The following is a 57,671-nucleotide window of genomic DNA, read 5'->3' on the forward strand; positions in this document are numbered from 1 at the left end:
GTATGCCGGGGGCCGGTCCGCAGGGCGATCCACGTATGCCGGGGGCCGGTCCGCAGGGCGATCCACGTATGCCGGGGGCCGGTCCGCAGGGCGATCCACGTATGCCGGGGACCGGTCCGCAGGGCGATCCACGTATGCCGGGGGCCGGTCCGCGGAGCGATCCACGCATGCCGGAGGCCGGTCCGCGGAACGATCTAGGGGATGCCGGGCGTTGGACACGACAGAACGGGGGTGGCGATGACGCGTGCGAGCGACATGCGGGAGGTCGCGCTCGACCGGTCGGGCCTGCCCGGCTGGCTGGAGCCGATGGCGCGGGCGGTGGACACGGTGCGGCCCACCGAGCTGAGCCGTTTCCTGCCCCCCGAGGACGGCGGCGGCCGGCAGTCGGCCGTCCTGGTCCTCTTCGGCGAGGGCGAGCGCGGCCCCGAGCTGCTGCTGATGGAGCGGGCCGGTTCGCTGCGCTCGCACGCCGGGCAGCCGGCCTTCCCGGGCGGCGCGCTCGACCCCGAGGACGGCGATCCGCTGGGCGACGGTCCGCTGCGCGCCGCCCTGCGCGAGGCCGAGGAGGAGACCGGCCTCGACCCGGCCGGCGTACGGCTGTTCGGGGTGCTGCCCAAGCTCTACATCCCCGTCAGCCAGTTCGTCGTCACGCCCGTACTGGCCTGGTGGCGCGAGCCCAGCCCGGTCGGGGTGGTCGACCCCGGCGAGACCGCCCGCGTGTTCACGGTCCCGGTGGCGGATCTCACCGACCCCGCCAACCGGGCCACCACCGTCCACCCCAGCGGCCATCGGGGCCCGGCGTTCCTGGTCGAATCGGCCCTGGTGTGGGGCTTCACGGCCGGCATCATCGACCGGCTGCTGCACTTCGCGGGCTGGGAGCGGCCCTGGGACCGCACCCGGCAGGTGCCGCTGGACTGGCGCGCATGACAGGGTGGTCGCCGTGCCGTGATCACCTGGGGGGCATGCCGCCCGGGGGCTGCGGCCGGGCTGCGGCGGGTGGAACGACGAGGCGAGGCTAGAAGCGGTGAACGTGCTGGACATCCTGTTGCTGGTCGCCGCTGTCTGGTTCGCGATCGTCGGCTACCGGCAGGGCTTCGTCGTCGGCATCCTGTCGGTGATCGGTTTCCTCGGCGGCGGACTCGTCGCCGTGTACCTGCTGCCCGTCGTCTGGGACGCTATGACCGGCAACGCGGAGGTCAACACGACCGCCGCGGTCGTCGCGGTCGTCATCGTCATCGTCTGCGCCTCCGTCGGCCAGGCCCTGACCACCCACCTCGGCAGCAAGCTGCGCCGGCACATCACCTGGTCGCCGGCCCGCGCCCTGGACGCCACCGGCGGCGCCCTGGTCAACGTGCTGGCCATGCTGCTGGTCGCCTGGCTGATCGGCTCGGCCATCGCCGGCACCACGCTGCCCACGCTGGGCAAGGCGGTCCGCGACTCCAAGGTGCTCAGCGGGGTCGCCGCCGCGCTGCCCACCGACCAGACCACCAACTGGTTCGCGGACTTCTCCAAGGTCCTCGCGCAGAACGGCTTCCCGCAGGTCTTCAGCCCGTTCTCGAACGAGCCGATCGCCGATGTCGACCCGCCCGACCCGGCGCTCGCCAGGAGCGCGGTCGCGGTGCGCGCCCAGCGCTCCATCGTCAAGGTGATGGGGACGGCGCCCAGTTGCGGCAAGGTCCTGGAGGGCACCGGCTTCGTCTTCGGCGAGCGCCGCGTGATGACCAACGCGCACGTGGTCGGCGGCGTCGACGAGCCCACCGTCCAGATAGGCGGCGAGGGCCGCAAGTACGACGCGACGGTCGTCCTCTACGACTGGCAGCGCGACATCGCCGTACTCGACGTACCGGACCTGCGGGCACCGGTGCTGCGGTTCGCCGAGCAGGACGCGAACATCAGCGACGGCGCCATCGTGGCCGGCTTCCCGGAGAACGGCTCGTACGACGTCCGGGCGGCCCGGCTGCGCGGGCGCATCACGGCCACCGGCGCGGACATCTACCACCGCGGCACCGTCCGCCGCGACGTCTACTCGCTGTACGCGACCGTCCGTCAGGGCAACTCGGGCGGACCGCTGCTCACCACCGACGGCGAGGTCTACGGCGTGGTGTTCGCCAAGTCCCTCGACGACCCGCAGACCGGTTACGCGCTGACCGCCGACGAGATCGAGGACGACATCGCCCGCGGCCGGACCGCCAGCCAGCAGGTGGACAGCGACAGCTGCGCACTGTGAGGGCGGCGGGCCGGGCGGGGCCGGTGGCGCGGCGGGCCGGCCGACCGGCGCCCGCGGCGGCGGCGCGGTGGCGCCGGCTCAGCCGCGTGGGTGACGCAGACGTACGGAGACCCAGCGGGCGCGGCGGCGCAGGATGCGCGGGATGCCCACCCGGAGATCGGTGGCCGCCAGTTGCGGCGCCCCGCCTCGCTGGTGGGGACTCATACCGCCCGGGGAGCGGCGAGTGCGTGCTGCGTCACTGTAGTCGTGCGTCCAGCCCATACCCCGACGTCTGCCCCTGCCCCAAGGTCGATAACCGCTCCCGAGGCCCCCAATTGGCCTATGCGCCAGGCATGTGGCCGCTCGGTCACCGATCGGGTTCCGGGTCCTTCAGCCAATTGATCAGTTCGGTGGAGAAAGTGACCGGGTCTTCCTCGTGGGGGAAGTGGCCGAGCCCGTCGAACAGCCGCCAGCGGTAGGGAGCTTCGACGTACTCGCCGCTGCCGGCCGCGCTGCGGGTACGGGTCACCGGGTCGAGCGAGCCGTGCAGATGCAGCGTCGGCACCCGCACCGGCCGCTTCATCCGCCGGTTGAACTGGATGCCGTCGGGCCGGGCCAGGGAGCGCACCATCCAGCGGTACGGCTCGATCGAGCAGTGCGCCGTGGACGGGATGCACATGGCGCGGCGGTAGACCTCCACCGCGTCGTCCTCGGGCGGCCGGGGCCCGGACCACTCGCGGATCAGCTTCCCCACCAGCGCGCCGTCGTCGGCGGTCAGCTGCCGCTCCGGCACCCAGGGCCGCTGGAACCCCCAGATGTAGGAGTTGGCGCGGGTCTGCCGGGAGTCCCGCAGCATGGCCGAGCGCCAGCGGCGCGGGTGCGGCATCGAGGACACCGCGAGCCGCCGGACCAGCTTGGGACGCATCGCGGCGGCCGTCCATGCCAGATAGCCGCCCAGATCGTGGCCGACCAGCGCGGCGTCCGGCTCGCCGAGCGAGCGGATCACGCCGGTGATGTCCAGGGCGAGCCCGGCCGGATCGTAGCCGCGCGGGGTGCGGTCGCTGCCGCCGACGCCGCGCAGGTCCATGGCGACCGCGCGGAACCCCGCGTCGGCGAGCGCGCCGAGCTGGTGCCGCCAGGTCCACCAGAACTGCGGGAAGCCGTGCAGCAGCAGTACCAGCGGTCCGTCACCCAGCTCGGCGATGTGGAAGCGGGCGCCGTTGGCGGCGACGTCCCGGTGCAGCACCTGATGCCCGGGCAGGTCGAGCAGTACGGGCGAGGCGGGTTGCGCCGGGGGTGTGGCGGGATCCGTCATGAGGACGAGCGTGCCACAGCCTCGATGGCTTCGGGGGACCGGTCCTTGGCCAGCTCGGGACGCGGGTGCGGCTTGGCGTTCTGGAGCACGCCCGCCGACTGCTTCACGGAGGCGGCGACCTTCTGCGGGCCCTTGCCCTTCTTGGCCTTCTTGGCGAAGACCACGCCGATCAGCGCGAGGACGACGGCGACCAGCACGTTGGCCGCGAAGGAGAGCAGGAAGCAGAGCGCCAGGTTCCAGTGGCTCCAGGTGCGGATGCCGTACGCCAGGGCGAAGTTCAGCATCGGGAGCGAGAACACCAGCAGGGCGCCCGCCAGCGAGAACGCGCCCCCGCTGGTGGCCCCCTTCTTGACGTCCTGCTTGAGCTGCGCCTTGGCCAGCGCGATCTCGTCGTGCACGAGCGCCGACAGGTCGGTGGTCGCCGAGGCGAACAGCTGGCCGATGCTGCGTTCGGTACCGACCGGGCTGCCGTCGGGTGCGCTCATCGCGGTCTCCCTCTACTTCTGCTTCGCTGCGGACTTCGCTGCCGAACTCGTCTGCGTACGGTTCCGTCTTTTGTACCGTCTCGCTTTTGTGCCGTCTCGTCAGATCATGCCGGACGGTCGCCCTGCTCGCCTGCCCCGCCCGTCACTTCGGCAAGCCGCGTGGCCTCCCGCTCCCGGGCGATCCGCTGGGCGATCCGGCGGTGTTCGGCGGCCTTGTGCTCGTAACGGGCGGCCATCCGCAGGTGGTACGCCGGGTCGTCCTGCTCGTAGACGTCGGGTACGCCGCTCTCGTCCTCGTCGCGCTCCTCCGCCTCGTACAGCGTCCGGTACTTGGCGTTGCGGATCCGCAGCAGCACCGTGGCCAGCAGGGCCGCGATGACCGAGCCGGTCAGTACGGCGGCCTTGACCTCGCCGGTCAGTACGGTGTCGCCCTCGAAGGCCAGCTCGCCGATGAGCAGGGAGACGGTGAAGCCGATGCCGGCCAGGGTGGCCACCGCGAACACGTCCGCCCACGCCAGGTCGTCGCTGAGCGAGGCCCGGGTGAAGCGGGCGGTGAGCCAGGTGCCGCCGAAGATGCCGAGCGTCTTGCCGACGACGAGACCGAGCACGACACCGAGCGTCTCCGGCCTGCTGAACACGTCGCCAAGGGCCCCGCCCGAGAGGGAGACACCTGCGCTGAACAGCGCGAACACCGGCACCGCCAGCCCCGCCGACAGCGGCCGTACGAGGTGTTCGACGCGCTCGCCCGGGGAGCGCTCCTCGCCCTCTTGGCGGTGGCAGCGCAGCATCAGGCCCATCGCGACGCCGGCGATGGTGGCGTGGATGCCGCTGTTGTACATCAGCGCCCAGATGACGAGGCCGAGCGGGACGTACACGTACCAGCCGCGTACGCCCTTGCGGAGCAGGAACCAGAAGACGGCGAGGCCGACGACCGCGCCGCCGAGGGCGGCGAAGTTCAGGGAGTCGGTGAAGAAGACCGCGATGATCAGGATGGCGAACAGGTCGTCGACGACGGCGAGGGTGAGCAGGAAGGCGCGCAGCGCGCTGGGCAGCGAGGTGCCGATGACGGCGAGCACGGCCAGTGCGAAGGCGATGTCGGTGGCGGTGGGCACCGCCCAGCCGGCCAGCGAGCCGCCGCCGGCCGTGTTGGTGAGGGTGTAGACCAGCGCGGGGGCGGCCATGCCGCACAGCGCGGCCACCACCGGCAGCGCGGCGGCCTTCGGGTCCTTCAGGTCTCCGGCGACCAGCTCGCGCTTCAGCTCGATGCCGGCGACGAAGAAGAAGACGGCCAGCAGTCCGTCGGCGGCCCAGTGCGCGATCGACAGGTCCAGGCCGAGGGCGGTGGGGCCGAGGTGGAAGTGGCTGACGCTCTCGTAGCTGTGGCCGAAGGCCGGTACGTTCGCCCAGATCAGCGCCGTGATCGCGGCGACCAGCAGCAGGACTCCGCCGACGGTCTCGGTGCGCAGCGCGTCCGCGAGGTAGGTCCGCTCCGGGAAGGAGAGCCGGCCGAGAAGCTTGCGGGGCGTGGACACAGTGAGGGGCCTTCCGGTCGGTGAACAAGTCGGTGAGCAGCACGAATCGTGTGCCGACCAGACTTCCCGGCGCCCCATTTGGATCTTGTGTGGTTGTTGGCCTGTGCGGTTGTTGATCTTGTGTGGTTCTTGACCTTCTTCTTACCTTACCGGTGGGGGCGCCCGGTGCGCGCCGGGCGCCCCCAGCGTGCTCAGTCCTCGCTCGGCGCGGCCGGCAGCTTGGTCTGGATCAGGTCCATGACCGTGGAGTCGGTGAGCGTGGTCACGTCACCGAGCTGCCGGTTCTCCGCCACGTCGCGCAGCAGCCGGCGCATGATCTTGCCGGACCGGGTCTTGGGCAGCTCGGCCACCGGCAGGATCCGCTTGGGCTTGGCGATCGGGCCGAGCGTGGCACCGACGTGGTCGCGGAGCTGTCCGACCAGTTCCGCCGTCTCCGCCGCCGTGCCGCGCAGGATGACGAAGGCGACGATGGCCTGGCCGGTGGTCTCGTCGGCGGCGCCCACCACGGCCGCCTCGGCGACCGAGGGGTGGGAGACGAGGGCGGACTCGACCTCGGTGGTGGAGATGTTGTGCCCGGAGACCAGCATCACGTCGTCGACCCGGCCGAGCAGCCAGATGTCGCCGTCGTCGTCCTTCTTGGCGCCGTCCCCGGCGAAGTACTTGCCCTCGAACCGGGACCAGTACGTGTCCAGGAAGCGCTGGTCGTCGCCCCAGATGGTGCGCAGCATCGACGGCCACGGCTCGGTGAGGACCAGGTAACCGCCGCCGCCGTTCGGCACCTCGTTCGCCTCGTCGTCGACGACGGTCGCGCAGATGCCGGGCAGCGCGCGCTGGGCGGAGCCGGGCTTGGCCTCGGTGACGCCCGGCAGCGGGGAGATCATCATCGCGCCGGTCTCGGTCTGCCACCAGGTGTCGACGACGGGGGTGGTGTCCGCGCCGATGTTCTTGCGGTACCAGACCCACGCCTCGGGGTTGATCGGCTCGCCGACCGAGCCCAGCACCCGCAGGCTGCTCAGGTCGAACTTGGCGGGGATGTCGTCGCCCCACTTCATGAACGTCCGGATCGCGGTGGGCGCGGTGTAGAGGATCGTCACGCCGTACTTCTGCACGATCTCCCAGAACCGGCCCTGGTGCGGGGTGTCCGGCGTGCCCTCGTACATGACCTGGGTGGCGCCGTTGGCGAGTGGCCCGTAGACGATGTACGAGTGCCCGGTGACCCAGCCGACGTCGGCGGTGCACCAGTAGACGTCGGTCTCCGGCTTGAGGTCGAAGACCGCCCAGTGGGTGTACGCCGTCTGGGTCAGATAGCCGCCGGAGGTGTGCAGGATGCCCTTGGGCTTCCCCGTCGTACCGGACGTGTACAGGATGAACAGCGGGTGCTCGGCGTCGAACGCCTCCGGCGTGTGCTCGGCGGACTGCCGGTCGACGGTCTCGTGCCACCACTTGTCGCGCGCGTCGTGCCAGGCGACGTCCTGGCCGGTGCGGCGGACGACGAGGACGTGCTCCACGTTCCCGGCGCGCTCGACGGCCTCGTCGACGGCGGGCTTGAGCGCGGAGGGCTTGCCGCGCCGGTAGCCGCCGTCGGAGGTGATGACCACGCGCGCGTCGGCGTCCTGGATGCGGGTGGCGAGCGCGTCCGCCGAGAAGCCGCCGAAGACCACCGAGTGGGCGGCGCCGATCCGGGCGCAGGCCAGCATCGCGATCGCCGTCTCGGGGATCATCGGCATGTAGACGGCGACCCGGTCGCCCTTCCGCACGCCCAGCTCCAGCAGGGCGTTGGCGGCCTTGGAGACCTCGTCCTTCAGCTCGGCGTAGGTGATCGCGCGGCTGTCGCCGGGCTCGCCCTCGAAGTGGATGGCGACCCGGTCGCCGTGCCCGGCCTCCACGTGCCGGTCCACGCAGTTGTACGCGACGTTCAGCTCGCCGTCCTTGAACCACTTGGCGAACGGCGGGTTCGACCAGTCCAGCGTCTCGGTCGGCTCCTTCGCCCAGCTCAGCCGGCGGGCCTGCGCGGCCCAGAAGCCGAGCCGGTCAGCCTTGGCCTGGTCGTACGCCTGCGCCGTGACGTTGGCGTGCGCGGCCAGGTCGGCGGGCGGCGCGAACCTGCGCTCTTCGCGCAGCAGGTTGGCCAAGGAGTCATTGCTCACGACATCTCCCTTTCCCAGGGTTGTCCGTTGTGTCCCAGGCCACAGCTCATCAGACCGTACGGTCCGGTGACAAGGGTCGACGGACAATTGGTGTAGACCTGTTGGGACCGTTGGCCCTGTTGGGCCGGTTGACCTCCGTGGGGGCGGCTGACCCCGTGGGGGTGACCCCGTGGGCTGGCCGGCCCCGTGGGGCCCGGTCGGCCCGTGAGGCGGCTGGTCCCGTAGGGCTGGCTGGCCCGTGGGGCCCGGTCGACCCCGTGAGGGTGGCTGGCCCCGTGGGGCTGGCCGGTCCCTGGGGTCCGGTGGGCCCCGTTGGACCTGCCGGCCCGTTGGGACTGCCGGCCCGTTGGACCTGCCGATCCCGTTGGGGCTGCCGCCGGAGCGGGTCTCGCTCCGGCGGTCGGCGGTCCGGCGGCACCGGGGTCGTCCCTGTTCACGGACGCGGGGCGGCCGAAGTTCAGCCTTTCCCGCTTTCCACAGGTCACACCGGCCGGTCAGACGGGCTGGTCGTCCGCTTCCCGGACGAGCTCGAAGACCGGCCGGCCCTCGCGCTCGGTGAGCAGGTACGACTGGGCCTCGCCCACGTGGAAGTACATGCCGTGCAGTTCCAGCGTGCCCTCCCGCAGGGCGCGGGCGACCGAGTCGTGGGCCCGCAGATGGGTCAGTTGCTGGACCACGTTGGTCAGTCCGAGCCGCTCGACCGCGTCGGCGGGCCGGCGTCCGGCCAGCGGCGCCCAGTCGCCGTCGTCGTCGGTCATCCGCTCCAGACTCGGCCGGCCGTGCCGCAGCCAGCGCTTCAGCGGGGTGTGCGCGCCCTTGGGTTCGCTGCTGAGCAGGGCCTGCATCGCGCCGCACCCGGAGTGCCCGCACACCGTGATGGACCGCACCCTCAGTACGTCCACCGCGTACTCGATCGCGGCGGCCACCGAGTCGTCGCCGCTCTCCGCGCCGGGCAGCGGCACCAGGTTGCCCACGTTGCGGACCACGAAGAGGTCACCGGGGCCGCTGGAGGTAATCATCGAGGTGACCAGCCGGGAGTCGGCGCAGGTCAGGAAGAGTTGCGAGGGCTGCTGTCCTTCGCGGGCCAGCCGGGCCAGCTCGCCGCGGACCAGGGGGGCCGTGTTCCGCTGGAAGGCGTTGATGCCGCGGGCCAGATCGCGTCCGCTCTCCCGCCCGTCCGGCTGCCCGGCGCGCTCCGGCAGGTCGCCGGAGAGGGACGCGGGCCGCGGCCGGTCGCACTGGTGGTTGCGCCAGGCTGTCCAGGGGCGGCAGCGGCAGTTCTCCGACTCCGGCTCGGAGATGCGGGTGCCGGGCCGGCGGCCGGTGATGTCGATGGAGCCGCCCCGCGCGGTGTGCGTCTTCTGCCAGTCCTGGAGCGTCTCGTAGGCGGCGTGGTCCATGAACGAGCCGTCCAGCTCCACCACGACGTCCACCCCTTGCGGGACGAGGTGCAGGGCGCGGCTGAGCCGGGGCACCGCCAGGAAGGTCAACTGGCCGCGAACATGGACGTGATGGACTCCTTCTCTCTCGTCGTGGGTGATGCGGGTGCGGGTCAGGCGGTGCAGGGCGACACCGACCGCGACGGCGATGCCCAGCGCGACGCCCTCCAGGACGCCGAAGAACACCACGCCGGCGGTGGTGACCGCGTAGACCAGCACCTCACGGTGGCGGGTGACCGTGCGGATGTGGTTCAGCGACACCATCTGGATGCCGACGGCCATGACCAGGGCGGCGAGCGCGGCGAGCGGGATCAGCTCCAGGACCGGGACCAGCAGCAGCGCGGCGATCACTACGAGAACGCCGTGCAGCATCGTGGAGTTCCGGCTCACCGCACCCGCGTTGACGTTCGCCGTGCTGCGGACGGCGACGCCGGCGATGGGCAGTCCGCCGAGTGCGCCGGAGACGATGTTGGACGCGCCCTGGCCGAGCAGTTCGCGGTCGAGGTGGGAGCGTCCGACCCGGCCGGTCAGGTCCTCCCGGGCGGCGACCAGCTTGTCCACGGCGACCGCGCCGAGCAGCGACTGCACGCTGCACACCAGGGTGATGGTGAGGACGGCGGCGACCAGGCCGAGCACCGGGCCGTCGGGCAGCGCGGCCAGCGCGTGGCTGTTCCAGGACGGCAGGTCGACCATGGGCAGTCGGAGCCCGACGAGGGCGGCGACGGCGCTGGCCCCGGCGACGGCGACGAGCGCGGCCGGGACGGTGCGCAGCACCTTGCCGACCCGGCCTGGAATCCGGGGCCACATGAGCAGCAGGGCGAGGGTCAGCGCGCTCACCGACACGTCGGCGGCGTGCAGACCGGCCAACTGGGCGGGCAGCGCCTTCAGGTTGTCGGGGACGGAGCTCTGCGGGGTGCCGCCCAGGACGATGTGCAGCTGGGCGACGGCGATGGTGACGCCGATGCCGGCCAGCATGCCGTGCACGATGGCGGGGCTGACGGCGAGCGCGGTGCGGGCCACCCGCAGGCAGCCGAGGCCGAGTTGGGCGAGCCCGGCGAGGACGGTGATGGCGCAGGTCGTGCGCCATCCGTACTGCTGGATGAGGTCGGCGGTGACCACCGTCAGGCCGGCGGCCGGGCCGCTGACCTGGAGCGGGCAGCCGCCCAGCCAGCCGCCGACGACGCCGCCCACCGCGGCGGCGACGAGGCCGGCCTGGAGCGGGGCGCCGGTGGCGAGGGCGATGCCCAGGGACAGCGGCAGGGCGATCAGGAAGACCGCGATCGAGGCCGACACGTCGGCGCCGGCGATACGGAAGCGGCGCGGGCCCTTCGGCGGGCTGTGCGGCGGATGAACGTGCTTGGGACTGGCCGAGTCGGCACGGGTGGGAACGCAGGCTGACATGTTTTCCCGTCTCCTCCGGGGCTGCGCGGTCGCGTGGCATGGGGGGTCCCGCTCGGGGCGGGGTCGGTCGCGGCCGTGGGTCACGGCGTACAGCGGCGGGATGCCTCAGCGCCGAAATGCTCGCGCCGAGTAAATGGATCGTAATGCAAAGTAAAGGCCAGGAATAGTTTTTACCCTCATATGGAGTAATGAACCGCTCGTAGGGGTGAATGGAGCATTTGATCGGCTTGTCGTATTAATTCTTTCTCGATTCCGTGCGAGCTTGACCGCGCTGACGGCTCGGCCCGGCACAGCACCCGACATCGCCGTCATCGGCGTTGGCCCGAGAGAAGGAAGAAGGTGGGCGGAATGGCCGCCACCCACAGGATCGCCGCGGGCACCGTGATCGCCGCGGTCTGCGCCGCGTCGCTCGCCGGCTGCGGCACCGACGACGCCGGTGGAGGCGCGCACGGCCCCAAGGCCAAGCAGGCTCCGGCTCCGAAGAACGCGGTCCGGCTGATCGGCGACGGCTCCACCGCCTACACCGGTGCGCAGCCGCGCCTGCCCAGACCCGAGCGGCTCGAGCCCGGCCAGAAACCGCCCCAGTTCGTGGTGTTCTCCTGGGACGGCGCGGGCGAGGACAGCCAGAAGCTGTTCTCCCACTTCCGCGCGGTGGCCAAGAAGAACAACGCGACGATGACGTACTTCCTCAGCGGCGTGTACCTGCTGCCGGAGGAGAAGCGGGACCAGTACCGGCCGCCGCAGCACTCGCCGGGCCGCTCCGACATCGGCTTCGGCGACGCGCAGGGCATCGCCGACACCGTCGAGCAGTTGCGGCTGGCCTGGCGGGAGGGCAACGAGATCGGCACCCACTTCAACGGTCACTTCTGCGGCGCCGACGGCGGGGTCGGCGAGTGGTCGGTCGAGGAGTGGAAGGACGAGATCCGCCAGGCGAAACGGTTCGTCAAGACCTGGAAGAGCAACACCGGGTCGGCGCAGGCCGCGCCGCTGCCCTTCGACTACGACAAGGAGCTGATCGGCGCCCGCACGCCCTGCCTGGAGGGCCAGAAGAACTTCACCAGGGCCGCCGCCGAGCTGGGCTTCCGCTACGACAGCAGCGGCGTCAACAACCAGGTCTGGCCCAAGAAGAAGAACGGCCTGTGGGACCTGTCCATGCAGCTGGTGCCCTTCCCCGGGCACTCCTACGAACAGCTCACCATGGACTACAACTTCATGGTCAACCAGTCCGGCACCACCACCCAGGGCGACCCCGCGATGCACGAGTACTGGGGCGACCAGATGCGCGACGGCCTCCTCAAGGGCTTCGAGCGTGCCTACGACGGCAACCGCGCGCCGCTGATCATCGGCAACCACTTCGAGTCCTGGAACGGCGGCACGTACATGCGCGCCGTGCAGGAGGTCGTAGAGGAGGTGTGCACCAAGAAGGACGTGCGCTGCGTCTCCTTCCGGCAGCTCGCCGACTGGCTGGACGCACAGGACCCGGGGACGCTGCGCAAGCTGCGCGACCTGGAGGTGGGCGAGGCGCCGAAGAAGGGCTGGGCGTCCTACCTGTCGGCCGCCCCGGCACCGGCCCCCAAGGGCGTACCGGGGGCTCCGGCGGAGAAGCGGTAGCCGGGGCGGGGCTCCCTGGGGCTCCCGGTGGGGAGGCTGTAGCCGTACCGTGGCCCGTGGCCCGTGGCCCGTGGCCGTGGCCGTGGCCGTAGCCGTAGCCGTCGGTGGCCGGTTCCCGGGGCACGGCGGGCGCGTAGGGTCGTACTCATGAGTACGACAGGTGCGACCGCCGAGTCCGACCCGCTGGCGGCCCTGGGCGCACTGCCCGGCGCGGCCGAGTCCGTGGAGTCCGTGCGCAAGGCCGTGGACCGGGTCTACGGCCACCGGATCATGCGACGCCGCAGCAACGAGATCACCTCCGAGGCGGCGCTGCGCGGCGCGCGCGGCTCGGCGGCGCTGTCCGGGGCCGACTGGGCCCTGGAAGAGGTGCGCCGGCGCTCCGACTTCAGCGGCGACGGCGAGGCGCGCACGGTCGGCGCGGCGCTGCGGCTGACCGCGGAGGCGGGACAACTGCTGTCCGTCTGGCGCCAGTCGCCGCTGCGGGTGCTGGCCCGGCTGCATCTGGTGGCGGCGGCCGACCAGACCGAGTACGTGGGACGCCCCCGGCAGGCGGGGGAGCCGGTCGACGAGCCGCTGGTGGAGCTGCCGCTGCCGGGTGCCGAGGAGGCGCACGGCCGGCTGGAGGGGCTCGCCGGGCTGATCGTCGCGGGCGGCTCCGCGCCGGCCCTGGTGACGGCCGCCGTGGTGCACGGCGAGCTGCTCGCGCTGCGCCCGTTCGCCTCCCGCAACGGCCTGGTCGCGCGCGCGGCCGAACGGATCGTCCTGGTCGGCAGCGGCCTGGACCCCAAGTCGGTCTGCCCCGCCGAGGTCGGGTACGCCGAGCTGGGCCGGGCGGCGTATCTGGCGGCCCTGGACGGATATGTCTCCGGAACGGCCGAGGGCGTGGCCGCCTGGATCGAGCACTGCGGCAAGGCGGTCGTGCTGGGAGCGCGGGAGTCGACGGCCGTGTGCGAGGCGCTTCAGCGCGGGGCGGCGTAAGTCGCGGCGGTACGGGATCCGTACCGCCGCTGGCACGCTCACCGGGTTACCAAGCGTCCTCGATGTGTTGCCCATCAGGTCGGGAACTTCGCCCGTCACCTGGTGCGGCTGGCCCGTAATCGACGGGTCGACGTCGCGTGGGTGCTCGGTGACCATGCTCGGTCCGTGGGGCCATATGCGTTATTAAGGTGATCCTCTCGGATGTCCTTGGTCTCGCGGGCCGTTGAGTCCTTTGTACTCCAGGCGGGGGGCAAGCGGAAGTGGTGCCCACACTTCTTTACTTTTAGGTTCAAATTAACTTTTCGTCTCAAACGAGACAGGTGGGGCGGCTGCGGCGGCCCCAGGGTTCGGGGCCCGGGTCCTGGCCGGGTCAGGCCACGGTCGCGCGGCGGCGGCTGGCGTACCAGACGAGCCCCGCCGTGGCCGCCGCGGCCCCTATCGCGGCGGCGGCGACCAGCGCCGGCCGGGGCGGTACGGAGAACCCGGGGATGCGCTGCTTGAGCCGGACCGGCCGGTGGAAGTCGAGGATCGGCCACTCGCGCGCGAGTGCCTCACGGCGCAGCGCGCGGTCCGGATTCACCGCGTGCGGATGGCCGACCGCCTCCAGCATCGGCAGGTCGGTGGCCGAGTCGCTGTAGGCGTAGCAGCGGGCCAGGTCGTACCCCTCGGAGGCGGCCAGCTCACGGATCGCCTCGGCCTTCGTCGGCCCGTACGCGTAGTACTCCACCTCGCCGGTGAAGCACCCGTCGTCGCCCACCACCATGCGGGTGGCCACCACCCGGTCGGCGCCGAGGAGCTCACCGACCGGCTCGACGACCTCGGCGCCCGACGTGGAGACGATCACGACGTCCCGGCCGGCCGTGTGGTGCTCCTCGATCAGGGAGGCGGCCTCGTCGTAGATGATCGGGTCGATCAGGTCGTGCAGCGTCCCGGCGACGAGTTCCTTGACCTGCTCGACGTTCCAGCCGCGGCAGAGCGCGGACAGGTACGCGCGCATCCGCTCCATCTGGTCGTGGTCGGCGCCGCCCGCGAGGAAGACGAACTGGGCATATGCGGTCCGCATGACAGCCCTGCGGTTGATCAGGCCGCCTTGGTAGAACGACTTGCTGAACGTCAGTGTGCTCGACTTCGCAATGACCGTCTTGTCCAGGTCAAAGAAGGCCGCCGTGCGGGCGAACGAGTGAGGTGACGAGTGGGTCGGCGAGTGGTTTTCCACGCCCCGAGCATAGGCGCACCCCATTCGGCGTATCGTGGGGCGTGTGGGTTTGCCTGAGAAGGCTCTCGGGTACACCATGGAAGTCACGGATCGTTCGCGACCGTGCTAACCCGGTCCGACTCCTCCCCCCCCGAGTCGGCCGTGGAGACGACCCCCGCTCTCCCCCCCGGCGGGGGTCGTCGCATGTCCGGATGGGTTTTCGCGCGGACCGCGGGCCCCGGACGCCGCTCTTTCCCGATCATCATCGCCTCTTCTCCGTGATCGCTCACTGTCACTGTGGGTAGCTGCCGGACTGCTCTGCGACAGTCTTGCGCAGTCGCTCGCGAAGCGCACGGGTCTCACCGGTATGGGTGACGGCGATATTCACAATCGTCGAGTTGTCCACAGTTATCGACCAAGATCCACACGATTTCCCGGATCACTGCACCGTGATTCCAACGCGTCCCGGCCGCGCCGAGTTCACGGCGGCTTCGGTTTGTCGGACGCGGGCCGCCGGTTTCCGTCGGCCACTCAAATGAAGGCCGGTCGCCGGTTCTTCACACGTTTGGGAATCGCGGGGTCCTGGCGGCCGCGCGAGACGCCTAGGGCCTTCGGGGCGCCCAGGACGTCCAGGATGACTGAGGGGGACGTACACCATGACCGGAACCGTCACGCACGATCCGCCGCCCGCCGCCGCAGGACGGCAGAGCGGACCGCTGATCGTCACCGAGGACCCCGACCTGCTCGACGACCTGCTGCGGCTGTGCGCGGCGGCGGGCGCCACCCCCGAGGTGCATCCCTCGGTGCCCGCGCGGCGGGGCGGCTGGGAGGCCGCGCCGCTCGTCCTGGTGGGCGACGACGCCGCGCACCGGCTGCGGGGAGCGCCCCGCAGACGCCAAGTGGTGCTGGTCGGCCGCGACCAGGACGACCCCGGTGTGTGGCGGCGGGCCGTCGAGATCGGCGCCGACCACGTCCTGATGCTGCCCGACGGCGAACAGTGGCTGGTCGACCGTATCGCCGACGTCGCCGAGGGCGTCGGCCGGCCCGCGCTCACCGTGGGCGTCATCGGCGGCCGGGGCGGCGCCGGAGCCTCCACCCTGGCCTGCGCGCTCGCCGTCACCGCCGCGCGGGAGGGGCTGCGCACTTTGCTGGTGGACGCCGACCCCCTGGGCGGCGGACTCGACGTGCTGCTGGGCGGCGAGACCACCGAGGGACTGCGCTGGCCCGCGTTCGCCGCCTCGCGCGGCCGGGTCGGCGGCGGCGCCCTGGAGGAGTCACTGCCCGCACTGCACTCCCTGCGAGTGCTCAGCTGGGACCGCGGCGACTGCGTCGCGGTCCCTCCCCAGGCGGTCCGCGCGGTGCTCGCCGCGGCCCGGCGCCGGGGCGGAGCGGTCGTCGTCGACCTGCCGCGCCGGATCGACGACGGGGTGGCCGAGGTCCTCGCCCAGCTCGACCTCGGGCTGCTCGTCGTCCCGGCCGAACTGCGGGCGGTCGCGGCGGCCGGCCGGATCGCCTCCGCCGTCGGCATGGTCCTGCGCGACCTGCGGGTCGCGGTGCGCGGCCCGTCCGCGCCCGGACTCGACGACCGGGAGGTGGCGCGACTGCTCGGACTGCCGCTGGCCGGCGAGGTGCCCGTGGAGCCCGGACTGCCGCGCGCCACCGAGGGCGGACAGCCACCGGGCGCCGCCGCCCGCGGACCGCTGGCCCGCTTCTGCCGGGAGTTCTGGGAGCGGGCGCTGACGGAGACGAGGACCGGATGACGGCGGCGGGCGGTCTTGGCGGAAGGGGCGGTGCAGGCGGCGGGGAACGGGAGCCTCTGGAGCCGCTCGGACGAGGGGGTGGCGCAGTGCGCGGGCGCTCCGGGCAGAGCGCCGGCGGGGGCGTGCCGGTGGGGCTGCTCGACGGGGTGCGGCGCCGGCTCGCCGAGAGCGGGGCGGAGCCGACACCCGCGCACGTGGCGCAGGCCCTGCGCGCGCAGGGGCGGGTGCTCGGTGACGCCGAGATCCTCGGTGCCGCCGAACGGCTGCGGTCCGAACTCGTCGGCAGCGGACCTCTGGAGCCGCTGCTCACCGACCCGTCGGTGACCGACGTACTGGTGTCCGCTCCGGACCGGGTCTGGGTGGACCGGGGCGGCGGACTGGAGCTGACCTCCGTGTCCTTCCCGGACGCCGGGGCGGTACGGCGGCTCGCCCAGCGGCTCGCCACCGTCGCCGGACGCCGCCTCGACGACGCCCGGCCCTGGGTGGACGCCCGGCTGCCCGACGGGACCCGGCTGCACGCGGTACTGCCCCCGGTCGCCGTCGGCTGCGCCTGCCTGTCGCTGCGGGTGGTGCGTCCGCGCGCGTTCACCCTCGACGAGCTGGTCGCCGCGGGGACGGTGCCGCCGGGCGGCGACCGGGTACTGCGGGCACTGCTGGACGCCCGGCTGTCCTTCCTGGTCAGCGGCGGTACCGGCAGCGGCAAGACGACGCTGCTGAGCGCCTTGCTCGGACTGGTCGGCAGCGGGGAGCGGATCGTGCTCGCCGAGGACTCGGCGGAACTGCGGCCGGACCATCCGCACGTCGTACGCCTGGAGGCCAGAGCGGCCAACCAGGAGGGCGCCGGCCTGGTGACGCTGGAGGACCTGGTGCGCCAGGCGCTGCGGATGCGACCGGACCGGCTGGTCGTCGGCGAGGTACGGGGACCCGAGGTGGTCGCCCTGCTGGCGGCTCTCAATACCGGACATGAGGGCGGCTGCGGCACGGTCCACGCCAACGCCGCGGCGGACGTCCCGGCCCGGCTGGAGGCGCTCGGCACGGCCGCCGGACTCGACCGGGCCGCCCTGCACAGCCAGGTGGCCGCCGCCCTGTCGGTACTGCTGCACCTCGTACGCGACCGGACCGGACGGCGGCGGATCGCGGAGGTACGAGTGCTGGAGCGGGACCCGTCGGGGCTGGTGCGGACGGTGCCGGCGCTGCGGTGGGGCGAGCGGGCGTTCGTGCGGGAGCGGGGGTGGGAGCGGCTGAGGGGGCTGCTGACGGGTGACGGGGGTGGTGCGGGTGCTGGGGGTGAGTGAGCTGTCGACCGGGGCGGCCCTGCTGTGCCTCGGGGGCGCGGTGTGGCTGGTCGGTGGGCGGCACTCCGGGGTCCGGCGGGCCCGGCTGCTGTTCGCGGGCGGCGGGGCGGTCGGGACCGGGCCACCGGGGACCGGCCGGTTGACGGCAGGCGCCGCGCGGGTGACCGAGGAGCTGCGCCGGCTCCGTGGACGGCTGCGGGCCGAGTGGTGGTCACCGGTGGCTGGGCTGGTGCTGGCGGTGCTGGGGGCGTCGGTGCTGCCGCTCGTCGTGGCGGCGGCCGGGGTTCCGGTACTGCGCCGGGCCCGACTGGCCGGACAGGCGCGACGTACCCGGGAGCGGCGGCAGGACGCGGTGATCGGGCTGTGCGCGTTCCTCGCGGGCGAGGTACGGGCGGGCCGGCAGCCGGGTGAGGCGCTGCTGTGCGCCGCCCGGGAGTCCGGCGGGCTCGGCGACGGGCAGCCGACGGTGCTGGCGGCGGCCCGGTTCGGCGGGGACGTGCCGGGCGCGCTCGCCACGGCGGCGCGGCAGCCCGGCGCCGAAGGGCTGCGAGGGCTCGCCGCCTGCTGGCGGGTCGCCGTCGACCAGGGCGCCGGCCTGGCCACCGGACTGGACCGGCTGGCGGGGGCGCTGCGCGCCGAACGGGACAGCCGGGCCGATCTGCGCGCCCAGTTGGCCGGTGCCCGCGCCACCGCCGCGATGCTGGCCGGCCTGCCGGCCCTGGGCCTGCTGTTCGGGGTGGCCCTCGGGGCCGATCCGCTGCGCGTCCTGCTGCACAGCGGGGCGGGACTGGGCTGTCTGCTGGCCGGCGGGGCGCTGGAGGGGCTCGGCATGTGGTGGGTGAGCCGGATCGTACGGCGAGCGGAGGCGGAGGCATGAACCAGAACCTTGTCCACAGCCTGGGGGTGGTCCTGGGGACACTGCTGCTCGCCGGCCGGCTGGTGCGGTGGGCGTGCGCCGCCCGGCTCGAACGGAGGGCACGGCGCCGGCTCGCCGCGCTGCTGCCGCCGCGGCTTCCGGAACTCGCGGGGTGTCCTGAGCTCCCGGCACCTGCGCGTCGGACACGCGGCGATGTACTCGCCCGGCGGTTCCGTGTCTGGCTGCCCCTGGCGGGGACAGTGGGCGCGGGGTGGGCGTTGGTCGGCGGCGTCACGGGTGTCCTGGTGGGAGCGGCCGTCGCGGCCGGGCTGCGGCAGTGGCAGCGGCGGCGGCCCGCCGAGGGGGCGGCCACCCGGCGCGGCGGCGCGGCGGCGGCCCGGCAACTGCCTTTGGCGGCGGATCTGCTGGCGGCCTGCATCGCGGCGGGGGCCGGCCCGGTGGCCGCTGCCCGGGCCGTCGGGGGCGCCCTCGGCGGACCGGTCGGCGACGCGCTGGCCCGCGGTGCGGCCGAGGTCCGGCTGGGCGGCGAACCGGGCGGTGCGTGGCGGGAGTTGGCCGCGATCCAGGGAGCGGCGCCGCTGGCGCGCCTGCTGGAACGGGCCGACGTGTCCGGACTGCCCGCGGCCGGCCCGGTCGCGCACCTCGCCGAACAGACCCGCGCGGACCGGGCCCGGACCACCACGGCACGGGCCCGACGCGCGGCCGTCGCGGTCACCGCACCGGTGGGCCTGTGCTTCCTGCCCGCGTTCATCGCGGTGGGCGTACTGCCGGTGGTGATCGGCCTGGCGGGCGGGGTGCTGGGAGGGGGTGGTGGATGAGGAGGAGATGCCACAAGAGGCACAGAAGGCAGTGAAGTGAGTGAAGGCAGCGAAGCGAGTGAAACCCACGGGGGTCGGAATGTGTCGAATGGTTCGGGCGCGGCTGCGTGCCCTGGTGTGCAGGATGCGCGCGATGGACTGGACGGGCTCAACCGCGCGGCGGGACGGCGGAATGGTCACCTCGGAGTACGCGATGGGCATCGTGGCGGCGGTGGCGTTCGCGGTGGTCCTCTACAAGGTGGTGACCGGCGGAGTGGTCGGCGGTGAGCTGGAACGCATCGTGAAGCAGGCGCTCGATGCGCGGATGTGAGAGGAACGCGAGCCGCCGGGCCGACGGGGGTTTCGTGACCGCCGAGTCGGCCGTGGTGCTCCCGGTGCTGGTGATGTTCGCCATGGCGCTGGTGTGGGGGCTGCTGGTGGTGGCCGCGCAGATCCAGTGTGTGGACGCGGCCCGCACCGGGGCCCGCGCGGCGGCCCGGCAGGACCCGGCCGACGCGGTCGTCGAGGTCACCCGGGCGGCGGCGCCGGACGGCGCGGAGGTCACGGTCGGCCGGGATGCGGACCGGGTCCGGGTGGTCGTCGTGGCGAGACCGCCGGTGCTGAGCGGGCTGCCGTTCGAGGTGCGGGAGGAGGCCGTGGCCTCGGTGGAGCGGACGGTGGGGGCGGGGCCGTGAGGGGCGTGACAGTGCAGGGCGCGGCGGCGAGGGACGCGGTGGTCCGTGGCGTGGCCCGAGCCCGGCGGGGCGCACCCGGGCGAGCGGCCCCCCGCCCATACTCCGACCGGGGTTCCGCCACCGTCTGGAGCGTCGGTGTCATCACGGTCCTGTGCGTGGTCTTCGGCGCGGTCCTGGCCCTGGGGCAGGCGGTCGTGGCCCGGCACCGGGCGGCCGGCGGCGCCGACCTCGCGGCACTGGCGGCCGCGGACCACTGGGCGGCGGGCGGCGACGGGGCGTGCTCCAGAGCGGACCGGGTGGCTCGGGCGCAGGGGACGCGGATCGTGCGGTGCGTGCTCACCGGGCAGGTGTCCGACGTGACGGCCGCGTCGGGACGGGGACCGTTCGCGGCGGAGGTCAGGGCCCGTGCGGGTCCGGCGGAACCGGAGCCGGTCCCTCCGACGGTGCCTCCGCCTCCTGCGGTGCCCCCGACCCCGGAGCCACCGCCGCCTCCTCGGGAGCCCCCCGCAGCAGCACCGTGAGCAGCCGTACCGCGCCCCTCTTGTGCAGTGGGTCGTTGCCGTTGCCGCACTTGGGGGACTGGATGCAGGACGGGCAGCCGGCGTCGCACTCGCAGGAGGCGATGGCCTCGAGGGTCGCGGTGAGCCACTCGCGGGCCGTGTGGAAGGCGCGCTCGGCGAAGCCCGCGCCGCCGGGATGACCGTCGTAGACGAAGACCGTGGGAAGGAGGGTGTCCGGGTGGAGGGGGATCGAGACGCCGCCGATGTCCCAGCGGTCGCAGGTCGCGAAGAGCGGCAGCATGCCGATCGAGGCGTGCTCGGCGGCGTGCAGGGCGCCGCCGAGGATCTCCGGGTTGATCCGGGCGGCGTCGAGCTGGTCCTCGGTGACCGTCCACCACACGGCGCGGGTGCGCAGCGTACGAGGCGGGAGATCGAGTCTGGACTCGCCGAGGACCTCGCCGGTGATCAGCCGGCGGCGCAGGAAGGAGACCACCTGGTTGGTGACCTCGACGGAGCCGTAGCACAGCCGGCCGTCCCCCCAGGGGACCTCGACATCGGTCTCCAGGACGGAGATGGCGGTGGTGTCGCGGGCCACCGTCGAATACGGCGGACTGGCCTGCTCGACCAGGGCGACGGAGTCCTCCAGGTCCAGCGACCGCACCAGATACGTGCGGCCCTGGTGCAGGTGGACCGCGCCCTCGTGGACCGTGGTGTGGGCCGCGCCGGCGTCGACCGTGCCCAGCAGCCGGCCGGTGCCCTCCTCGACGACCTGGACCGGGCGCCCGTTCTCGCCGCGGATGTCGGTGAGGTCGGCGGCCCGTTCGCGGCGGGTCCAGTGCCAGGCCCGGGTCCGGCGCCGGAGCAGTTTCGCGGCCTCCAGCTGCGGCAGCAGTTCCTCGCACGCGGGACCGAACAGCTTCAGGTCCTCCTCCGTCAGCGGCAGCTCGGCCGCCGCCGCGCACAGGTGCGGGGCGAGCACGTACGGGTTGTCGGGGTCGAGGACGGTGGACTCGACGGGCTGGTCGAAGAGGGCCTCGGGGTGGTGGACGAGGAAGGTGTCCAGCGGGTCGTCACGGGCGACCAGGACGGCCAGCGCCCCCTGCCCGGACCGGCCCGCCCGCCCCGCCTGCTGCCACAGCGAGGCACGGGTGCCCGGATAGCCGGCGATCACCACGGCGTCCAGGCCGGAGATGTCGACGCCGAGTTCCAGGGCGTTGGTCGCCGCGAGCCCGAGGAGTTCGCCGGAGTGCAGGGCGCGTTCGAGGGCGCGGCGCTCCTCGGGGAGGTAGCCGCCGCGGTACGCCGCGACCCGTCGGGGCAGTGACCGGTCCACCTCGGCGAGGCGTTCCTGGGCGATGACGGAGATCAGTTCGGCACCGCGCCGGGAGCGGACGAAGGCGATGGAGCGCAGGCCCTGCACGGTGAGGTCGGTGAGAAGGTCGGCGGCCTCGGCGGTGGCGGTGCGGCGGACGGGCGCGCCCTTCTCGCCCTCCAGTTCGGTGAGCGGCGGCTCCCAGAGGGCGAACACCAGTTCACCACGGGGTGAGGCGTCGTCTGCGACCTCCACCACCGGCAGTCCGGTGAGCCGCCGGGCGGCCGTCGCGGGCTCGGCGGCGGTGGCGGAGGCCAGCAGGAAGACGGGCGAGGAGCCGTAGCGGGCGCACAGCCGCCGCAGCCGGCGCAGCACCTGGGCGACGTGCGAGCCGAACACGCCGCGGTAGGTGTGGCATTCGTCGATGACGACGTACTTCAGTGCTTTGAGGAAGGAGGACCAGCGGGGGTGGGAGGGCAGGATGCCGCGGTGCAGCATGTCCGGATTGGTGAGGACGAAGGTGGCGTACTGGCGAATCCATTCGCGCTCTTCGAACGGAGTGTCGCCGTCGTGGACGGCGGCGCGCACGGCGGTTCCGAGAGGTTGTGAAAGTTCCTTCACCGCCCGGCACTGGTCGGCGGCGAGGGCCTTGGTCGGGGCCAGGTAGAGGGCGGTGGCACCGCGGCCGTTCGGCGCCTCGGAGCCGTCCAGGAGGGTCGAGAGGACCGGCACGAGATAGGCCAGGGACTTGCCGGAGGCGGTGCCGGTGGCCACCACCACCGAGTCGCCGTCGAGGGCGTGCTCGACCACGCGTGCCTGGTGGGCCCAGGGGTGTTCGATGCCCGCGGACCGCACCGCGGCGAGCACTTCGGGGCGAATCCCGTCCGGCCAGCGGGCATGGCGGCCCGCGCGCGGGGGCAAGTGCTCCGTATGAGTGATGCGCGAAGCCCGGTCCCGCCCCGCGGCGAGCCGGCCCAGGACCGCGCCCGGATCCAGCCGGTCGTCCAGCCGGGAGACGGGGTCCGTCGGGGGTCGATCGGATCGGTGATTCTTGGCCATCGGCACCGAGTCTGTCACTGGCGTGACGGACAATGGGACCAAGGCGTCGTGCACGCCTGCCGGTAAGTGATTGAATGCCATCGCGGCTGGCGAACCGTCCAGGGGGATCAAGCCGAGGTAACCCCGAGGGGCGACCGCTCGATAGCAAGGTGCTGGAGGATCCGTGGACCTGTCCCTGTCGACCCGTACCGTCGGCGATCGTACGGTCGTCGAGGTCGGTGGCGAAATTGACGTATACACCGCGCCCAAGCTGCGCGAGCAGCTGGTCGAGCTGGTGAACGACGGGAGTTTTCACCTCGTCGTCGACATGGAGGGCGTGGACTTCCTCGACTCCACCGGACTCGGCGTGCTGGTCGGCGGCCTGAAGCGGGTGCGCGCCCACGAGGGCTCGCTGCGCCTGGTCTGCAACCAGGAGCGCATTCTGAAGATTTTCCGCATCACCGGCCTCACCAAGGTGTTCCCGATTCACACCTCGGTCGAGGAAGCGGTAGCGGCCACCGACTGACGACGACCGCCGTCCCGGGCCCTGGGGTCCGGGACGGCGCAGAGTTGAAGCAGAGTTGAATCAGGGGGCCGGGCTTTCGGCGGCCCGGTCCCTCGACAGCACGCCCGTAGTTCCGAGGGGGATGCATGGCCACCGTTGAGCTCCGCTTCAGCGCGCTGCCCGAGCACGTCCGGACCGCCCGGCTGGTGGCGGCCGCGGTGGCGCGCAGGGCCGGAGTGGACGAGGCCGTCCTCGACGAGGTCAGGCTCGCCGTCGGCGAGGCCTGCACCCGGGCCGTCGGACTGCACCAGAACAGTGGCATCACGGCGCCCGTCAAGGTGTCGCTGACCGATGAGGAGAAACAGTTCTCCATCGAGGTCGGCGACGAGGCGCCGCACACGGCCGGCGGCGGTGCGTCCGGCGCGGTCGGTGACGACCCGGAGGCCGAGGAGGACGAGATGGGCCTCGCGGTCATCAGCGGGCTCGTCGACGACGTGGAGGTCAAGGCCGGCCCGGACGGCGGACTGATCCGCATGACCTGGCCGACCACCCCGCCCCCCATGCTGCCGCCCCTGGCCTGACCCGCCGCCACCGCCTACCTGAAGGGCCCTACCACGTAGGGCCCTTTGCCATGTGCGGAAGACGAGGTCGGCGCCTACAGTGAGAATATCGATCACGCGGAATTGATCTGCCACCGGATCTTTCCACCGGATCTTTCCACCGGATCTCTCCGATGGATCTCTCCGGTGGATCTTTCTGTCTGATCTTTCCGTCGTCGGCTTTATGGATCTCCCGTCCGGTCGAGTCAATGCGTCAAAGGCGTTACGCTTTTCCGCTTGACGGGCCGAATACTTTTGTCATGCACTGTTTAGATCAGGTTCCGGTATCTAGAATCCGTCCACATCTTGAGCTCAGCCCAAGCGTCAAGGAGGACGAATGGCGGAGCTTTCCACCTCACATCAGTTGGCCGCCGTACTGACCGACGGCAACCGTCTGCTCGTCGCCGTCATCGCCGTTGTGGCCCTTGCGGCTCTGGTGGTCGCGGGCGTCCTGGTGCGCCAGGTGCTCGCGGCCGGCGAAGGCACCGACAGCATGAAGAAGATCGCCGCCGCCGTCCAGGAGGGCGCCAACGCCTATCTGGCCCGGCAGTTGCGCACGCTCGCGGTATTCGCCGCCGTAGTGTTCTTCCTGCTCCTGCTGCTGCCCGCGGACGACTGGAATCAGCGGGCCGGACGTTCGATCTTCTTTCTGGTCGGCGCGGCGTTCTCGGCGGCCACCGGCTATATCGGCATGTGGCTCGCCGTGCGCAGCAATGTGCGGGTCGCCGCGGCGGCCCGGGAAGCGACACCGGCGCCGGGTGAACCGAAAAAGGATCTCACCCTGGTCTCGCACAAAGCGATGAAGATCGCATTTCGCACGGGCGGCGTCGTCGGCATGTTCACGGTGGGGCTCGGCCTGCTCGGCGCCTCCTGCGTGGTGCTGGTGTACGCGGCCAACGCGCCGAAGGTCCTGGAGGGCTTCGGGCTCGGCGCGGCCCTGATCGCGATGTTCATGAGGGTCGGCGGCGGCATCTTCACCAAGGCCGCCGACGTCGGCGCCGACCTGGTCGGCAAGGTCGAGAAAGGCATCCCGGAGGACGATCCGCGCAACGCCGCGACCATCGCCGACAACGTGGGCGACAACGTCGGCGACTGCGCGGGCATGGCCGCCGACCTCTTCGAGTCGTACGCCGTGACCCTGGTCGCCGCGCTGATCCTCGGCAAGGTGGCCTTCGGCGACGCGGGGCTGGCGTTCCCGCTGCTGGTGCCGGCCATCGGGGTGGTCACCGCCATGCTCGGCATCTTCGCGGTGGCGCCGCGGCGCAGCGACCGCAGCGGGATGAGCGCGATCAACCGGGGTTTCTTCCTCTCCGCGGTGATCTCGCTGGTGCTGGTGGCGGTGGCCGTCTTCGTCTACCTGCCCGGGAAGTACGCCGATCTCGACGGCGTCACCGACGCGGCCATCGCCGGCAAGGACGGCGACCCGCGGATCCTCGCGCTCGTCGCGGTGGCGATCGGCATCGTGCTCGCCGCGCTGATCCAGCAGCTCACCGGCTACTTCACCGAGACCACCCGACGCCCCGTCCGGGACATCGGCAAGACCTCGCTGACCGGCCCGGCCACGGTCGTCCTGGCCGGTATCTCCATCGGCCTGGAGTCCGCCGTCTACACCGCCCTGCTGATCGGCCTCGGCGTCTACGGGGCCTTCCTGCTCGGCGGCGCCTCGATCATGCTGGCGCTGTTCGCGGTGGCGCTGGCCGGCACCGGACTGCTCACCACGGTCGGTGTGATCGTCGCCATGGACACCTTCGGGCCGGTCTCCGACAACGCGCAGGGCATCGCCGAGATGTCCGGCGACGTCGAGGGCGAGGGCGCGCAGGTCCTCACCGACCTGGACGCCGTCGGCAACACCACCAAGGCCATCACCAAGGGCATCGCCATCGCCACCGCCGTGCTCGCGGCGGCGGCGCTCTTCGGGTCGTACCGGGACGCCATCACCACCGGCGCGCGGGACGTGGGAGAACAGCTCAGCGGGGCGGGTGCGCCGATGAGCCTGATGATGGACATCTCCCAGCCCAACAACCTGGTCGGGCTGATCGCGGGCGCGGCGGTCGTCTTCCTCTTCTCCGGACTGGCCATCAACGCCGTGTCGCGGTCGGCGGGCGCGGTGGTCTTCGAGGTGCGGCGGCAGTTCCGGGAGAAACCCGGGATCATGAACTACACGGAGACCCCGGAGTACGGCAAGGTCGTCGACATCTGCACCCGGGACGCCCTGCGCGAACTCGCCACGCCCGGGCTGCTGGCCGTGCTGGCGCCGATCTTCATCGGGTTCACCCTCGGCGTGGGCGCGCTCGGGGCGTTCCTGGCGGGCGCCATCGGCGCGGGCACCCTGATGGCGGTGTTCCTCGCCAACTCCGGCGGTGCCTGGGACAACGCCAAGAAGCTCGTCGAGGACGGCCACCACGGCGGCAAGGGCAGCGAGGCGCACGCCGCCACAGTCATCGGCGACACGGTCGGCGACCCCTTCAAGGACACCGCCGGCCCCGCCATCAACCCGCTGCTGAAGGTGATGAACCTGGTCGCGCTGCTCATCGCGCCGGCCGTGATCAAGTTCTCGTACGGTCCGGACGAGAACGTCGGCGTCCGGGTGCTGGTCGCGGTGGTCGCCTTCCTGGTCATCGCCGGCGCGGTGTTCGTCTCCAAGCGGCGCGGCATCGCCATGGGAGACGAGGACGACGGCGACCGGGAGCCCGAAGCGGCGGACCGGGCGGCGGTTTCGTAGCCGGCCGGAGTCACAGCTCGTCAGGACGCGGGCGGACGGGGCGTATTGACGCACCGGCCGCCCGCGTCGTGCGCACGTGCGCCCCCTCACCAGCATCTCCGTGAAGCTTTCGTGAGCCTTCTCTCGCCTGGTGCAAATGGCTGCATTAGCGGTCGTATCGGATGTTGGTCACGCGGTTGTCGCCCAGATGGCGTGTAAGTTCCGGGGCCGAGAGCCATGGAAGGGACCAATCCGGTGAACAAGAAGCTCGCGGCCGCGCTGTCCGGCGGTGCGGTACTGGTACTGGCGCTGACGGGATGCGGCGGCGACGACAACAGCGACAAGCTGAACTCCTGGGCCAAGCAGGTCTGCGAGGGCGTACAGCCGCAGGCGAAGAAGATCGAGGCCGCCAACGCCGCGATCCAGAAGCAGACCTCGGACAGCAGCCGGCCGGCCGACGTGCAGGAGACCGACGCCCAGGCGTTCCAGGACATGTCGAACGCCTACAAGGCGATGGGCACGGCCGTGCAGAAGGCCGGCGCGCCGGACGTCGAGGACGGCGAGAAGAAGCAGAAGGCCGCGGTCACCGAGCTGAACCAGCTGTCGACGTCGTACGCCTCCCTGAAGAAGCAGGTCGAGGAGCTGGACACCAAGGACCAGGCGAAGTTCGCCGACGGCCTCAAGGACGTCGCCACCGAGCTGAACAAGCTCAGCCAGAGCGGCAACGACGCCCTCAAGGCGCTGGAGGAGGGCGACGTCGGCCAGGCGATGGCCAAGCAGGCCAGCTGCAAGTCGGCCTCGGCGCCGGCCTCCGCGACGACCAGCTGAGGCCCGCCGGCGAGCGGGCGGCGCCGCGATGGGGGCGTGAGCAGGCGGTGGCGCCGCGATGGGGGCGTGGGCAGGGGGGCGGCGCCGCGATGGAGGCGTGAGCAGGCCGCGGCGCGGTGAGGGCGTGAGCACAGGCGGCGGTGGACGCGATGAGGGCCACAATGGGGACGTGAGTAACGCCGACGCCCTCGCCCCGCTGCCCGCACCCGACCGCCCCGACGTCGCCGCCCGGCTCCGCGACGCCCTGCTCGGAGCCTCGTACACCGCCGACGGACTGCTGGAACTGCTCGGCGCCCCCGCCTACGCGGCGCTCTCCCGCAGCGAGACCGTGCCCGCGCTGCGCGCCACCCGCGGCGACACGCCGCTGGAGCTGCTGGTCCGGCTCTTCCTGCTCCAGCAACCGGTGCCGCACGCGCGCGTGGCGCGGATCCTGCCCGTCGGCGACTGCCTGGACAGCGGCTGGCTGACGCGGGCCGGCGCCGACGAGGTGGCCGCCACCGTCGACGTACGGCCCTACGGCGGGCCCGCCGGCGAGGACTGGTTCATCGTGTCCGACCTGGGCTGCGCGGTCGGCGGCGCGGGCGGCATCGGCAGCCGCGCGGAGGGCGTCGTGCTCGGCGTCGGCGGCGCGTCCACGACGCTGGCCGGACTCACCGTCCGGACGCCCGTCGCCGCCGCCCTCGACCTCGGCACCGGTTCCGGCATCCAGGCGCTGCACGCCTCCCGGCACGCCACGCGGGTGACCGCCACCGACGTCAACCCGCGCGCCCTGCACATCACCGGCCTGACCCTCGCGCTGTCCGGGGTGCCCGTCGCCGACCTGCGCGAAGGCTCGCTGTTCGAGCCGGTGCGCCAGGACGAGCGGTACGACCTGATCGTCTCCAACCCGCCGTTCGTCATCTCGCCGGGCGCCCGGCTGACGTACCGGGACGGCGGGATGGGCGGGGACGATCTGTGCCGCACGCTCGTTCAGGAGGCGGGGGAACGGCTGACCGCCGGCGGGTTCGCGCAGTTCCTCGCCAACTGGCAGCACGTGGAGGGGGAGGAATGGACGGACCGGCTGCGCTCCTGGGTGCCGCGCGGCTGCGACGCGTGGATCGTCCAGCGCGAGGTGCAGGACATCAACCAGTACGCCGAGCTGTGGCTGCGGGACGCGGGCGACCACCGTGACGACACGGCCGCCTACCAGGCGCGGTACGACGCCTGGCTGGACGAGTTCGAGGCGCGCAAGGTGCGGGCCGTCGGCTTCGGCTGGATCACACTGCGCCGCAGCGACGCCGCCGAACCCTCGGTCGTCGTCGAGGAATGGCCGCATCCGGTCGAACAGCCGCTCGGGGAGACGGTCCGGGCGCACTTCGAGCGGATCGACTACCTGCGGGCCCATGATGACGCGGCCCTGCTGGAGGCGAGCTTCACGCTGGCCGGCGAGGTGGTCCAGGAACAGGTCGGGCTGCCCGGCGCCGAGGACCCGGAGCACGTCGTGCTGCGCCAGAACCGCGGCATGCGCCGGGCCACCCGGGTCGACACGGTCGCCGCCGGGTTCGCCGGCGTCTGCGACGGCACGATGAGCGCCGGCCGCATTCTGGACGCGATCGCCCAACTGCTGGCCGAGGACCCGGTACTGCTCCGGGACCGCACGCCCGCGCAGATCCGGCTGCTGGTGGAGCAGGGGTTCATCGAACCGGTGGTGTGAGGTCGGTCGGGCGGTAACTGATGCCGTGCGGCCGGGAGGTAACCGGTGGCGTGCGGCCGGGAGGTAACCGGTGGCGTGCGGCCGGGAGGTAACCGGTGGCGTGCGGCCGGGAGATAACCGGTGGCGCGAGGTCCGGAGGTAACCGGTGGCATGAGGCCGGAGGTAACCGGTGGCATGAGGCCGGGGGCAACCGGTGGCATGAGGCCGGGGGCAACCGGTGGCGTGCCGCCGCGACGGGCACGAGCGAGCCAGGAATCCGGTGCCGCCGGACGGCAGGACGCCGCGAGAGCGGGTGTCGCCGCGAGGCGTCCCGTCGACCCCCTGTTCACCTCGGCTTCGCCTGGCCGCCGCCCGCGCGTGTCAGCCTCCGTGAGGCGTGGTAGTCGCGGACGGAAAACAAGGGGCACGGGAGCCATGGAACGTGGGCCGGCGATCTTCACAGGCGTGGTGTTCGTCCTGTTCGGAGGCGGCCTGCTGGCGTGGACCGCGACCCAGCTGCGCTACCGGCGGCCGGTCGCCCAGGGTGTGAGCCCCGTCGCATCGGCGACCGTCGCGAGCGTCGCCGCCGTGCTCGCGCTGGCGGTCGGCGGCTGGTGTCTGACGCAGGTCTGAGACACCTCCCGGCCACCTCTGAGCGACGCGTCCGACCGCCTCTGAGCGGCGCGTCCGACGCACCCCTCCGTCACCTCTGAGCGGCGGATTCCAAGGGTCGCGGACGCCGCCCGGGGCGTAACCGAAAGGTCGCGCTCCGGATACGTCCGAGGAAGCCCGTGGGCACTCCGGGCGGCAGGAAGAGGGTTAGTCGGGTTACCGTTCGAGTGGCCGTTGCGGGCTTTTCCCGTTTGACACGGGGGCGGGAGGTACCGTCACACTCCGCAGCGTCACGAGCGAACAAAGAAGCAGGACCCGACCCCGGGACCCGTGCTGGGACCCTGCCCGGGTCAGTCCCCAGCGTCGACCGGAGAGAAGAGCGAAGTTGTCCCCGACCAGCGAGACCGCAAAGGGCGGCCGCCGACTCGTCATCGTCGAGTCGCCTGCCAAGGCGAAGACGATCAAGGGCTACCTCGGCCCCGGCTACGTCGTCGAAGCGAGCGTCGGGCACATCCGCGACCTTCCCAACGGCGCCGCCGAGGTGCCGGAGAAGTACACCGGTGAGGTGCGCCGCCTCGGGGTGGACGTCGACCACGACTTCGCGCCCGTCTACGTGGTCAACGCCGACAAGAAGGCCCAGGTCAAGAAGCTCAAGGACCTGCTGAAGGACTCCGACGAACTCTTCCTCGCCACCGATGAGGACCGCGAGGGCGAGGCCATCGCCTGGCACCTCCAGGAAGTCCTCAAGCCGAAGATCCCGGTCAAGCGCATGGTGTTCCACGAGATCACCAAGGACGCGATCCGGGACGCCGTCGCCAACCCGCGCCAGCTCAATCAGAAGCTCGTCGACGCCCAGGAGACCCGCCGCATCCTCGACCGCCTCTACGGCTACGAGGTCTCGCCGGTGCTGTGGAAGAAGGTCATGCCGCGGCTGTCGGCGGGCCGCGTCCAGTCGGTGGCCACCCGGCTCGTGGTCGAGCGGGAACGCGAGCGCATCGCCTTCCGTTCAGCTGAGTACTGGGACCTGACCGGCACCTTCGGGACGGGCCGGGCCGGGGACGCGAGCGACCCGTCCTCGCTCGTCGCCCGCCTCCAGAGTGTCGACGGCAGGCGGGTCGCGCAGGGCCGCGACTTCGACTCCCTGGGACAACTCAAGAGCGCGAACATCCTCCACCTCGACGAGGCGAACGCCCGCGCGCTCGCCGCCGCCCTGGAGAACACCGCCTTCTCCGTCCGCTCGGTCGAGTCCAAGCCGTACCGCCGCTCGCCGTACGCCCCGTTCCGTACCACCACGCTTCAGCAGGAGGCTTCGCGGAAGCTGGGCTTCGGCGCGAAGGCCACCATGCAGGTCGCGCAGAAGCTGTACGAGAACGGCTACATCACCTACATGCGTACGGACTCCACGACCCTGAGCGACACGGCGGTCAAGGCCGCCCGCGCCCAGGTCACGCAGCTGTACGGCGCCGACTACCTGCCGCCGCAGCCGCGCACGTACGCCGGGAAGGTCAAGAACGCCCAGGAGGCGCACGAGGCGATCCGACCCTCGGGCGACCGTTTCCGCACGCCGGCGGAGACCGGTCTGACCGGTGACCAGTTCAAGCTGTACGAACTGATCTGGAAGCGGACCGTCGCCTCCCAGATGAAGGACGCGACGGGCAACTCCGTCACCGTCAAGATCGGCGGCACCGCGGCCGACGGCCGGGACGTCGAGTTCAGCGCGTCCGGCAAGACGATCACCTTCCACGGCTTCCTCAAGGCGTACGTCGAAGGCGCCGACGACCCCAACGCGGAGCTGGACGACCGCGAGCGCCGGCTGCCGCAGGTGACCGAGGGCGACCCGCTGAGCGCCCAGGAGCTCACCGTCGACGGGCACGCCACCAAGCCTCCGGCCCGCTACACCGAGGCGTCGCTGGTCAAGGAGCTGGAGGAGCGCGAGATCGGCCGCCCGTCGACGTACGCGTCGATCATCGGCACGATCCTCGACCGCGGCTACGTCTTCAAGAAGGGCACCGCGCTCGTCCCGTCCTTCCTCTCCTTCGCCGTGGTCAACCTCCTGGAGAAGCACTTCGGGCGGCTCGTCGACTACGACTTCACCGCCAGGATGGAGGACGACCTCGACGCCATCGCCCGCGGCGAGGCCCAGGCCGTGCCGTGGCTGCGCCGCTTCTACTTCGGTGAGGGCAGCGTGTCCGGCGGGGCGGCCGAGGCCGGCAACGGCGACGGCGACCACCTCGGCGGCCTCAAGGAGCTGGTGACCGACCTGGGCGCGATCGACGCCCGCGAGGTCTCCTCGTTCCCGGTCGGCAACGACATCGTGCTGCGCGTCGGGCGCTACGGCCCGTACATCGAGCGCGGCGAGAAGGACTCCGAGAACCACCAGCGGGCCGACGTGCCCGAGGACCTGGCCCCCGACGAGCTGTCGGTGGAACTCGCGGAGGAACTGCTCGCCAAGCCGAGCGGCGACTTCGAGCTGGGCACCGACCCGGCCACCGGGCACACCATCGTCGCCAAGGACGGCCGGTACGGCCCGTACGTCACCGAAGTGCTCCCCGAGGGCACCCCGAAGACCGGCAAGAACGCGGTCAAGCCGCGCACCGCCTCCCTCTTCAAGTCGATGGCGCTGGACACGGTGACGCTGGACGACGCCCTGAAGCTGATGTCGCTGCCGCGGGTCGTCGGCACCGACGCCGAGGGCGTGGAGATCACCGCGCAGAACGGTCGCTACGGCCCGTACCTGAAGAAGGGCACCGACTCGCGGTCCCTGACCTCCGAGGACCAGCTCTTCACCATCACGCTGGACGAGGCGCTGGCGATCTACGCCCAGCCCAAGCAGCGCGGCCGGGCCGCGGCCAAGCCGCCGCTGAAGGAGCTGGGCACCGACCCGATCAGCGAGCAGCCGGTCGTGGTCAAGGACGGCCGGTTCGGGCCGTACGTCACCGACGGGGAGACCAACGCGACGCTGCGCTCCGGCGACAGCGTCGAGGAGATCACCCCGGAGCGCGGCTTCGAACTGCTCGCCGAGAAGCGGGCCAAGGGGCCCGCCAAGAAGACGGCGAAGAAGGCGCCCGCCAAGAAGACGGCCGCGAAGAAGGCCCCGGCGAAGAAGACGGCCACCGCCAAGAAGACCGCCGCGAAGAAGACGACCGCGAAGACCACGGCCGCGAAGACCACGGCCACCGCGGCCAAGAAGACGGCCACCGCGAAGAAGGCGACCGCGGCCAAGGGCGCCGAGGACTGAGGGCGCCCCGCGTCGGTTTCGCCGCGTCGGATGTCCCACCCCGGTTTTCCTGCGTCTTTCCTACGTCTTTCCTACGTCGGGTTTCCCACGTCGGGTTTCCCACGGCGGCTGAAGTTCTCGCTTCGCGAAACGAACGCCCCGGCATCGATTCGGTGTCGGGGCGCGCGTACGTTCGACGGGGGAGGCGGTGCTGTCGGTGGCTCCCGATAGGCTGAACGCATGACGCGAGCCGAGCAGCCCACGGCCCCACACCCGGCCCCCGACGACGCGCTGGTGGCGGACTCCCGAGAGCGCGCCGTCCGTGCCCTGCTGCGCCGGCCGCAGTTGCGCCGGTTGTGGAGCGCCCATCTGGTGGGCGGCGTCGGCGACACGCTCGCCCTGCTGGTCCTGGTGCTGCTGGCCGTTCAGGCGGCCATCTCGGTGGGCTCGTTCGGCGGCGGCTACCGGGGCGTGGCGTTCGCAGTGGCGACCGTTTTCGCGGTGCGCATCCTGGCGACGCTGCTGTTCGGCGCCGTCCTGCTCGGACCGCTCACCTCGCTCACGTCGCAGGACGGACCGCTGGACCGCCGCTGGACGATGGTCGGCGCGGACGGACTGCGCGCGGCGCTGCTGATCGTCGCGCCGCTGTGGATCGACTGGACGCCGGACGACTCCCTCGCCGCCCTCCTGGTGACCGTCTTCGTGGTCGGCGTCGCCGAGCGCTTCTGGACGGTGTGCCGGGAGAGCGCGGCCCCCGCACTGCTGCCGGCGCCGCCCCTGGAGGGCGCGACGGTACGCCCGCTGCCGGACCACATGGACGCGCTGCGCCGGCTGTCGCTGCGTACCGGCTTCGTGGCGGTGCCGCTCGCGGCGCTGGCGCTGGTCGTCGCCGGGCTGCTGAACAACCTGCTGGGCGCCGGCATCGACTGGTTCGCGCAGCACCAGGCGGCCCTCGCCTCGTACGTGGCGGCCGGACTGTTCGCCGCGTCCGTGTCGGTGGTGTCCTTCCTGGACCTGCCCGACACGCGCACCCCGCGCGCGCGGTCGCCGCTGGAGGGGCTGCGCCGCCCGCGGAGCGGCCCGTCCGCCGACAAGGGCCGCACCGGAGTGCTGCCGCTGCTGGTGCTGGCCTGCGTGGCGGTGGCCGGCGCGGTGGCCACCGCGGTCGCCGTGGCCGTGCTGCACGCCAAGGACCTGGGCGGCGGACCGGTGCTGTACGGGCTGATGGTGGCCGTGCTGACCGGCGGCGTGGTCGTCGGCATCCGCACGGCTCCCGCGCTGCTGCCGTCGCTGTCCCGGCGGCGGCTGCTGGCCCTGGTGATCGCCTTCCAGGGGATCGCGCTGCTGGTGGCCGGGCTGGTCCCGGACGGCACCACCGTGCTGCTGCTCCTGGCGCTGGCCGGGGCCTGCGCGGGCGTGGCGGCCAATGTCGGACACGCCCTGCTCGACCAGGAGACCGAGGAGGCGCGCCGGGCGCGGACCACCGAGCACCTGCACGCGTGCGTGCGGTTCGTCGTGGCGCTCGCCGTGGTGATCGCCCCCCTGGTGGCCGCGGGCATCGGACCGCACCGGCTGGAGAACGGCAGGTTCGTCTTCGCGCACGGTGGCGCGGCGTTCACGCTGATGCTGGTCGGCGCGCTGCTGCTGCCGGTGGCGGCGCTGGTGCTGGCCAAGGTCGACGACCGCGCCGGGGTGCCGCTGCGGCACGACCTGCGCGACGCGCTGCTCGGCGGCGACGACCCGGTCCAGGCGCCCGCCGGGAGCGGGTTCTTCATCGCCCTGGAGGGCGGCGACGGCGCCGGGAAGTCCACCCAGGCCGAGGCGCTCGCCGAGTGGATCCGCGGCAAGGGGCACGAGGTCGTGCTCACCCGGGAGCCGGGCGCGACGCCGGTCGGCAAGCGGCTGCGCTCCATCCTGCTGGACGTCTCCAGCGCCGGACTGTCGCACCGCGCGGAGGCGCTGCTGTACGCCGCCGACCGCGCGGAGCACGTCGACACGGTGGTCCGGCCCGCGCTGGAGCGCGGCGCCGTCGTGATCTCCGACCGGTACATCGACTCCTCGGTCGCCTACCAGGGCGCGGGCCGCGACCTGTCCCCGACCGAGATCGCCCGCATCAACCGCTGGGCGACCAACGGGCTGGTCCCGCACCTGACCGTGCTGCTGGACGTCGCGCCGGAGGCCGCCCGCGAGCGGTTCACCGAGGCGCCCGACCGGCTGGAGTCGGAGCCTGCCGAGTTCCACGCGCGCGTACGGGCCGGTTTCCTGACCCTGGCCGCCGCCGACCCCGGGCGGTACCTGGTGGTCGACGCAGGCCAGGAGCCGGAGGCCGTCACCACCGCCGTACGGCACCGGCTCGACCGGGTGCTGCCGCTGTCCGAGGCCGAGATCAAGGCCCAGGAGGAAGCGCGCCGCAAGGCGGAGGAAGAGGCACGCCGCAAGGCCGAGGAGGAAGCCGCGCGCAAGGCCGAGGAAGAGCGGCTGGAGCGGGAGCGCCTCGCGGAGCTGGAGCGGCTGCGCAAGGAGGAGGAAGAACGCAAGCAGCGCGAGCTGGAGGAGGCACAGCGGCGCGAGGCCGAACGGCAGGCGGAGGAGGCCCGGCAGCGGGCCGAGGAAGCGCGCCGCAAGGCCGAGGAGGAACGGCAGCGGCTGCTCGCGGAGGAGAAGGCGCGCGCCGAGGAGGAGGCCCGCCGCAAGGCCGAGCAGGAGCGGCTGCGCAAGCAGGCCGAGGAGGAGGCGCGGCTGCGCGCCGAGGCCGAGGCCAAGCGGCTGGAGAAGCAGCGCAAGGCGGAGGAGGCGCTGCTGCGCGCCGAGGAGGCTCGCCGGGCGGCGGAGCAGGCGGCCGCGGCGGCGGCGACCGGACCGCGCCCGACGGCCCCGCCCGCGGCGGGCGCGCCCCGGCGGCAGACGCCCCCGGACGCGTCGACCGTGCCGACACCGGTGGTCACGCCGACCAACGCCTCCGGCGGCCCGGTGGAGGACACCGCGGTACTGCGGCCGGTACGGGACGAGCCGGGGGACCGGTCCGCTGCTGAGGAGCGGGGCGAGCGGATCAGTCTGTCCAAGGACGAGTACTCCGGGGAGTCCGGGGAGTCCGGGGAGTCCGGGGAGTCCGGGGCGGGTGGGGTCTCCGAGGCCGAGGTGACGGCTGAGCTGCCGATTCCATCGGTTCCGCACGCTTCCCAGAACCCGCACGCTTCCCAGAACCCGCAGGGCTCGCACGATCCGCAGGGCTCGCAGGACCCGCACGACCCGCAGGCCGCACCGGCTTCGTCGAGTGCGGCGGAGGAGACGGCGGTGCTCCCGGCGGTACGGCCGGGCGAGGCGGAGGTGACGGCGGAGCTGCCGTCGGTGGCGCCCGGCGCGGCCGACGAGACGGCCGTACTGCCGCAGGTGCGCGAGGACGGACCGGCGGACCGGGTGCCGCCGGGTTACTTCCGGGACGAGGAGCAGGACGCCGGGCGGCACCGGTCCGGCGGGGGCGAGGACCGTACGCGGGAGCTGCCCCAGGTCGACCCCGACGACATCCCGCAGGCGTCGCGCCGCCGGCCCCGGCCCGACTGGGCCGAGGAGACCCCGCTGGACGACCTGCCGTCGCTGGCGGACGAACTGCTGGGACCGCGCGAGGACGACGGCAAGGGGCGCCGGGGCAGGGGCGGCCGGGGGCGCTGACTCTCGCGCCGCCGTCCGTTGGCAGGGCCATCCGTTGGCATGGGCCGCCCGCTGTCAGTGGCCGCCCGCACAATGGGAGCGAAGAACGCAAGCGGGCGGACCGTGCACGGAAGGACGGCGTGACCCATGACCGTATGGGACGACCTGGTCGGGCAGGAGCGGGTGAGTGAGCAGCTCACCGCGGCCGCCCGGGACGCCGACGCGCTCGTCACGGCCGCCGCGGCCGACACGCCGCCGCCCGAGACGTCGAAGATGACACACGCCTGGCTGTTCACCGGGCCGCCCGGCGCGGGGGTGAGCCAGACAGCGCGGGCCTTCGCCGCCGCGCTCCAGTGCGTGAGCCCCGACCGGGCGCTGGGCGGCGTGCCCGGCTGCGGGTTCTGCGACGGCTGCCACACCGCGCTGGTGGGTACGCACGCGGATGTCAGCACGGTGGCCGCGGTGGGCGCGCAGATCCTGGTGGACGACATGCGGGACACGGTGCGCAAGTCGTTCACCTCGCCGGCCACCGGCCGCTGGCAGATCATCCTCGTAGAGGACGCCGAGCGGCTGAACGAGAAGTCGGCCAACGCCGTCCTCAAGGCCGTGGAGGAACCGGCCCCGCGCACGGTCTGGATCCTCTGCGCCCCCTCGATCGAGGACGTGCTGCCCACCATCCGCTCCCGCTGCCGCCATCTGAACCTGCGCACGCCGTCCGTCGACGCCGTCGCCGACATGCTGGTCCGGCGGGAGGGCATCGAGCCGGACGTCGCCGCTGCGGCGGCCCGCGCCACCCAGGGCCATGTCGACCGGGCCCGGCGGCTGGCCACCGACCCCGCCGCCCGCGCCCGCCGGGCCGCCGTACTGAAGCTGCCGCAGCGCGTCGAGGAGATCGGCGGCGCGCTCAAGGCCGCGCAGGAACTGGTCGACGCGGCGGGCGAGGACGCCAAGCAGGTCGCCGAGGAGGTGGACGGCAAGGAGACGGAGGAGCTGAAGGCGGCACTGGGCGCGGCACAGGGCGGCCGGATGCCGCGCGGCACGGCGGGCGTGATGAAGGACTTGGAGGACAAGCAGAAACGGCGCCGCACCCGCACCCAGCGCGACAGCCTCGACCTGGCCCTGACCGACCTCACCGCGTTCTACCGCGATGTCCTCGCCCTTCAGCTCGGTTCGCGCGTCGCCATCGCCAACGCGGACGCGGAGGACGCCCTGGAGCGGCTGGCCCGCGGCAGCGCCCCGGAGGCCACCCTCCGCCGCATCGAGGCCATCGCCGCCTGCCGCGACGCCCTGGACCGCAATGTGGCACCCCTGCTGGCCGTGGAGGCGATGACGATGGCATTGAGAGCGGGCTGAGCCGCTGAGCGGCCTGAGTGGCGGGCGGCTGCGCGGGCTCGCGAAGAGGACGGGCAACTTCGTCGGAGGGACCGGTAACTCGCCGGAGCACGGGTAACTCGTCCGGGGCACGAAGACCACGCACGGCGTTCGATCCGTCGCTGAGCGTTACGCTCGCTTGATGCACACCTGGACGCACACCTGGATGCACACAAGGCGAACTCCCCGCAGAACCCGTACCGGTCTCGTACTCCTCGCCGCCGCGCTGCTCGCCACCGCCTGCTCCTCGACGGACGCGTCGACCTCCGCGAGGTCGGCCTCGGGGGCGTCACTGGCCGCGCTGCCGCAGGCCACGCCCGCGGAGCTGGCGCCGTACTACGGGCAGAAGCTGAGCTGGCGCGACTGCGGCGTGCCCGGCTTCCAGTGCGCCACCATGAAGGCGCCGCTCGACTACGCGCACCCGGCCGAGGGGGACGTCCGGCTCGCCGTGGCCCGCAAGAAGGCGACCGGCCCGGGGCAGCGGCTGGGATCACTGCTGGTGAACCCGGGCGGCCCGGGCGGCTCGGCGGTCGGCTACCTCCAGCAGTACGCCGGGGTCGGCTACCCCGAGGAGGTCCGCGCCCGCTACGACATGGTGGCCGTCGACCCGAGAGGCGTGGCCCGCAGCGAGCCCGTGGAGTGCCTCGACGGCCCGAAGATGGACGCGTACACCCGGACCGACACCACCCCGGACGACGAGAAGGAGACCGAGCAGCTCGTCGGCGCCTACAAGACGTTCGCCGAGGGCTGCTCCACCGACGCCCCCGAACTGCTCCGGCACGTCTCGACCGCGGAGTCGGCCCGCGACATGGACCTGCTGCGCGGCGTACTGGGCGACGAGAAGCTGACGTACGTGGGGGCGTCGTACGGAACGTTCCTCGGAGCGACGTACGCGGGACTGTTCCCGGACCGGGTCGGCCGGCTCGTGCTCGACGGCGCGATGGATCCCTCCCTGCCCGCCCGGCAGCTGAACATGGAGCAGACGGCCGGCTTCGAGACCGCGTTCCAGTCCTTCGCGAAGGACTGCGTACGGCGGTCCGGCTGCCCGCTCGGCGGCAAGGGCACCACCCCCGACCAGGTGGGCAAGAACCTGAAGGCGTTCTTCGAGAAACTGGACGCCCGCCCGATCCGCACCGCCGGCACCGAGAGCCGCGAGCTCACCGAGTCACTGGCCACCACCGGCGTCATCGCGGCCATGTACGACGAGGGCGCCTGGCCCCAGCTGCGCGAGGCGCTGACGGCGGCGACGAAGAAGAACGACGCCGCCGGCCTGCTCGCCCTGTCCGACAGCTACTACGAGCGCGACCCCGACGGCTCCTACAGCAACCTGATGTCCGCCAACGCCGCCGTGAACTGCCTCGACCTCCCGGCGGCCTTCACCTCCCCGGACGAGGTCCGCGCCGCGCTCCCCGACTTCGAGAAGGCGTCCCCGGTCTTCGGTGAGGGCCTCGCCTGGGCCTCCCTGAACTGCGCGTACTGGCCGGTCCAGCCCTCGGGCGAGCCGCGCCGCATCGCCGCCGAGGGTTCCGCCCCGATCGTCGTGGTCGGCACCACCCGCGACCCGGCCACCCCCTACCGCTGGGCCGAGGCACTGGCCGCCCAGCTCTCCGCCGGCCGCTTGCTCACCTACGACGGCGACGGCCACACCGCCTACGGCCGCGGCAGCACCTGCGTCGACTCCGCGATCGACGCCTACCTGCTGCGGGGCACCGCCCCGGCGGACGGCAAGCGCTGCTCGTAACCGACCTCGCGCTCGGCCGTGCACCGGCCCCGGGTCCGTCCGGGGCCGGCCCGAGACCGGTCCGGGGCAGGTCCGGGGCAGGTACGAAGCACTCCGCGAAACTGTGTAGACTTACCGACGTCGCTGATCGCACCGTGGTGCGCAGGACACGCCGCCTTAGCTCAGATGGCCAGAGCAACGCACTCGTAATGCGTAGGTCTCGGGTTCGAATCCCGAAGGCGGCTCCACGATGAACCCCAGGTCATGCTTCTGACCTGGGGTTTCTTGTTTCGGGCGACTATGAAATCCAGGCTTATCGGGCAGCTATGGTCTACGCATCGTAATGCGTTGGTTCGCGATCGAAGACGGTGGGCGTTTCGGTTCACAGCGCCGTGACCTGGCTATTGGTCTGTACTGCCGGTCGGATCGGGTCTGTCGGGTTCGGTGTGGTGGCCGCGTGGTGGCCAAGAGTGCAGCGATGGTGCACATGGGCCTCGCTCTGCCGTGCGGTCATGGGCATGCTTGGGGCCGCCGGGTTGTGCCGTCTGGACAATCTCACGATCAACGCGCCTTCCAGCCGGGTCCGGGTTGTCAACGGGGGCCCAGCCGGGACTTGCTGGAGCCGAACTGTGCACAGAAGCCACCGCCGTAAGCCTGGGCCGGCGCCGTGTGGTTGATGACCCCGCCCGGATCCGTCCGCTGCCGAACTTCGCGCCGACGCGGGACAAGGCGAGCATGCCGTCAGCATCTGCCCGCAGCGCCTGGTGGCGGATGGAGCCGGCGGTGATGTGATGGCAGTGGCGAAGGGCTGGCTCATCCACATCGGTCACATGCGCCCTGAAGCCTGATCGTCAACAAGCTCACTCCGAGCGTCAACATCCAAAGGGCGACGGCCCTGCGGTCGCTATCGCATCGCCCACCGTTCAGGCTGCGTTTACTGTGCCTTCCTTTCTGCTTCCTTCTTCGTTTCAGTGAATTGATCAAAGAAGGCTTCATTCCCGGAATGACCTTGACGGTGAACGGTCAGGGTGCGTAAAACTTGCGCCAGTTGGGGACTTGGGGGTCACGGGGGGATGTAGTGCGACCTGTTCTGACGCGTTTCCGAAGACTGTCGCCTAGACCTTGGGTGAGTCTCCTTACCGTCCTGGCGGTGGCTGTGGGGACGCTCAATGCGATCCCTGCTTCCGCCATCTCCACCGAAGCCGCCGCTGAAGGCCAGGCTTCCCAAATGGACCTGTCCGACGGGCAGAGAGCGGCCCAGGAAGCGGTCGAGAGCGGTGAACGCGTCGAGGTGCAGAGCGAGCGCACCGAATACGCGACCACCTATGCCAACCCGGACGGTTCCACTTTTTCCCTCAGCCTGTCCACCGTGCCGGTCCGCGCCCGGCAGTCCGACGGCTCCTGGGTGGAGCCCGACGCCACGCTGGAGCGCCGCGCGGACGGCACCGTCGGCCCGCGGGCCTCCGTCGCGGACGTGTCCTTCTCCGGCGGCGGCGACGGTGCCGGCCTTGTGACCGTTGCCGAGGGCGACCGCTCCCTGACCGTCGGCTGGCCGGGCACCCTGCCCGAGCCCGCCCTCGACGGAGCGTCGGCCGTCTACCCCGAGGTGCTGCCGGGCGTGGATCTGAGGATGACCGCGACCACCGAGGGCTACCGCGAAGCGCTCGTCGTCAAGACGCCCGAGGCTGCGGCGAGCCAGGAGCTGAGGATGCTCGATTTCCCCGTGCGGGCCCAGGGGCTGACCCTGAGCCAGGGCGCGGGTGGTGGTCTGAACGCCCTCGACGACAACGGCAACGCCGTCTTCCGCGCGCCGACCGCGCGCCAGTGGGACTCCGCAGGTGACGCCGGGACGGCGGGAACTTCCGGAGAGTCCGCGATGTCCCTGACCGCGGCGGACGAACAGGTCCCCGCAGACGGCGACCACAATCCCGACCCGGCGGCGGGGCCCAGCGACGGGGACGCCTTCGCGGTGCTTCCGGTCACGGCAGACGCCGACTCCATCACCGTCCTGCCCGACACCGCCCTGCTGACCGGCGAGGACACGGTGTATCCGCTCTACATCGATCCCGACGTCTCCTGGGGTGAGTCCGAGCGCACTCTGCTCTCCTCCGACGGCGACACCTTCTACAACTTCTCCGGGGGCGACGATGGCGAGGGCGTCGGGTACTGCGGCACCTACGTCACCGGCGGCTACGCCTACGTCTGCGGGTCCGGCTACAAACAGCGCATGTACTTCGAGTTCGCGCCGACCGCCCTGCGCGGCAAGAGAGTGCTGGACGCCACGTTCCGGGTGACCGAGCGCTGGTCGATGTCGTGTACGCACACCACCGTGCAGTTGGTGCGGACCCCGAACATCTCCTCCGCGACCCGGTGGCCGGGCCCGACCAGCAACTGGGACATCATGGGCGACCGTACCGTGTCGGCCGGCCGCGGCACCGCCTGCGACCCGAGCCAGCCGGACGCGCCCATCGAGTTCAACGACGACCCGGCACAGAACTACGAGAACCTCACCAACACGGTGAAGGCCTTCGCGGCCGGGGACTTCTCCCGCCTCACGCTGATGCTGAAGGCGTACAACGAGTCGGACCCCAACGGCTGGAAACGGTTCGACGACGACGCCGTCCTCGACGTCGACTACGTGGGCGTCCCAGCCCCGCCCACCAGCCCCGGCGTCCTGTCCGGGGAGATCTCCTCATGCGAGACGGACGCGAGCGATCCCGATGTCCTGTCGGACCCCACGCCCACGCTGAGCGCCGTCGCCCAGACCCTCGCCGGCGGCGAGTCCGGGGCGAACCTGCGCACGCGTTTCTACGTGCAGAAGAAGAACAGCGACAACACCTGGAGCGTGGTCACCGAACCGGTGCGGCCGGTCAGCCCCGGCTACACGGGTGACGGCAAGAAGGTGGACGTCAGTTCGCCGGTGACGCTGGCGGACGGCGGGACATACCGGATGGCCGCCTTCACCCGTTCCTACTACAACAGCGGCAACAGCTACCTGGAGTCGAACAGCACGGTGACGACCAAGGGCTGGTGCTACTTCAAAGTCGACACGACCGCCCCCAAGGCACCAGTGATCACCTTCGGCACCCCGTACTCCGCCTGCACGGCCAACGACTGCCCGCCGGCAGGCGGACCGGGCGTGAAGGGTACCTTCACCTTCGCCCCGGCGTCCGGCGACACCGCCACCGTCGTCGGCTACCGCTACAAGCTGTCCTCCGCCACCGTCTGGTCGCCTACGGTTTCCGGTACGACAGTGGTGCGGAGTCTCGCTCCGGACCTGGCCGGCACCCCCAGGTGCTCCAGGTGCGGGCACTGGACAACGTGGGCAGCGGGCGCTGGGGCGCCATCGCGAGCGTCAGGTTCAACGTCAAGGAGGGCGAAGGAGCCGCTGGGCGCTGGCACTTCAACGACAGTGCGGTCGGTTCCGGCGAGACCCTTGCCTCCGACGAGGCGACAACCTCCGGCGCCCGCCACCCGGCCACCCTCTACACCACCGGCGCCGGCTGGTCCGGCTTGGGCCGCCGCGGCTCCAGCGACCGCTCGCTGTGGCTGAACGACACCTCCGACACCACACGGCAGTCCGGTTACGCGGCGACTGCATCGGCAGCCGTCAACACCCAGTCCTCTTACACCGTCTCGGCCTGGACGTACCTGACGGACAGCACCGAGTACCGGGCGGTCATGTCCCAGACCGGCACCGACCACTCCGGCTTCGTCCTCTACTACTCGGGCGGTGTCAAGCGCTTTATCTTCCGCTTCAACTGGACAGACAGCTCCGGCACCCGGCACTTCGTCACCAAAGGCGCCGACCTCGAAGGCCAGCCGCTGAAGGTGTGGACCCACGTGGCCGGTGTCTATGACGCCGACGACAAGACCATCCAGCTGTACGTCAACGGACGCGCCCAGGGCGCCCCGGTGACCGTCCCAGCCGGCGGCGAGAAGCAGAAACCGGACGGTACGCTACAGTTCGGCCGCGCAAGCTACGTCTACGGCGATTACACACAGTACTGGAAGGGCCGTATCGACGAGGCCGCCGTCTTCCAGGAGGCTCTCACGCCGGGCGCGGTCGCCACCGAGGCCAGGCTGCTGGACTCCACCAGCACCGCGACGGCGACCGAGATGGTCGCCGCTTGGAACCCAGAAGGGGCGAGCGGCACCGCACTCGCCGACACCCTCACCGGCTACGGACGCTCCCTCGCACTGACCGCAGGAGCCTCCCTCGACGGCGAGGCAATCGTCCTCGACGGCACCGACGACGCGGCCACCACCACCGGACCGGTCCTCGACGACACCGGCTCCTTCACCGTCACCACCGAGGTCGAACTCGACCAGAGCGCCCTGAACGCCAAGGGCACCGGCTTCATCGGCCAGGTCCTCGGCCAGCGCACCGCCGACGGTTCCGCGTGGGGACTTTGGTACGAGACGACAGGCACCGAGACCCGTTTCGACGACGACGACAATCCCTACGAGGTCCCGGTCGGCTTCTGGCGGTTCGGCCGCCTGGACGCGGGCGGCACCTTCACCGCGGTCGACTCCGACAGCGCTGCCGTTATCGGCAGCCGGGTGCGGCTGACCGGGGTGTACGACGCGCAGGCGGGCACCATCGCCCTCTACCTCGACTCGACTCAGAACGACACCGACACCCCGTACACCGCGGTCGTCGGATCGGGAGATCTCGCCGTCGGCAAGGGCTTCGTGAACAGCACCTGGGGCCATTATCTGCCTGGCCGGATCTCCGACGTCCGGATGTGGGTGGGCGCGGCGGCCGACGGCACCCAGCTCGACACCATGATCGGCGGCTGACGCCGCCCGCTTTCCTTCGACTCCATTCCCTCCTTGGTCGCGCCCGCGGCCGTGCCTTGACAGGGGTATGTCGTGAACACCGGTTCGAGAATGGTTCGTTGGCTGCGCGCCAGACGTGCGGGGATCGTGGTGACGCTGGCGGTCGCGCTGGCCACCGGCGCGCTGCCCGCAGTGCAGCCCGCGCAGGCGGCGAGTGGCGGTCTGGGCCGACCGGACCTGCCCGAGCAGCGGGACAGTGATGTCCGCGCGGTCACAGGACTCGGCGCGAAGAAGGCCCGCTCGGCTGTCGCCGCGGCGCGCGAGAGGAACTCTGTCCAGGCTCGCCGGGCCACGGCTGAGCAGATCTCGGCCTGGCCGAAGCCGGCCCGGACGACCGTCGCCGTCCCTGGCAGCCGGTCGGGCCGCGCGACGACGAATGCGGGCGGGCTGCCGGTTACGGTCGCCCGGGGCAGCGCCGCCAACGTGGCCGCCGGCGATGCGACGATCCGCGTGCTGGACCGCAGGTCCACCGCCGCCGCGGGCATCAAGGGCGTACTGCTCACCGTGTCCGCCACACAGCCGGGCCGGGCCCGGCTCACGATGGACTACTCGGGGTTCGCGTCGGCGTATGGGGGTGGGTGGTCGGGGCGGCTTGGTTTGATGCGGTTGCCTGCCTGTGCCGTGACCACGCCCGAGAAGGCGGGTTGCCGTACCGGTATCCCAATGTCCTCGGACAACGACGTCAGCGAGCAAACCGTCTCCGCCGACGTACCGATGGCCGCAAACGCCACCGTCCTCGCCCTCACCGCTACCTCCCCGAGTTCCTCCTCCGGTGCCGGCACCTACGCCGCGACCCCGCTCTCCTCTTCCTCGACCTGGGAGGCGGGCGGCAGCGCCGGTTCGTTCACATGGTCGTACCCGATGAGCGTGCCTCCCGCCGCCGCGGGCCCCGCGCCCTCGCTGCAGTTGTCGTACGACTCGGGAAGCATCGACGGCCGCACGGCTTCCACGAACAACCAGACGACCCAGATCGGCGAGGGCTTCGACCTGTCGGCGAGCTCCTACGTCGAGCGGTCGTACGGCAGCTGCGACAAAGACGGCCAGGACGACAAGCACGACCTGTGCTGGAAGTACGACAATGCCTCGCTCGTCCTCGAAGGCAAGTCCAGCGAACTGGTCAAGGATGACACCACCGGTGTCTGGCGACTGGCCAACGACGACGCGTCCACCGTCACCCGCTCCACCGGTGCCGACAACGGCGATGGCAATGGCGAGTACTGGACGGTGACGACTGGTGACGGCACCAAGTACGTCTTCGGCCTGAACAAGCTCACCGGCGCCGGCACTGAACGCACCGACTCCGTGTGGACCGTGCCTGTCTACGGCGACGACTCCGGCGAACCCGGCTATGACCAGGGCTCCGCCTTCGCTGACCGTGCCACCACTCAGGCCTGGCGCTGGAACCTCGACTACGTCGAGGACACCAGCGGCAACGCGGCGACCTATTGGTACACCACGGAGACCAATGCCTACGGCAAGAACGGCGCCTCCACCGCGACCACCGAGTACACCCGCGGCGGCTACCTCAACAAGATCCTCTATGGCCAGAACAAGGACACCCTGTTCACTGGCGTCACCTCCGACAAGGTCACCTTCACCTACGAGGAGCGCTGCACCGCCGCGAACTGCGACGAACTGAAGGACTCCACTGCGCCGAACTGGCCCGACGTGCCCTACGACGCGATCTGTAAGAAGGACGCCGACTGCGACGCGCACAGCCCGGCCTTCTTCACCCGCAAGCGGCTCACCCAGGTCGACACCTGGGCCTGGTCGGCGACCACGAGCGCCTTGATTCCCGTCGACACTTGGGCGTTCACCCAGCAATACCTCGACGGCGGCGACATCGGCGACAGCACCGACCAGACCCTTACTCTCAAGAGCATTAAGCGGACCGGCAGGAACGGCACCGCGATCTCCCTCGACCCGATCACCTTCACCTACCAGATGCGGGAGAACCGGGTCGACGCCACCGACGACATCCTGCCGCTGTCCCGCCCCCGCATGGAGAGCATCACCTCGGAGACCGGTTCCATTACCCGAGTCACCCTCTCCGAGCCGGAGTGCGTGCGCGGCTCCGACATGCCGGCCGCCGAGGACGACAACGCCAAGTCCTGCTACCCCCAGTACTGGGGCATCAATGGCGCGAGCGAGTCGAGTATCGACTGGTTCCACAAGTACAGGGTCCTCGCAGTCACCGTCTCCGACCCCACCGGTCACAACGACGCGGTGGAGACCTCCTACAGCTATTCCGGCCCGGCCTGGCGCTACAACGAGAACCCGCTGGTATCGGCAGACGAGCGCACCTGGTCCATCTGGCGCGGCTACGGAATGGTGACCACGACCAAGGGTGCCGGCGCCTCCGCGACCAAGACCGTCTCCTTGTACCGGCAGGGCATGAACGGTGACCGACTCCTGGGCTCCGACGGCAAGCTGGACCCCGACTCCCGCCGCACGGCGACCGTCAAGGGCATGGACTTCACCGGTCTCGACGTGCCCGACCAGACGGACACCGAGCAGTACTCCGGCATGCTGCGCGAGCAGATCTCCTACAACGACACGACCCCGGTGGCCGTTACCGTCAACGATCCCTGGTCGAAGAAGACCGCCACCCAGCACAAGTCGTACGCCGACAGCGAGGCCTACTACGTCCGCACCGCCAAGACCTACACCCACACCTATCTGACGGCCACGTCCAGCTGGCGCACCCGCTCCGTCGCCACTACGTACGACGACTACGGCATGGCCGCCACCGTCGACGATGCCGGTGACACGGCCAAGAGCGGTGACGAGTCCTGCACCCGGACCTGGTATGCCCGCAACGACTCGGTCGGTATCAACTCCCTGGTGTCGCGCACCCGTTCGGTTGCCCGCGCGTGCTCGGTCGACGAGGCATCGCTGTCACTGCCCACCTCGTCCGCTACCCGCGGAGACGTCCTGTCGGACACCGCGAGCTACTACGACAACACGTCCGCGATCGCGTGGAGCGCGAGCCAGACCCCCACCAAGGGCCTCAAGACCTGGGCCGGCCGGGCCTCCGCCTACCCGGCCACCGCGACGGGCGGCGAGCGCAGCCCGACCGCCTGGCAGACCACCAGCACCAGCGGCTTCGACGGCCTGGGCAGGGTGGTGAGCACCACCGACGCCGGCAAGAACACCACGACCGTCGCCTATACGCCCACCACCGCCGGGCCGCTGACCCGGATGGTCGTGACCAACCCCAAGACGCAGAAGTCATATACCTACCACGACCCGGCGAGCGGCCAGATCACCAAGGTCTACGACGTCAACACCAAACTGACCGAGACAGCGTACGACGCCCTCGGCCGCACCACCGCCGTCTGGCTGCCGAACCGCTCCCACTCCGGGGGGCAGAGCGCCAGCTATACCTATGACTACTCAGTGAGCGCCGACAAACCGTCCTGGACCTCGACCGCCACGCTCAAGGCGGACGGCGACACCTACAACTCCACCTACACTGTCTACGACTCGCTGCTGCGCACCCTGCAGACCCAGTCACCCACCGCGCTCGGCGGCCGGCTGCTGACCGACACCCGCTACGACAACCGGGGCCTGGTCTACGAGACGTACGCGGACATCTTCGACCAGGACCACACGCCGACCGGCACCTACACCCGCGCCGAGTACGGCGAGTCCCCCAAGCAGACCGAGACCGCCTTCGACGCGGCCGGCCGCCCCACCGCCAGCGTCCTCTACGTCTACGGCGTCAAGCGCTGGTCGACCACCACCAGCTACACCGGTGACTCCACCGCAGTCACCGCCCTGTCCGGTGGCTCTGCTACTCGCGACATCACCGACGCACTCGGCCGTACAGTGGAGCGCCGCGAGTACGCCGGCACCGCCACCTCCGACACCGACTACGGCGCGAGCAGCGGCGCTCCCTACACCAGTACAAAGTTCACCTACACACTCGACGGCAAGCAGTCCACGGTGACCGGGCCAGACGAGGCCAAGTGGAGCTACGACTACGACCTCTATGGCCGCCAGGCCGCCGTCACCGACCCCGACAAGGGCACGACGCGCACCGAATACACCGTCCTGGACCAAGTGGCCAAGGTCTCCGACTCCCGCAACACCTCCCTGCTCTACGAGTACGACGTGCTCGGCCGTAAGACGGGAGAATGGAGTGGGTCCAAGACGGACGCCAACAAGCTGACCGCCTGGGCGTACGACACCCTCTACAAGGGCCAACTGGACTCCACCACCCGCTACGTGGGCGGCGTGACTGGCTCGGCCTACACCAAGAAGATCACCGCCTACGACGCCAACTATCACGCGGTCAGCAATCAGCTGGTGCTGCCGGCGAACGACGCCCTGGTCACCTCCGGCGCGGTGAAGGACACGCTGAACTTCTCGACTTACTACAACATCGACGGTACCCAGCAGTACATCGACGAACCGGCCGCCGGAGGCCTCGCGGCCGAGAAGATCTCCTCTGAATACAACGGGATCGGCCTGCCCACAAACCTCTCCGGCGCCAGCGGCTACGTGCTCGGCGTCAGCTACTCCGCCCTGGGCCAGACCGAACAGCTCACCCTGGGCACCTCCGCCGCGACCGGCACCAAGAAGGCGTATCTCACCAATACCTATGAGGAGGGAACGGGCCGGCTCACCCAGGCGGTGCTGACCGATCAGACCCACGGCTACGAGCTCCAGGAGCTCAACTACACCTACGACGACACCGGCAACGTCACCTCCATCAAGGACCCGACGACGCTGGGCGGCACCTCGGCGGCGGACAACCAGTGCTTCGCCTACGACGGCCACCGCCGGCTGACCGAGGCCTGGACACCGGCCAATGGCGACTGCACGGCGACCCGGACCACCTCGGGGCTGGGAGGGCCGAGCGCGTACTGGACGTCGTACACCTACACGGACTCCGGCCTGCGTGCGACGGAGACCACGCACACGACAGCCGCCACCTCGACGAAGACCTATTGCTACAGCGTCACCCAGCCGCACGCTTTGAGCGCCACCACCACAGGGGCTTCCTGCACCGGGGTCACCCCCGTCTACGGCTATGACACCGCAGGCAACACCACCAGCCGCCCTGACGGCAGCGCCACTCAGTCGCTCACCTGGTCGCCCGAGGGCAAGCTCGCCGAGTTGAAGGAGGGAGCCGCCACCACCGGCTACGTCTACGACGCCGACGGCAACTTGCTCATCCGCCGCAACGCGTCCGGTGAGACCGTCCTCTACTTGGGCACGACCGAGGTCCACCTGGACAACACCACCGGCAAGTACTGGGCACAGCGCTACTACGGCTTCGATGGCAACGCGGTTGCCCTGCGCAGTAACAAGTCCGGCACTGACACCCTGTGCTGGCTCGCCGCCGACCAGCACGGCACCTCAAGCATCGCGCTCAACGCCTCGACACAGGTCGTCACCAAGCGCTACACCACACCCTTCGGCGCAGCGCGCGCCGGCGGCACCGGCAGCTGGCCCGACGACAAGGCGTTCCTCGGCAAGACGGCGGACGCGAACACGGGCCTGACCCATATCGGCGCCCGTGAGTACGACCCGACGACGGGCCGGTTCATCAGCGCCGACCCGCTCCTGGAGACCGACAAGCCGCAGACCCTCAACGGCTACACCTATGCCGCCAACAACCCGGTGTCGTTCTCCGATCCGAGCGGCGAGCAGCTTATCGAGTGCGCGCAGGGCCTGATCGAGTGCCGGGGCGGGATGCCGGTCAGCCACCACAAGAAGGCGTCCTCCTCATCTCCCTCGTCCTCCTCCAGTGGCGGAAGCAGCAAAAGTGGCAAGACGGTTGTCCGCAACGGGGGCCAGAGCAATGTCGGCTCCGCTTGCGCCCTGACCTTCCACATGAGCGGCCATGACGCCGCCGTCTGCCAGTCCGGTTATGCGGCACAGGTGTGGGCCATGGAGATGAAGGTCGAGGGCTACGTCACCGTGGACGTCGGCGACGGCGGTACCACCGCCAACTCCATCCCGGGGGCGAGTGGCAACAACACCGGCAACGACGGCGCCGCCGACGTCATCCTGTGGACGAAGGACAAGGTGTACATCTGGGAGGTCAAGCCGGGCAATGAGTACGGCAAGACCGACGGGCCCAAAGATCTGACGAGATACGTCGAGGGCATGCAGGACTACCTGGATGACGAGGGCGACGACCGGGCTGTGGAGCGTGGCTCCGGCCTTCTGTCGGGCCGGGCGGCGTCCCGCGAGGGCATCGTCAACGTATGGTCCAAGGCGGAGTACCCCGGCATGCGCTTCTACGGGCGTCAGAAGCGTGACACCCCTACGCCCAAGCCCGGACCAAGCCCCATTCCCAGGCCCAGCGCGAACACCGCGGCACCGGTCGAGGAGCCCGCACCGGGAACGGTCGACGCCCCGGCCCTGGAACCGGCGCCGGGCCCGACCGGAGTTGCGTCGTCCGGTGGTGCGGCAGGTGGCTTCGAGATCTCACCGGGCGCGCAGAAGGCCGGAGCGGGAGCGGTCGTCTTCACCGGCGTACTGTTCACGGTCGGGTTCATCTTCAACGGCCTGACCGGCGGTGCGTTCGCCTAGCGGGGCGGCAAGTAGGCTCAGAAACGACCGTTTGGGGAGGAAGCTGTGATCGAGGACGACGGCCTTGTCAAGAACGTAACCATCTGGGCCACGCTCGACGAACAGGTGCCCGGGCCGCGAGGCGAGCTCGTTGTCCATTGGTTCCGGACAGCGATCGACTTTTTCTTCTCCGATGAGGCGAAAGAAGCCAGCGACTCGTACGCGGTCGTTGCGGAGTCCCTCAGAGGTGGGCGGGATATCAAACTCAAGGATGTCCGGAAGAACTGGTCGGCGCTCGCCAAAGAGCTCTGTTCGCATCCGTTCTACGCCCGTGTCGGTTTCCATGAGCCCCTGGTCGGTGAAGAGGAATGGGCTGACGATCTCGGGCGTATCGGCAGCCAGCACAAGGGCCGCGGGGGTACGCATACCGAACTGTCCGCGTTCCTTCCGGGAGGAGATCGGATCGCCGACCCAGTCTTCTGCGCAGGCCTGCTCGACTTCCTGGCCACTGCCCTTGACAGTGCCAACCCAGTGTTCGCGCGCGTGGACCATCGCAACTTCCACGACACACCGGATCTGGAGGCGGCTCTGCGCCGGACCCACCGCAGATATCTCCTCGAGTCCCGCACCTACCTACGCGGCTACTCCTGGGTCACCGGCGTGCCCGGCGAACTCGCCGCTCGCCTCGGCGGCGCCTCGCGTCTCGCGGCCACGGGCGTCTTTCACGCCGTACGAGAACTGCGCGGTGGCGGCCTGCTGTTGCAGGCGACCGAGACGCTCGCCGGGTACGACGACCGGGCGATGCGTGGGGTCTTCCAGGCACTCGCACCGGTCCTGCCGCCGGGCATCCCGGAGGACGACCCCGCGCGCGAGAGCCTCCGTGTGGTGTTCGAGGACGCGAGCGGGGTCTGAGCGGGAGCATGAATTCCCTGGACACCCTCGTCAAGCAGCACGTGGCTCCGGTCATGAAGGCGGCCGGGTTCGCGAAGAAGGGCAGAATCTTCCGACGGGCCGCACCGAACGGGGATCACGCCTTCCTGCACATCGACGCGGACGCCGTCGATCCCGACAAGTTCGTCTTCGAAGTGAGCTTCTGGATGGTGCCCCTGCCGAGCTGGGAGTTCGCGTACCGGGACGTGCCGAATCCCACCGCGCCCAACGCGAGCGGCGCCCTCGCCACCTGCAAGGTGATCCCGCCGGACGCAGCCGCCCACCAGCCCCACGAGGAAGGATACTTCCGCAGCCGGTGGGCGTTCGTGGAACCGGATACGCGTGACCTGTGCGGCCAGGAGCTGGCGCGCGTGCTCACCGAGGAGGCGATCCCGCGGATGGTACGGCTGCTGGACCGCCGGACGCTGCTGGACGACATCAGGACGAATCCGAACGGCGAACTGGTACGGCTCCGTGACGCGGTCACGAGCGAGATCCTCCTGCGCATCGACGACGACCCTGTCGCGGACGTCGAGGCCCTGCTGTACAAGGCCGAGGCCGATGACGAGTGGGCGCTGCCCTTCGTCACCTGGGCCCGCGAACGACTCGCCCGCCGCGCCGCGAAGGAGACCTGACCATGGGCTTCTGGGGCTCCTACGTCGTGTGCCACAGCGAAACCCCCCTCGACGACCTTCATGCCGTCGTCGAGCGGCACGACGGGATCGACGAGCACGAACACCGCCCGGGTGGCTGGCAGATCGGCCGCTACCCGGGTCCCGAACTCGCCGACACCGGGAGGGAGTGGCTCGCCGAGCTGACCGAGGAGACGGGCGCGCCGGCGCTGACCGGGTTCGTGCTGGACAGCGACACCGTCTTCGTCGAGGGGTTCTCCGTCAAGGGCGGCCACTGGTGTGCCTGTCTGGCTCGGGAGGCCGCCGAGGCCTACTGCGACGACGATGACGAGGATTTCCACGCCGAGTTCCCGCCCCCGGAGGAGGCCGTACAGGCCGCTGTCAACTGGGCGAGGGAGGCTGGCCTCGTACCTGATCCGTCTGGCCTTCTGGAGGTGTTCGCTGTGGAGGACACCGACTTCGCGGAGGAGCTGTTCTTCCGGTTGTTGGACCTGCTGGGCATCGGGCTGGCTGAGAGATAAAGCCGTCGAGTAACCGCCGCGCACGCCAGAGCGAGTGTCGGAACGTCGGCGAAGGAACCCTACCTGCACCGGAGTCGTTGTTGGCGCAAAAGATTCCTGGCCAAAGGGCCGTCCTGCGTCCTCGGAGACGCCTGCTCAGGCGTTACCAAGGTGAGCGACATGGACGTCTGTATTGACCGTGACCTGTGGAGATTCGACAACGCACGTGAGTAGGTGCCGAGGTGCAGCATGGATGCCCTGGGGTGGCCGGCCGGTGGCCGGACGCCTTTGGATGGTGCAGCATCGGGTGGCACTGGTCAACCTGTTGCATGTGCTCTGATCAGGCACAACGTCACCACGCGGCACGACGGAACACTACGCAACACGATCCCTCACGGTCTCGTAATGCGTAGGTCTCGGGTTCGAATCCCGAAGGCGGCTTATGGAGAACCCCAGGTCACTCTTCTGACCTGGGGTTTCTCGTTTTGATCACCTTGCGATTCGGGCCAATCGGGCTTTCTGTGCATCGCATTGCGCAGGTCTGAGGTTTGCGGTCGGTGGCGATTCTGCTCTGTAGGGCTTTGAGCTGGCCTTTTTTCTTTCCGCAGTCGCTTGAGGCTGAGCGTGTCGAAGAAGTGCCGGTCGGGTCGGCCGTCCTCCGTCTCGAAAGGCTCATGCCGGTGGTCCGTAAGGGCCCGAGCCGCGTTCCGCAGCGCGTCGTGTGTCTCGCCCGGCCCGGAACACCCTCCGGGCGGCCCCCTCCTTACGGGCGCCTGCGTGCCGGAGCCCGGCACGCGTTGCCGGGACTTCCCAGTCGTCTGAGCGTTGCCGATCCGCTGACGCAGTCGCGGGAGACGATCCGTTCGCCAGTCGGCAACCGGCGGACTGCCGAGGAAAAGGGATGGACAGTGTGGTGGAAGGGGGAGCACATCGATCGACGTGAAGGTGTCGCTGATCACCCAACTTTCCCCGTCAGGAGTCACAACCGGCGGCCCGCCCGGGCACCGGAGATCGGCAGCCGTATCGCGCAGCCTCGCCCGTTGGCGAGGGAGGAAGGCAATGGGTGGTGGGGTTCGCGTCGGAACGGTGTGCGGCCGTACGGGAGTTGAGTGCGCGACACTAGCGGGCATCGGCGCGAGCGCGAGCGACGGCATCCGTCCGCGTACCGCCCTCGTACCGCCCTCGTCGAGAATTCTGTCGGGAATTCTAGAGTGTCCGGTTGTAAGGCGCGGACGGCTGGGGGGTATGGATGCGTGGGTGGTTGAGCCCGAGGGTGAGAGTTGTGGAAGGGGTCGCATGAGGGTGGAACTTCCGCCGGAACCGGCGTACTTCGTCGACCGTGATGAGCAGCGGGAGCGGGTGTCGCGTGCGGTGCGGGAGTGGCAGGGCCGTTCCAGGCCGTTGGTCGTGGCGCTCAGCGGGCCGGGTGGCATCGGCAAGACCGAGTTGGCCCAGCTGATCGCCCGTGTGCACCGCGACCGTTTCCCCGGTGGCGTCCTGGCGGTCGATCTGGACGACTTCCGGCTGGGCGGCGTGCTCGACCCCGGTGACGCGCTGGCCCAGCTGCTGGAGTCCCTCGACGTGGAGCCGCAACTCGTTGCCGCCCAGTTCAAGGCGCGGTGCCGGCAGTACTGGAACATGACGTCCGACGCGAAGCTGATCCTGGTCGTGGACAACGCGCGGTACGCCTCGGAGGTCGTCCCGCTTCTTCCCGCGTCCGGGGAAAGCCTGGTGATCGTCACCAGCCACGGTCCGCTGCACGATCTGGAGGACGGCGCCGCCATCGACCTGACGCTGCCGCCCCTGGAGGAGCGGGAGGCCACGGAACTGCTGGGGCTCATCGTCCAGGATCCCCGACTGGCCACCGATCCGGAGGCGGTGCGGATGCTGGTGCGGTTGTGCGAAGGCCTGCCGGCGGCCCTGCATGTCGCCGGGCGGTGGGTGCGAGGGCACCGGCTGCGCCCGCTCTCCCGCCTGATCCCGCAGCTACGGGGTGAGCTGGAGGAGAAAGGTGTGCCCGATGTGGAGCGCGTCTGGGACACCGTGTACGGCAGTCTGTCCCGCCAGGGGAGGTCGCTCTACCGCTTGCTGCCGCACCATCCCTCAGCGGCCTTCACAGTGGAGTCCGCCACCGCGCTGCTGGGGCTGGGCCAAGAGGCGTGCGAGGAAGCACTTGAGGACCTGCACCGTGCCGGGTTACTCGACCTGCGCTCCCTGACCGGAGCGGGAGACGGGCGGATCCGGCTGCCGGGTCCGTTGCGCGGGCACGCGCTGCGCCGGTCACGTCAGGACGCGGCGGAAGACGAGGTGGGCCAGGCTCAGACCCGAGTGCTGCGCTGGATGGTGCGGCAGGCCCAGCGGGCGGACCGGTTCTGTGCCGGCCGGCGACTGCTCGTCTCACCGGAGTACGGTGCCGTGCCCGGCGCACCGGACGTGCCGCTGGAGGATCCCGATCAGGCGGTGGACGACGCGGCTCGGACCGAGCGGGCGGAAGCCGCCTCGCGCTGGCTGTACGGGGAACGCCACACGCTGTTCGCCGCCGTCCGGATGGCCCACGAGCGGGGGCTGGACGCCGAGGCGGTGGCGCTGTCCGAGCCGGTGTGGACGTACGCGCTCGACCATCCGAACCAGTCCGACGTGATCGGGGCCCTCCGGCTCGCCGTGGCCTCCGCCGTCCGGCACGGCGGGAACGCGGCGTGGCTCGTCCGGACGCGATGCCAGCTCGCACGCCCTTTGTGGGAGGCGGGCCTGCTGCGCGAGGCCCAGCGTGAACTCGACAGTGCCGAAGCCGTTCTCGGGCTGCTGGGGGACAGCGCACGGGACCGCAAGCTCGGCGCCTCGCTGATCGAGTTCCGGGGAATGCTCAAAAGCGCGGGCGGCGACTGGCAGTCGGCCGCGACCGACTTCGCCCGGTCGCGCGACATGCACCTGGCGATCCCGAACCCCTATGGAGCCATGCTCCAGACCTACCGGCTGGGGGAGGCCAGGGCGGCGCTGGGCGACCTGGAGACGGCGTACGCCTTGCTGTCCGAGGCACGTGCCCAGGCGGTGGAGCTGCGCCGCGAGCGGATGACGCGGCGTACGGGCTTCGCGCTCGCCGGAGTTCTGTGCGGGCTCGGCCGTACGGAAGAGGCACGGCCGCTGTACGAGCAGTCGCTGCGGGGTGCTCACGGACGGGGTTCCGGCTTCGACCAGGCACGCGTTCACGACGCGATGACCGTACTGGCCGAGACCGAGGGGCGGGATGCCGAAGCCGCGGAACACCGTGCGGCATCCCGTGCCATCCGGCGGCGTAACGGGCTCGACGACGAGGAGGGCGGGACAGCCTGACCGCGCTGCGCCGAGCGGCGATCCGAAGGGTTGGCGTCCGGCGGAGAACCGCTCCGCCCGCCGGACCGTCGGACGGTGACGGCGTGTTCGGTCAAGAGGCCGAATCTGCCGTGCCTCTGGGACAGTCCCGGAAATGAGCATGCTGTTGCCCGTGCGGAAGGAGTGGGCGGCGGTGTTCAGACCGGCTGCGCAGCCTCCGCGTCGGAGACCGGGCGGATCAGGACACGGAAGTCCCGGGCTCCGATGTGGCAGACCAGGTGCAGCGGAAGGCGCGGGCGGGCGGTCCGGGCGAGCAGCCAGGCATGCGCGGCCGACGCGACGGCGGCCGGGTCGGCACGGGCGATTCGGCCGTCTCCGTCGTCCTTTGGCCCGGTCTGGAGGAGGTAGGGCCGGGCGTGTCCGCGGACTCTGAGAAGGCACATCCCTGAGGGCAGGATCGCCGCGGCCGAGCGGCAACCCGGGTACGTGGACAAGGCGTACCGTGCCCATCCGTCCGCGGTCCAGGCCAGCTCCGCCTGAGTGGCGGAGGTTCGGACGGGATGGCGGTACAACAGGCCGGCGGAGCGGGTCAGGTTCTCGTCCGCGGCACCGTACTCCACGGCGAGATGGTGCCCCGGCAGGGCGATGCCGACGGGGCGCCGCGCGATGCGTACGCCCTCCGTGGTGAGCTCGGCGTGGACGTCGAACCCCGTGGGCGAGCGGTCGGCGGGCCGTGGGGAGGGCAGCGGTCTGAGCGGGCAGCCGGGACCCGGTGGGGTGAGGTCCAGGAGGGCGTACAGCTCGGTTCGCAGCCGGTTCAGCCCGTCGCCCTGATACGCGAACGCCGCGTCGGCCGCCTCGAGTCCGGCTCCGGGACGGTACGCCCGCAAGGCGTCCGCTACTGCTTCGGCGGGCCCCAGCCGGGGTATCCGGCGCAGGAGCGTGTGCATCGGGCTGTCCGCGATCAGCTCGGCGCCGCCCTGGTACGAGCTCACCACAGGACGGTCTGCGACAGCGCAGTAGTACAGGGCGGCAGACCCGTGGTCGGTGATCAGTGCGTCCGCCGCGATCAGGACCGAGGCCCACTCCCCGTGTGGAGCGGCGAGGATCATTCCCGCGTCGAGCGCGGGTGCCAACATCTCGGTCAGCTCGAACGTCCCGAGCCGACTGCGCTCGTTGGGATGTACTACCAGGGCCAACTGGTACTCGTCGTGGGGCAGATGAGCGGCGAGCCGGGCGGGCAGGTCGGGGCGTTGGCGCAGGAGGGACTCGCGTCCCCAGGTCGAGACGAGCACAAGCAGCGTGCGGGGGCCGGTCTTGAGTGCTGCCCGATATTGGTCACGCAGCGGGCGCGAGGCGAGGGCGCGGTCCAGCGTGGGGTCCCCGATCACCTTCGCCCGGCGGGCAGCATGCGCGTCGTCGACGGCGAGCCGGGCCACCTGGCTCGGGTGGGCGAGGGCGTGCAGGGCTATCG

Annotated in this window: 36 protein-coding genes, 1 tRNA gene and 1 pseudogene (1 of these 38 running past the window's edge); 29 read left to right on the plus strand and 9 right to left on the minus strand. The window is 71.2% G+C overall.

Features of this window, described 5'->3' with window-relative positions:
- The first annotated feature begins 237 nt into the window (after positions 1 to 237).
- Together ACTT8P_RS14280 and ACTT8P_RS14285 are read left to right on the plus strand one after the other, a co-directional pair.
- A complete protein-coding gene (locus tag ACTT8P_RS14280) occupies positions 238 to 927 on the plus strand; it encodes an NUDIX hydrolase (RefSeq protein ID WP_442831997.1) in 690 nt (229 codons plus the stop codon).
- Between the two features lie 97 nt (positions 928 to 1,024).
- A complete protein-coding gene (locus ACTT8P_RS14285; protein WP_442831998.1) occupies positions 1,025 to 2,227 on the plus strand; it encodes a MarP family serine protease in 1,203 nt (400 codons plus the stop codon).
- A 78-nt stretch (positions 2,228 to 2,305) separates the two neighbouring features.
- Here ACTT8P_RS14285 and ACTT8P_RS14290 read toward each other — a convergent pair whose 3' ends face one another.
- From ACTT8P_RS14290 to ACTT8P_RS14315, 6 genes are all read right to left on the minus strand, one after another.
- Positions 2,306 to 2,488, minus strand: coding sequence for a hypothetical protein (locus ACTT8P_RS14290; RefSeq protein ID WP_361163661.1), 183 nt, complete (start codon positions 2,486 to 2,488; stop codon positions 2,306 to 2,308).
- Between the two features lie 85 nt (positions 2,489 to 2,573).
- Positions 2,574 to 3,521, minus strand: coding sequence for an alpha/beta fold hydrolase (locus tag ACTT8P_RS14295; protein ID WP_442831999.1), 948 nt, complete (start codon positions 3,519 to 3,521; stop codon positions 2,574 to 2,576).
- Positions 3,518 to 4,006: a phage holin family protein gene (locus tag ACTT8P_RS14300; RefSeq protein WP_442832000.1), complete on the minus strand. Its 489-nt coding sequence runs from the start codon at positions 4,004 to 4,006 to the stop codon at positions 3,518 to 3,520. The genes ACTT8P_RS14295 and ACTT8P_RS14300 overlap by 4 nt, the downstream gene beginning before the upstream one ends.
- A 104-nt stretch (positions 4,007 to 4,110) precedes the next feature.
- Positions 4,111 to 5,538, minus strand: coding sequence for a Na+/H+ antiporter NhaA (gene nhaA / locus ACTT8P_RS14305; protein ID WP_442832001.1), 1,428 nt, complete (start codon positions 5,536 to 5,538; stop codon positions 4,111 to 4,113).
- A gap of 191 nt (positions 5,539 to 5,729) precedes the next feature.
- On the minus strand, positions 5,730 to 7,685 hold the full coding sequence (acs, locus tag ACTT8P_RS14310; RefSeq protein ID WP_442832002.1) for an acetate--CoA ligase: 1,956 nt from the start codon (positions 7,683 to 7,685) through the stop codon (positions 5,730 to 5,732).
- Positions 7,686 to 8,179: 494 nt separating this feature from the next.
- Positions 8,180 to 10,525, minus strand: a complete 2,346-nt coding sequence (locus tag ACTT8P_RS14315; RefSeq protein WP_442832003.1) for a bifunctional SulP family inorganic anion transporter/carbonic anhydrase — start codon at positions 10,523 to 10,525, stop codon at positions 8,180 to 8,182.
- 348 nt (positions 10,526 to 10,873) lie between these two features.
- On the opposite strand from ACTT8P_RS14315, the gene ACTT8P_RS14320 reads away from it, so the two are divergent.
- Together ACTT8P_RS14320 and ACTT8P_RS14325 are read left to right on the plus strand one after the other, a co-directional pair.
- Positions 10,874 to 12,136 (plus strand): polysaccharide deacetylase family protein, encoded by a 1,263-nt coding sequence (locus tag ACTT8P_RS14320; RefSeq protein WP_442832004.1) that lies wholly within the window; start codon positions 10,874 to 10,876, stop codon positions 12,134 to 12,136.
- Positions 12,137 to 12,283: 147 nt separating this feature from the next.
- On the plus strand, positions 12,284 to 13,114 hold the full coding sequence (locus ACTT8P_RS14325; RefSeq protein ID WP_442832005.1) for an oxidoreductase: 831 nt from the start codon (positions 12,284 to 12,286) through the stop codon (positions 13,112 to 13,114).
- A gap of 370 nt (positions 13,115 to 13,484) precedes the next feature.
- Here ACTT8P_RS14325 and ACTT8P_RS14330 read toward each other — a convergent pair whose 3' ends face one another.
- The gene (locus ACTT8P_RS14330; protein WP_442832006.1) at positions 13,485 to 14,354 is read right to left on the minus strand and encodes an HAD family hydrolase; all 870 of its coding nucleotides are present in this window, start codon (positions 14,352 to 14,354) and stop codon (positions 13,485 to 13,487) included.
- Positions 14,355 to 14,965: 611 nt separating this feature from the next.
- Here ACTT8P_RS14330 and ssd point away from each other — a divergent pair.
- The 7 genes and pseudogenes from ssd to ACTT8P_RS14365 form a co-directional block, all read left to right on the plus strand.
- Entirely contained in the window at positions 14,966 to 16,069 is a 1,104-nt protein-coding gene (gene ssd / locus ACTT8P_RS14335; protein WP_442832007.1) for a septum site-determining protein Ssd, read from the plus strand.
- Positions 16,066 to 17,364 carry a TadA family conjugal transfer-associated ATPase gene (locus tag ACTT8P_RS14340; protein WP_442832008.1) on the plus strand — a complete coding sequence of 433 codons (1,299 nt, stop codon included), beginning with the start codon at positions 16,066 to 16,068 and terminating at the stop codon, positions 17,362 to 17,364. The genes ssd and ACTT8P_RS14340 overlap by 4 nt, the downstream gene beginning before the upstream one ends.
- A complete protein-coding gene (locus ACTT8P_RS14345; protein WP_442832034.1) occupies positions 17,348 to 18,241 on the plus strand; it encodes a type II secretion system F family protein in 894 nt (297 codons plus the stop codon). Before ACTT8P_RS14340 ends, ACTT8P_RS14345 begins: the two co-directional genes overlap by 17 nt.
- Entirely contained in the window at positions 18,238 to 19,059 is an 822-nt protein-coding gene (locus tag ACTT8P_RS14350) for a type II secretion system F family protein (protein ID WP_442832009.1), read from the plus strand. Before ACTT8P_RS14345 ends, ACTT8P_RS14350 begins: the two co-directional genes overlap by 4 nt.
- A gap of 79 nt (positions 19,060 to 19,138) precedes the next feature.
- Entirely contained in the window at positions 19,139 to 19,369 is a 231-nt protein-coding gene (locus ACTT8P_RS14355; RefSeq protein WP_442832010.1) for a DUF4244 domain-containing protein, read from the plus strand.
- Positions 19,356 to 19,733 carry a TadE family type IV pilus minor pilin gene (locus ACTT8P_RS14360; RefSeq protein WP_442832011.1) on the plus strand — a complete coding sequence of 126 codons (378 nt, stop codon included), beginning with the start codon at positions 19,356 to 19,358 and terminating at the stop codon, positions 19,731 to 19,733. The genes ACTT8P_RS14355 and ACTT8P_RS14360 overlap by 14 nt, the downstream gene beginning before the upstream one ends.
- A gap of 50 nt (positions 19,734 to 19,783) precedes the next feature.
- Positions 19,784 to 20,089: pseudogene (locus tag ACTT8P_RS14365) on the plus strand (Rv3654c family TadE-like protein); the annotation flags it as partial.
- A 40-nt stretch (positions 20,090 to 20,129) separates the two neighbouring features.
- Here the strand turns inward: ACTT8P_RS14365 and ACTT8P_RS14370 are convergent.
- Positions 20,130 to 22,685, minus strand: coding sequence for a DEAD/DEAH box helicase (locus ACTT8P_RS14370; RefSeq protein ID WP_442832012.1), 2,556 nt, complete (start codon positions 22,683 to 22,685; stop codon positions 20,130 to 20,132).
- Positions 22,686 to 22,767: 82 nt separating this feature from the next.
- On the opposite strand from ACTT8P_RS14370, the gene bldG reads away from it, so the two are divergent.
- From bldG to ACTT8P_RS14460, 18 genes are all read left to right on the plus strand, one after another.
- Complete coding sequence (gene bldG / locus ACTT8P_RS14375; RefSeq protein WP_003975386.1) at positions 22,768 to 23,109, plus strand: anti-sigma factor antagonist BldG; 342 nt, start codon at positions 22,768 to 22,770, stop codon at positions 23,107 to 23,109.
- A 125-nt stretch (positions 23,110 to 23,234) separates the two neighbouring features.
- Complete coding sequence (locus tag ACTT8P_RS14380) at positions 23,235 to 23,669, plus strand: ATP-binding protein (RefSeq protein ID WP_442832013.1); 435 nt, start codon at positions 23,235 to 23,237, stop codon at positions 23,667 to 23,669.
- A gap of 355 nt (positions 23,670 to 24,024) precedes the next feature.
- Positions 24,025 to 26,409 carry a sodium-translocating pyrophosphatase gene (locus ACTT8P_RS14385; protein WP_442832014.1) on the plus strand — a complete coding sequence of 795 codons (2,385 nt, stop codon included), beginning with the start codon at positions 24,025 to 24,027 and terminating at the stop codon, positions 26,407 to 26,409.
- A 216-nt stretch (positions 26,410 to 26,625) separates the two neighbouring features.
- Entirely contained in the window at positions 26,626 to 27,216 is a 591-nt protein-coding gene (locus ACTT8P_RS14390; protein WP_442832015.1) for a small secreted protein, read from the plus strand.
- 169 nt (positions 27,217 to 27,385) lie between these two features.
- Positions 27,386 to 28,909 carry a DUF7059 domain-containing protein gene (locus tag ACTT8P_RS14395; RefSeq protein ID WP_442832016.1) on the plus strand — a complete coding sequence of 508 codons (1,524 nt, stop codon included), beginning with the start codon at positions 27,386 to 27,388 and terminating at the stop codon, positions 28,907 to 28,909.
- Positions 28,910 to 29,323: 414 nt separating this feature from the next.
- Complete coding sequence (locus ACTT8P_RS14400; RefSeq protein ID WP_442832017.1) at positions 29,324 to 29,521, plus strand: hypothetical protein; 198 nt, start codon at positions 29,324 to 29,326, stop codon at positions 29,519 to 29,521.
- 364 nt (positions 29,522 to 29,885) lie between these two features.
- Entirely contained in the window at positions 29,886 to 32,738 is a 2,853-nt protein-coding gene (gene topA / locus ACTT8P_RS14405) for a type I DNA topoisomerase (protein ID WP_442832018.1), read from the plus strand.
- Between the two features lie 219 nt (positions 32,739 to 32,957).
- Positions 32,958 to 36,386, plus strand: a complete 3,429-nt coding sequence (gene tmk, locus ACTT8P_RS14410; protein WP_442832019.1) for a dTMP kinase — start codon at positions 32,958 to 32,960, stop codon at positions 36,384 to 36,386.
- Positions 36,387 to 36,512: 126 nt separating this feature from the next.
- Positions 36,513 to 37,718, plus strand: a complete 1,206-nt coding sequence (locus ACTT8P_RS14415; RefSeq protein ID WP_442832020.1) for a DNA polymerase III subunit delta' — start codon at positions 36,513 to 36,515, stop codon at positions 37,716 to 37,718.
- Between the two features lie 184 nt (positions 37,719 to 37,902).
- A complete protein-coding gene (locus ACTT8P_RS14420; protein WP_442832035.1) occupies positions 37,903 to 39,477 on the plus strand; it encodes an alpha/beta hydrolase in 1,575 nt (524 codons plus the stop codon).
- Between the two features lie 150 nt (positions 39,478 to 39,627).
- Positions 39,628 to 39,704, plus strand: a tRNA-Thr gene (locus ACTT8P_RS14425).
- 980 nt (positions 39,705 to 40,684) lie between these two features.
- Positions 40,685 to 43,009 (plus strand): hypothetical protein, encoded by a 2,325-nt coding sequence (locus ACTT8P_RS14430; RefSeq protein WP_442832021.1) that lies wholly within the window; start codon positions 40,685 to 40,687, stop codon positions 43,007 to 43,009.
- Entirely contained in the window at positions 42,970 to 44,259 is a 1,290-nt protein-coding gene (locus ACTT8P_RS14435) for a LamG domain-containing protein (RefSeq protein WP_442832022.1), read from the plus strand. Before ACTT8P_RS14430 ends, ACTT8P_RS14435 begins: the two co-directional genes overlap by 40 nt.
- A gap of 90 nt (positions 44,260 to 44,349) precedes the next feature.
- Positions 44,350 to 50,847: an RHS repeat-associated core domain-containing protein gene (locus tag ACTT8P_RS14440; RefSeq protein ID WP_442832023.1), complete on the plus strand. Its 6,498-nt coding sequence runs from the start codon at positions 44,350 to 44,352 to the stop codon at positions 50,845 to 50,847.
- A 45-nt stretch (positions 50,848 to 50,892) separates the two neighbouring features.
- Positions 50,893 to 51,738, plus strand: coding sequence for a hypothetical protein (locus ACTT8P_RS14445; protein ID WP_442832024.1), 846 nt, complete (start codon positions 50,893 to 50,895; stop codon positions 51,736 to 51,738).
- 8 nt (positions 51,739 to 51,746) lie between these two features.
- Positions 51,747 to 52,391 carry a hypothetical protein gene (locus tag ACTT8P_RS14450; protein WP_442832025.1) on the plus strand — a complete coding sequence of 215 codons (645 nt, stop codon included), beginning with the start codon at positions 51,747 to 51,749 and terminating at the stop codon, positions 52,389 to 52,391.
- Between the two features lie 2 nt (positions 52,392 to 52,393).
- Positions 52,394 to 52,909, plus strand: coding sequence for a hypothetical protein (locus ACTT8P_RS14455; protein WP_442832026.1), 516 nt, complete (start codon positions 52,394 to 52,396; stop codon positions 52,907 to 52,909).
- A gap of 1,275 nt (positions 52,910 to 54,184) precedes the next feature.
- Positions 54,185 to 56,218 carry a hypothetical protein gene (locus tag ACTT8P_RS14460; protein WP_442832027.1) on the plus strand — a complete coding sequence of 678 codons (2,034 nt, stop codon included), beginning with the start codon at positions 54,185 to 54,187 and terminating at the stop codon, positions 56,216 to 56,218.
- A gap of 176 nt (positions 56,219 to 56,394) precedes the next feature.
- On the opposite strand, the gene ACTT8P_RS14465 is transcribed toward ACTT8P_RS14460, so the two are convergent.
- Positions 56,395 to 57,671 carry the 3' portion of a translation initiation factor 2 gene (locus tag ACTT8P_RS14465; RefSeq protein ID WP_442832028.1) on the minus strand. It continues 469 nt past the right edge of the window, so only the last 1,277 of its 1,746 coding nucleotides appear in the window; its start codon lies off the right edge, out of view — the gene reads right to left on this strand; it ends in the stop codon at positions 56,395 to 56,397.

Origin of the sequence: Streptomyces sp. JW3 (assembly GCF_052216785.1) — a bacterium.
GTDB lineage: Bacteria > Actinomycetota > Actinomycetes > Streptomycetales > Streptomycetaceae > Streptomyces.

Bases quoted from the DNA above. Each gene is read 5' to 3' on its own strand.
- ACTT8P_RS14390 (WP_442832015.1), top strand. From the start codon at position 26,626: ATGGAAGGGACCAATCCGGTGAACAAGAAGCTCGCGGCCGCGCTGTCC.
- tmk (WP_442832019.1), top strand. From the start codon at position 32,958: ATGACGCGAGCCGAGCAGCCCACGGCCCCACACCCGGCCCCCGACGAC.
- ACTT8P_RS14360 (WP_442832011.1), top strand. From the start codon at position 19,356: ATGCGCGGATGTGAGAGGAACGCGAGCCGCCGGGCCGACGGGGGTTTC.
- ACTT8P_RS14385 (WP_442832014.1), top strand. From the start codon at position 24,025: ATGGCGGAGCTTTCCACCTCACATCAGTTGGCCGCCGTACTGACCGAC.
- ACTT8P_RS14330 (WP_442832006.1), bottom strand. From the start codon at position 14,354: ATGGGGTGCGCCTATGCTCGGGGCGTGGAAAACCACTCGCCGACCCAC.
- ACTT8P_RS14355 (WP_442832010.1), top strand. From the start codon at position 19,139: ATGTGTCGAATGGTTCGGGCGCGGCTGCGTGCCCTGGTGTGCAGGATG.
- ssd (WP_442832007.1), top strand. From the start codon at position 14,966: ATGACCGGAACCGTCACGCACGATCCGCCGCCCGCCGCCGCAGGACGG.
- ACTT8P_RS14460 (WP_442832027.1), top strand. From the start codon at position 54,185: ATGAGGGTGGAACTTCCGCCGGAACCGGCGTACTTCGTCGACCGTGAT.
- ACTT8P_RS14315 (WP_442832003.1), bottom strand. From the start codon at position 10,525: ATGTCAGCCTGCGTTCCCACCCGTGCCGACTCGGCCAGTCCCAAGCAC.
- ACTT8P_RS14455 (WP_442832026.1), top strand. From the start codon at position 52,394: ATGGGCTTCTGGGGCTCCTACGTCGTGTGCCACAGCGAAACCCCCCTC.
- ACTT8P_RS14450 (WP_442832025.1), top strand. From the start codon at position 51,747: ATGAATTCCCTGGACACCCTCGTCAAGCAGCACGTGGCTCCGGTCATG.
- ACTT8P_RS14430 (WP_442832021.1), top strand. From the start codon at position 40,685: ATGGACCTGTCCGACGGGCAGAGAGCGGCCCAGGAAGCGGTCGAGAGC.
- ACTT8P_RS14420 (WP_442832035.1), top strand. From the start codon at position 37,903: ATGCACACAAGGCGAACTCCCCGCAGAACCCGTACCGGTCTCGTACTC.
- ACTT8P_RS14280 (WP_442831997.1), top strand. From the start codon at position 238: ATGACGCGTGCGAGCGACATGCGGGAGGTCGCGCTCGACCGGTCGGGC.
- ACTT8P_RS14340 (WP_442832008.1), top strand. From the start codon at position 16,066: ATGACGGCGGCGGGCGGTCTTGGCGGAAGGGGCGGTGCAGGCGGCGGG.
- ACTT8P_RS14440 (WP_442832023.1), top strand. From the start codon at position 44,350: ATGGTTCGTTGGCTGCGCGCCAGACGTGCGGGGATCGTGGTGACGCTG.
- ACTT8P_RS14295 (WP_442831999.1), bottom strand. From the start codon at position 3,521: ATGACGGATCCCGCCACACCCCCGGCGCAACCCGCCTCGCCCGTACTG.
- ACTT8P_RS14325 (WP_442832005.1), top strand. From the start codon at position 12,284: ATGAGTACGACAGGTGCGACCGCCGAGTCCGACCCGCTGGCGGCCCTG.
- ACTT8P_RS14350 (WP_442832009.1), top strand. From the start codon at position 18,238: ATGAACCAGAACCTTGTCCACAGCCTGGGGGTGGTCCTGGGGACACTG.
- ACTT8P_RS14370 (WP_442832012.1), bottom strand. From the start codon at position 22,685: ATGGCATTCAATCACTTACCGGCAGGCGTGCACGACGCCTTGGTCCCA.
- ACTT8P_RS14415 (WP_442832020.1), top strand. From the start codon at position 36,513: ATGACCGTATGGGACGACCTGGTCGGGCAGGAGCGGGTGAGTGAGCAG.
- ACTT8P_RS14380 (WP_442832013.1), top strand. From the start codon at position 23,235: ATGGCCACCGTTGAGCTCCGCTTCAGCGCGCTGCCCGAGCACGTCCGG.
- ACTT8P_RS14400 (WP_442832017.1), top strand. From the start codon at position 29,324: ATGGAACGTGGGCCGGCGATCTTCACAGGCGTGGTGTTCGTCCTGTTC.
- ACTT8P_RS14300 (WP_442832000.1), bottom strand. From the start codon at position 4,006: ATGAGCGCACCCGACGGCAGCCCGGTCGGTACCGAACGCAGCATCGGC.
- ACTT8P_RS14320 (WP_442832004.1), top strand. From the start codon at position 10,874: ATGGCCGCCACCCACAGGATCGCCGCGGGCACCGTGATCGCCGCGGTC.
- ACTT8P_RS14290 (WP_361163661.1), bottom strand. From the start codon at position 2,488: ATGGGCTGGACGCACGACTACAGTGACGCAGCACGCACTCGCCGCTCC.